The sequence below is a fragment of the Bosea beijingensis genome, from assembly GCF_030758975.1.
GTDB classification, from domain to species: Bacteria; Pseudomonadota; Alphaproteobacteria; order Rhizobiales; family Beijerinckiaceae; genus Allobosea; species Allobosea beijingensis.
This window is the reverse complement of sequence record NZ_CP132359.1, coordinates 4,939,883-4,994,968: the sequence shown is the minus strand read 5'-3', so window position 1 is coordinate 4,994,968 and position 55,086 is coordinate 4,939,883. Positions and strand designations below refer to the sequence as shown.

Sequence of the window (55,086 nt, the reverse complement as noted above, 5' to 3'; positions counted from 1 at the left end):
AGTCGTTGCGGCGACGCCGGCCTCGCCCATCGCGTGGCTGATCTGGTCCAGCCCGACTACGACATCGCCGGCGGCGTACAACCCCGGGACATTGGTGCGCTGGTGGGCATCGACCTTGATGCACCCCTCGTCAGTCAATACTGCGCCGACGGCCGCCGCTAGTTTCGAGTGAATGTCAGAGCCGAGTGCGGGATAGACAGTATCGAAGGACATCCGCCGCGGACCTACGCTGACGTGTATCGCGGTCTCGTGGAGGACAAAATCACTCGGTTGACCGCGAACTATCACGATGCCGACCGCGCCGACCCTGCTAAAATCCTGCTCGGTCAACTCGGCGTTCGGATCTAGGATCAGCGTGACCCGATCGGTGAAGGATCTTAGGAAGATGGCTTCGGTCAGGGCGCGCGCGCCGCGGCCGATGACACAGACGTTCTGATCCGTCACTTCATAGCCATCGCACACCGGGCAATAGCGCAGCCTGCCCGTGCGCAGCGCTTCATCATGAACGGCCTCGGGAATGTCCGGTCGCCTGTTGGTTACCCCGGTTGCGAGAAGCACGGTTCTGGCAGAGCCGCTCACCTCGCGACCGCGGCAGACAAACCCGAGGGGACCTGTCACTAGTTCGTCGACATGCCCATCGAGGAAGCGGGCTCCGTATTTGAGCGCCTGGTCACGCATGCGGTCTAGCAGGTCGGCCCCTGCGATGCCTTCAGGAAACCCGGCGTGGTTGTGAGTGCACGGAATCTGACGCGCGCGACTGTTGCCGTCGTCGATCACGGTCACGGACAGATGGAATCGCGCGAGATATATCGCCGCGGTCAGTCCCGCAGGTCCGCCTCCGATGATCAGGCAGTCGAGGGCTTCCGACATCGCTCGCCTTTCACTGGTCACATTCCTGTTTGCCGGCGCACCCTCACGCGCCGGTCTCGTCATTGCCTGCGGCCGCCGGTTTGGATTCGGGAGAGCCGCGGTGCCGTAGGAATATCGACAATACAACCAGCATGGCCGTCGAGAGAAACTCCGACTGCCAGTTCTGGAAGGATTCGAACCAAAGCTCGGAGTCGCCGAGGTATTCGAGCGCCGACTGAGGTGCCCGGCCATGAAGCGCCGCCTCTTGATTGGCAGCGACCATGCTGAACCACCAGTGGAGGACGAACGAAATTATAAAGAGAACGGCGAGGGCGATGCCGAGCGATCGTTCGTAGAGCCAGGCGAGGATCGGATGGCGGTCGCGCCAAGGAACTTCGTCTCCGTCGCGCTCGGGGTCGTCCGGATCGCGTGACTCCGCCGAGCCCCGCTGGAAAAGCATTGCGGTCAGGACGACGTAAACCGCCATCTGCAGGAACTCGCTCTCCCAGTTCTCGAACAGGGCCGAGAGGAACGTGCCTCCGGAAAGGTAGGCCCCCAATCCGAGTGCAGCTTGACCATGTTCCACAAGTTCTTGGTTGCGGGATGCATGCCCGGTCAGGGCCATCCCTATCAGGGAGACAAGGAACATCGCGGAGAGTGCAAGCGTGAGGCCGTTATCGCGAAGGAGGTGCCGCATCTGCCGCTGCCTATTTATCTGAGCTGCCGGTCGGAGAAACTCGGTCCGCACACCGGTGTTCCGCGTCGAGCGGCGTCCAGGAACATCGCGAGCCCGCTCAGGTTGGGGCTGCATAGCCCTTAGCCGGAGATCAACGTGGCCCGTATTGCCGTCATCGGAGCCACGGGGCTGATCGGGACGAACATTGCCGTCGCATTGGCCACACGCAGCCGGGTTTTGGGCATATCCCGTCACGTCGAGGATGCCGCCCGACGCCATCCGACGATCGAATGGAAGACCGCAGAAATTGGACGCACGAGTTCTGCCGAATGGGCGCGTCTGCTGACAGGCGTCACGGCGGTTGTGAACTGCGCTGGCGCTCTTCAGGACGGTCCCACGGACGACCTGGCAGGAACCCATCACATCGGAGTGGCTGACTTGGTTGCGGGTTGCAGCGCGGCGGGCGTCAGGCGTTTCGTCCATTTCTCGGCAATGGGGGTCGATAGCGCGACGCCGACGCGGTTCTCGGCAACCAAGCGGGCGGGCGACGACGTGCTTTCCGCGAGCGCACTGGAATGGGTCATCCTGCGTCCGTCGGTCGTTCTGGGCCCTGCCGCCTACGGCGCCAGCGCGCTTATCCGCGGGCTTGCGAGCCTCCCGTACTTGCCCGTCATGCCGAATACAGGAGCGCTCAGACCGGTCGCCCTCGAGGACGTCGTCGCGACGGTCGCGTTCTTCGTTGTGCCCGGGGCACCGACGCGGCTCGCGTTGGAACTCGCCGGGCCGGAACGCTTCGAGTTCGTCGAACTTGTTCGCCTTTACCGGAGATGGCTTGGTCTGCCGCCGGCGGTCGAGTTCGCTCTACCGAGCTGGCTGGCGACCCTTGCGTATCGAAGCGGCGATTTCGCCGGCCGGCTGGGCTGGCGACCGCCCGTGCGCAGCACGGCAAGGCTGGAGGTCGCGCGAGGCGCGACCGGCGATGATTCGGACTGGAAGCGTCTCACGAGAATCGAACCCAGTCGCATCGGTCAAACCCTCGAAGCCCGACCCGCATCGGTGCAGGACCGTTGGTTCGCCACGCTCTATCTCCTGAAGCCCGTGATCATCGCCAGCCTCGCCTTATTCTGGATTGGCTCCGGATTGGCCTCGCTCGGTCCCGGCCTGCCGACCGGCGTGGCCTTGATGGGGCAGGGCGGCGTCACCGGTCTTTGGGCGAATCTCGCCATCGTCGGCGGCGGCCTCGCCGATCTCTCGATCGGGGCGGGAATAGCGTTCCGGAGGACCGCGCGCCCAGCGATGCTGGCCGGGATAGCCGTGTCCCTCGCCTACGCTCTGGCAGGGTCCTTCGTGACGCCGTGGTTGTGGTTCGATCCGTTGGCGCCGCTTCTGAAGATCGCCCCGGTCATTGCATTGATGATGGTCGGTCTCGCCACCTTGAGGGATCGCTGATGACGTATTTGCTCCTCAAGTATCTTCACCTTCTGGGCGCCATCGTGCTGATCGGAACCGGGGCCGGGATCGCCTTCTTCATGGTGATGGCCCACTTCACCGGGAATGTGAGCAAGATCGCCGGTGTCGCTCGGATCGTCGTCATTGCCGATTTCGTCTTCACCGCCAGCGCTGTCATCGCTCAGCCGATTACAGGTGTTCTCCTTGCTCGTGAGGCGGGCTACGACCTGTCTGAAGGGTGGATCGTGCTGTCGATCATCCTCTACATCGTCATCGGGATGTTCTGGCTTCCCGTCGTGGTCATGCAGATGCGCATACGCGATATCGCCGAGGGAGCCGAGCGCGCAGGAACCGCCTTGCCCCCGCGATACCGTGTGCTGTTCTGGACCTGGTTCGTGTTCGGGTTTCCCGCCTTCGGCGCGATCCTGGCCATCCTGTGGCTGATGATGGCCAGGCCACCGGTCACTCTGTTCGGGTAGCCCGGGTAGCGACTGCGTTTGATGACTTTGCGTTCGTGCGAACGGCCCGATGAGCTTGGGCCACCGCCTCCAGGAAGCTGGTCGCAAACTCGCCGACCAAGCCCTCTTTGTCTAAGCTCGGGTCGTACGAGGCGACGCCGGCCGCCGCGATGTCAAACCTTTCCAGGATCAATTGGAGGCATTCCGCCACGTGTTCGGGAAACAACCCGCCAGCGCGCGCGAACTCGTTTGCAGCTGCATAACGAGCGTCCAATACGTCGACATCGAGGTGGAGGTACACGCGGGTGACGCCCGCTTGGGCCATCCTGCTCAGCGTCGGCGCCAGCGACTTCGCGAGTGAAGCCGTCCGCAGGGTCTCTGAGTGCTGCCAACCAATCCCGGAAGCTTTTAGGACACCGATGGCTCCGTCATCCGCGGCATGTCCGCCGATCAGCAAAACTGTTTCGTCGCTTAGCGGTCGAAAGCCCGGCACTGTCGCGCATAGAGCCTGCCAGCAGCGTCCCGTCAGCGTGCTCAATCCCATCGCGTCTAGAAAATCGCCGGTGAACGTATCCGGGGTATCGCTGTCGCCATGGCCGTCGAACCAGATGACACCGAGGCCCGATAGGAGCCCTGCGCTCTGGAGACCGGCGACGGTTCCAAGGGACGCGTTGCAGTTTCCCGACAGAATGAGCGGGAGGTCCCCGCTCTTGGAAGCCAGCGTCACGGAAGCGGCCAGGGCGCGATGCAGCTCAAAGGCGCTGCCGATCTCGGTTGGAAAGTCAGTCGATGCCGTAAGTTGCACCGGAACGATGGTAACCGGCTCGCGTAGCCTCTCGATCAGACCAGCCTCAACGAGATGGAGCGGTCCGCGGCCCATCCGCTGACCGCGGTGTCCACTATCGTATGGGATCTGGATGATCTGGATTGTCATGAAAGCCCGCCGGCCGCTATATCGCGAATTCCTGTTCGTCTCCTACCCGACCGTTTCAGGCCGGATTATTGCGGGCTCTTCCGACCGCTGCGACGAGGCTGCGATAGTCGAGATCGCCGGCGTCGTCACGGAGGGCCTCCCTGAGGAAGCGGACCGGGAACCGGATCGCTTCGGCGTTGGGATCGGACAGATCGGTTGTCCGTTGCGAAGCACCGTTTTCCGCCCGGTCGAGGGCGGCTTCGATTTGCGAGGCGTTGAGTGAGCCGTTCCGCTTCATTTCGCCGAAGAGCGCCGCGACGGCGAGCATCAGGCCTTCGAGTTGCAGGTTTGCTGTGTTCATAAACCGATCTCCGGTCGATCCTTCAGTCTATTTTCGGTGCTCGTCGATTGCGAAAAGCTCGCGGATCGCGAGTGTTCCAGTTCCCTCAGGCCAGCGGTCAGCGCGGCCCCCCACACGAGATGTGCAATCAGCATCATTGCGTTGCGACGGGCGGGGTGTCGCGTCGCTACCTTGAGACGCCTCGTTGCAGGGATCCAACCGAGATAGCTCGCAACCCACACCGCGATTCCGTATGCGGCGCCTGTCGGGATGTCCCTGCGGCGACTGACCCCGCCGAACAGAGCTCCAGCGGCGGCTCCGTACAGAAAGTGGTAAACCAGCGTAGCGGTTGCCGTTCCGGCCGCCAACGACGGGAGATCTTCCGCCAGCTCGCGAGGAGGAAGAGGGTATCGTTCGCTGGAAGGCAGCTTCTGGTGAAGTCGTGACATCGTTGCTGTCATTGGCATGGTCGCAATGAAACCCGCCAACGCACCGAGGATTACTGCTTCGGGGCTCTGGCCCATCACCTGCTCTTTCGCGCCGATGTTGCCCAGAGGGCGAACGCCATCACGCCGTAGGTCAGCGCAATCGAGCGCGGCGAAACGACTTTCTCCCAGCCGGGCGTCAGACGTTTCGGGACGACGACGTAATCGACGAACGCCGCCAGAGCAGAGACACCGACTGCATCGAAGGCTGCGGAGCGCCGAGGGCCGAGCTTCTGGAAAGCTTGGAAGATCGCTGCCCAGAAGACCGAGGCGCCCTCGTGGGTCGCGAAACCCAACAAGGTGTGCTTCGCGTCGAAGGCCCGCGATGCAGCAGCCTCGTCGCCTCGGAACCAATGTCCCGTCGCATTGGTCGGCCGTATCGGATGGCGTCCTTCGGCCTTTGCGGCTAGCGCGAGGGCGATCGTCGAGGCAATGCTCACGGCTGTACCGGAGAATGCGGCCCTGGCGAGGGTCTCAAGCATCTGCGCCTTCCCTTTCTCATTTCCCGTGATGCGTGACGGCTTCGATCTTGTTTCCGTCCGGGTCGAGGACGAAGGCGCCGTAATAGTTGGGGTCGTATTCCGGTCGCAGGCCGGGCGCGCCCGCATCCGACCCGCCGTGCAACAGAGCGACGCGATGAAACTCGTCGACCTTGCGCCGACCGCCAGCGTCGAACGCGATATGAACCCCGTTCCCCGCGGAGGCGGGCTTGCCGTTGACGGGCGTCTCCAGGCTGAAGACGACGGTGGACACCCCGTAATCCGCGGAGTCCTCCGAAGCCTTGAGGAGGCTCAGTCCGAGCACCCCGAGCACGGCATCATAGAACTTCCTGCTCCGGGCCACGTCATTGGTGCCGAGCGAGACGTGATGGATCATGACGAAGCCTCGCCATCCGCGAGCGGTCTGATGGCCGGGGCGTTGAGGACGCTGCCGTCCGGCGCGAAATGCGATCCGTGACAGGGGCAGTCCCAGCATTCCTCGAACGAGTTCCAGTGCAGGTGGCAGCCCAGATGCGTGCACGCCGCCGACTTCTCGATGACGTTCCCGTTCTTGGTTCGGTAGGCCGCGATCTTGCTTAGCCCTCTTCGGACGATCGCCCCTTGCCCCGGCTTCAGTTCATCGATCGAGGACAGCTCACCCGGTGCGAGATATTCAGCGAAGTTCTTCACCGCCGTTATGTTTTCACTCACATAGGTCGACGCTGCCTTGATGGGCTTGCGGTCGGGGTCGTAAACTGCGGCGAACTCGTTCTCGCGACCCAGGATGAGGTCCGGGATCAGCAAGCTGGCAACGACGCCGTGGGTGATGCCTTGCCCGGAGTCGCCCGTGGAAACGAGCACGCGTTTGCTTCCCGCCTCCCGCCCGATGAAGCCGCAGTAGTCGAGCGTGTCCATGACCTGGCCAGACCAGCGATAGCGCTCGGGACCGAGATCCGGGATGAGGGTCTTGGCCCAGGAGGTGAGGGCGGCAAAACGCGCGTCGGCGTCATCGGCCTCGCCTGTCTTGTGATCCTCGCCACCCACGATCACGATATCCTTACCATCCTCGCCGGGTGTGAGGCGGACGTAGTGATAGGGGTCCAGGGTATCCCAGTAGAGGGCGTCGTCGAGCTTCCCGGGCTCGATCTCGAAGCCCATGGCGTAGGTTCTATAGGGCGCTTGCTTCGTGTGCAGGGCGACGAGGTCGTGAATCGGGGAATTCGTCGCGATCACGGCATGGCCGGCCGTGACGATGTGGCCCGACTCAAGCTTTAGCTCGACCCGGTCGTCCTTCTCGTTCACCTCGACGACGGCCGTGTCGGAATGGAGACGCGCGCCCTTCGCGCTCAGCGCCTTGGCCACGCCCCGTAGATACTTCAACGGGTGGAAGGTCGCCTGATCCGGGTACCGCAGGAATGGTCGATCCTCCAGTGTGCGCAGGGGCAGGCCCTTCCCGCGCTCCACGGTGACGCCAATTTCTCCCGCTGCCGAAACCTCATCGTCGAGGACGCTCTCCTCGCTTTCGGGATCGAGAAAGAGGATCCCGTCGAGGCGCCTGAACTCGCAGTCGATCCCAAGCTCCTTCTGAATGGTCTCGATGCGATCGACGGCTGCGTTCTGGCTGGCCTGGAACCCCCGCGCCAGCTCCTGGCCGCGCATCGATAGCAATTCGGCGAGGGAGTCGTCGCAAATGGGAGCGAGGTGAGCGGTGGTGCGCGCCGTCATGCCGCCGGCGATCTCGCCTCGATCGAGAACGACGACGGACAGGCCGCGCTCCGCTAACTCATAGGCAACGGACAGGCCCGCGATCCCGGAGCCAACGATGGCAACATCGGCGGAATGGTCCGACCTCAGGAGCTCGGCCTTGGGCGCTACCTCGACATCCATCCAGACCGAACGACTTCGTTCGCGCTTCGCATTCATGGCAGACCTCCGCGTTGGTCTGCGTGCAACGTTCTCGCATCGATTAAGTTCGGGAGAGTTGGCCTATGGAGCTGAACCCCGCTCACTCGTTCGATTCTCGTAGCTCGCGTTCCCGAGCCCCGTACCGATTGTCAGCACACCCCAGTTTTTAACGTCTTGCATGAAAGGCACTTCGCTGAGGCCCTGGATGACGGCGTCATTGTGCATGCTAACCATCGTTTCGTGCTCGCCTATAACAGGAACCGTTTGCCTGACCTCGTCGATCAAATTGAACCGGCTGCTTTCCCAGTTTCCGGGTAGGTTTTGAGCTCCCCGATCAATGCTACCGTCCGGCTGAATAATGCCGGGACATCCGATGCCAATGAATGGAGCAACTTTGAGCCCAGCCTTTTCGGCTTCTTTAATCTGGCTGCGTATCATCTCGCCAAGCCGCTTCACTGCCGCGTCGCGCTTTGTAGTTTCATCGGCGTGACGCCACAGCTCGAAAGAGCAAACACGCGCCTTACTTAGATCGGTCGCCTTTTTCTGACGCAACTCGACAATGCCGGCACGAATGTTCGAACCGCCGATGTCGACTGCGATCAAGCTATCAAAGGCCTCGAACATCCATTTCGGAGCGATGTGCGCGTTGCCAAGCAAACCCGCCTCGTCGGGGTGGTTTCGGATCGGCAAAAGATCTACGGCGTGGCGCTCGCTACGAAGGATGATCGCGGCGCGTCCGATAGCGAGCTCGCCGGCTCGGCTCTGCCTAAAGCCGCCGCCGACAACTATCCGTTCGACGGAAGACCAAGCTTTAAATCTGTAAAAGCGGCGGACGACCGATGCTAAGGCCTCGGCATATTTCTCGATCGCGCTATGCACCAAAGCTGCCGCACCGGCATCGTCGCCGGCTAATATCGCATCCAAGTCCTTCTTTTTCAGCTCTTCGCTTGGCTTATCGATCGGATCCTCGCCGGTTTCCCGGAATGCCGCACGCAGTTCCTCCAAGTGATCGAAGATCGCGCCACGACGCGCTTTGTCCCCTACGAAGCCGTCTTCATCCCTGGCTTCAAGATTGTAGCTCGTGACGATTACCGAAGGGAGTTGAGATGCTCCGTTGGGCCCATCCGCCGGCGTGGATTTCAAAATTTTTGCCATGGAGAACCTCATCGCTGCGAGACACTCAACGGCCTGCCCGCCGATCAGTTCCTGCTACTGATTTCGCCCTCATGCCTAATCAATAACGCGCTCTCCAACCGATCGCGATCCATGCATTCGCAGCTCGGTCAGCGCCTCTCAAGAGCGTTGGCATTGCAACTGGTGTCGGGCTTATGCCGGTCCCAGGAGGATGTGCGTTTCGGATTTGGAGATGCCTTCCATGATCCGGATGCCGCTCACCAGTCGGTTGAACGCGGGCATGTCCGCGACCTCGATTTCCGCTACGAGGTCCCAGAGACCGTTGGTCGTATGAAGCCCTGAAAATCCTGGGTTCTTCCGCAGGGCCGCTACAACGCTCTTCACGTTGCGCCCCTCCAACTCGATCATCATCACACCGCGTATCCGATCGGTGGATTCCATCTCCTTCAGCCGCACCGTGAACCCGGCAATGATCCCGCTCGCGAGCAAGCGATCCATTCGGATTTGAACGGCGCCGCGGGCGACGCCGAGAAGCTTGGCCAATGTCGGAACCGTGGATCGGGCATTGATCCGAAGTTCAGCGATCAGGCGGTGGTCGAGGTCGTCCATCGGCTTGCCGATTCAGGCAGTTGATCTGTCGATTTCGACAGTATCAGCTTCATATCAAACGAACACGCCGTTCTTCCGGGCTGAGGGATCGCGTAACGTCGCGCCGAGCTCTACCGTGGAGGAAACGTCGCTGTGGAACACGATTTGAAGCCGGAGTTCGGACCCTGCGTTCGAGAACTTTCGTGTCGACTGGTCGGCTGGGGGAGCTCTGGAGACGAGCCGAAAACGACAAGGCAATCGCCGGCTGAACCGGCGCTCTCGCCGTAGCCCGAGCCGATTTTCACCATCACAACCGGATGCAAGCACCCATGAAAGTAGCGCTCATTCAAATGAATGCCGGCCAGGACAAGGCCGCCAACCTCGCGAAAGCGCAGCGCCTGATCGAGCAGGCCTGCGCCGAGGAGAGGCCGGATCTGGTCGTTCTGCCGGAATGTTTCACGCTCTATGGCGGCGACGCCCAGGCGCAACGCGACGCCGCGGAGCCATGCCCCGGCGGCGAGGCCTATACGATGCTGCAGAACCTCGCGACGCGGCACAAGATCTACATCCATGGCGGATCGCTCAATGAGCGTGACGGCGAGGCGGTCTTCAACACCAGCGTCGTCTTCGACCGCGAAGGGCAGGAAGTCGCGCGCTATCGCAAGATCCATCTCTTCGCCATCACCGCGCCGGACGGCACGGTCTATGACGAAGGCAAGATCTACGGGGCCGGCAGCGAGATCGTCACCTTCGATCTCGACGGCGTCAGGGTGGGTTGCACGATCTGCTACGACCTGCGTTTCCCGGAGCTCTTCCGGGCGCTGGCCGATGCCGGCTGCCAGGTCATAGCGGTTCCCGCCGCCTTCACCCTGCATACAGGCAAGGAACATTGGGAGGCGCTGCTGCGGGCGCGGGCGATCGAAAGCCAGTGCTTCATTCTCGCGCCAGGGCAGGAGGGAGCCTACGAAGAGGACGGGCAGATTCTGTACAATTACGGCCATTCGCTCGTGGTCGAGCCATGGGGCACGGTTGTCGCCCGCCGCGCCCTCGGCGACGGCATCATCGCGACTCGCCTGGATCTTGCGGCTGTCGCAACCGCCCGCCAGCGCATTCCCTTGGCCCAGCATCGCCGCCTGCCTTTCGCGAGCCAGGCATGACGACCATGAGCGCTCTTCCCGAATTCGGCTGCTGGCTTTCGGCTCCGGATGTTGTCTTCATCGAGATGGCCGCCGATATCGGCTACGAGACGCTGGTGCTCGATGTCGAGCACGGGACATTGTCGCTGGCCGATCTCGACAAGCTCATTCCGCTCGCGCGGGCTCTCGGCCTCACCGTCATGGTCAAGGTCGCGGGACCGCAGGCCGAGCCGATCCAGCAGGCTCTCGACTTCGGCGCGAACGCCGTCGTCATTCCGCATATCGGTACGGCGGCCCACGCTGCCGCTGTCTGCCAGGCCGCCAAATACCCGCTTCTGGGCAGCCGCAGCTATGCCGGTTCCCGCCCCGTCCGCTATGGCACTCCGTCCCAGGATTATTTCGAAGCCGACAACGGGGCGACGGCCTGCTATCCGATGATCGAGACGGCGGAGGCGCTGGCCGATATCGAAGCCATCCTTGCCTTGCCGACTGTCGACGGCGTGTTCATCGGCCCTTCCGACCTCTCGCTGACGCGCGGGCGAGGGGCCTATCGCTTCGCCGAAGCTGATCAGGCCGATATCGCACGGATCGCGGCCGCTTGCGCAGCGGCGCGCAAGCCATGGATCATGCCGGCCTGGAGCGCTGCGGAGCGCTCCTTCGCATCGGCTCATGGCGCAAAGCTGCAGGTCATCGTGGAACAGCAATCGGCGATGGCCAGCGGGATGAAGGCGACCTTCGATCGGGTTCGGTCGGATCGGGGAGTTCATCGAATGGCCGTCTCGTGAAACCGAGAACGGTGCCGCAAACGGCATAGCCCTGATCCGGCAAAAGCTCCATGCTCACGCCGCGAACTGCGTCCCGACCATCTCCTCGGCACGATGGCAGCGCACGCCGCGCCCGGCGACCTGGCGCAGAGGCGGTAACTCCTTGGTGCAGCGCTCCTGCGCGAAGGGGCAACGGGTGTGCGCTGGCGACGTGCTGGCGCTGGCTCCCCGACAATTAGTGCAGGTAGCGATCGATATAATTGTCCGACAGTCCGACGCGGCTCGGAAATTCGCCGACACGGCCACGACGTTCGCTGCGCGCGCAGAGTTTGTGCAGCCGCAGGCCGTCACCGATCGAACTGCCGATCGTGCGGCGCGGGTTGAGGCTGACATAGGGGTCCTGAAAGACGACCTGCACGGCGCGCCGGAATCGTCCGGCATCGCGGTTCAGCAAGACCTGGGCGTCCGCCCCGTCCAGCAGGACATGGCCCGTGTCGGTTCGTGCAGGCGGGTCCAGGCAGCGCGCAAGGGTCGACGTGCGCCACCGGATTCTCTGACGATCGCCAAGGGCTCGCCGCGGATAGCGTGAAGGACAGGCAGGAGACGGCCTTTGCCGCGCCGTGGCTCATCGGGAACGTGACGCTGAGGTCAGCGGTCGCACCTGCGCATTGACAAGGCAAACCGAGATATTTCAAACTTAAAATATCGAGATCGCTGAGGGGCGACGTCATGCGGGTGATCATTGTCGGCGGCGGCATCGGCGGGTTGACCTTGGCCTTGATGCTCCATGCCCGTGGCATCGGCGCGACGGTCTACGAGCAGGCCAGCGAGATCCGCGAGGTCGGCGTCGGCATCAACACGCTGCCCCATGCCATTCGCGAACTCGCCGATCTCGGCCTGCTGCCGGCGCTCGACGCGGTCGGTATCCGCACGCGCGAATTGCACTACATGAACCGCTTCGGGCAGACGGTCTGGAGCGAGCTGCGCGGCCTGCATGCGGGCGCGCCGGTGCCGCAATTCTCGATCCATCGCGGCCGCCTGCAAAAGGTCATCCGCGATGCGGTTGCCGAGCGGCTGGGCGAGGATGCCATCCGGACCGGCCGTCGGTTGCAGGGCTTCATCCAGGACGAGGGCGGAGTTACCGCGCATTTCAGCGACACCCGCTTCGGCGAGGGGGGCGAGACGGCGCGCGGCGATATCCTGATCGGGGCCGACGGCATCCATTCCGCCGTGCGCGCCTTCTATTTCCCGAACCAGGGGCCGCCGCGCTGGCAGGGCGTGCAGATGTGGCGCGGCGCCTGCGACTGGCCGGTCTTCCTCGACGGCGAGAGCATGATCATCGCCGGCGGCATGGCCGGCAAGCTGGTGCTCTATCCGATCGGTGCGGGCGCGACGCCGCAGACGCGCCTGCTGAACTGGGTCGTCAATATCCGCACCGGCGATCCCGAGCGGCCGCCGCCGAAGGAAGCCTGGTCCAAGCCCGGCCGGCTCGAGGACGTGCTGCCCTTCGCGCGGCGCTTCAGCGTGCCCGGTGTCGATATCCTCGCCTTAATCCGGGCGACCGGGACGTTCTGGGAATATCCGATGTGCGACCGCGACCCGCTGCCGCGCTGGACCCATGGCCGCGTCACGCTGCTCGGCGATGCCGCGCATCCGATGTATCCGGTCGGCTCCAACGGTGCTTCGCAGGCGATCCTCGATGCGCGCTGCCTCGCCGACTGGCTGGCCAAGGCCGAGCATCCGCGCCAGGCGCTGGCGGCCTATGAGGCCGAGCGCCTGCCGGCGACGGCGGAGGTCGTGGCGATGAACCGCGTCGGCGGGCCGGAGCGCGTGATCGACGCGGTCGAGACGCTGGCGCCGCAGGGCTTCGACGATATCGAGAAGGTGCTCGACCGCGCCTCACGCGAGCAGATCGTCAAGGGCTATGCCGGCAAGGCTGGTTTCTCGGCGGAGCAACTGGCGCGGAAGAAGTAGCACCGCGACCCCGAAACCAGAAAAGCGCCGGTCATCCCGGACGCAGCGAAGCGAAGATCCGGGATCCATTCCTGAACCTCAGTCGGAGGCGCTCGGGAATGGATCCCGGGTCCAGCCCGGGATGACAGAGCGTTTTCGTTCAGGGCCCTCTCTACCCTCAACCCGCGTCGGGCGGAGGCGGCAGGAAGTCGACCTCGTGCTTGGCCGAGAGCGCGACGACATCGGCCGGCTTCTGTTCGGTCATGGAATGCAGGCCCCAGAACAGATCATAGAGCCGGCCGGTCGGCGAGACCCAGAACAGGCACTTCACCGTGGCATCGCTCTTGTTGAACAGGCCGTGCGGGATGTTGCGCGGCAGCTTGATCAGGTCACCGGCGGTGGCGAAGCTCTCCTTGCCGTCGAGCAGCAGGTCGAGCCGGCCCTCCAGCATGTAGATGAACTCGTCTTGCGTCGTGTGGATATGCGGCGGCACGAAGGTGCCGGGCGGCAGGGTCGCATGCCAGGAGAAGCTCTCCTCCGTCAGCGTCTTCGGCACATAGGTCTGGCCGAGGATGTTCCAGGAAATGCCCTCCAGGCCTTCATTGGCGCGCGTCACGCCGGCAGTCAGCGGGTTCATGGGTCTTGCTCTCCTCATCTGCCGGCTTTGGGCCGGGTGGCGGTGACATCATCTGCTAGAAATGCAGGAAACGATCTTTCACGGCGCTGTCGCTGCGTAGTTCGGCGCTGGAGCCGCGCCAGACGACGCGGCCCTTCTCCAGCACGACATGGCGATCGGCGATCCGGACCAGCGCGTCGACATTCTTGTCGATGACGAGGATCGACTCGCCTTCCGCCTTCAGGGCCGTCAGGCAGTTCCAGATCTCCTCGCGGATCAAAGGCGCGAGCCCCTCGGTCGCCTCGTCGAGGATGATCAGCTTGGGATTGGTCATCAGCGCCCGTCCGATCGCCAGCATCTGCTGCTCGCCGCCGGAGAGCTGGTTGCCGCGGTTCTCGCGCCGCTCCCTGAGACGCGGGAAAAAGGCGTAGATGCGCTCGAGATCCCAGCGCTTCTTGCCGGAGCGGTCTGCCGCTGTCGCGATCAGGTTTTCCTCGACCGAGAGCGTCGGAAAGATCTGGCGGCCTTCGGGCACGAGCCCGATGCCGGCCTGTGCGATGCGGAAGGGTGCGGCACCGGTTAGGTCGCGCCCGTCGAAGGCGATCTTCCCGGCGCGCGCCGGTAACAGTCCCATGACCGAGCGCACGGTCGTGGTCTTGCCCATGCCGTTGCGACCGAGCAGGGTCACGACCTCTCCCTCGCCGACGGCAAGATCGACCCCGAACAGGATCTGCGCCTCGCCATAGCCGGCATCGAGCCCTTCAACGCTCAGCATGATGAGCGCTCCGTCTTTGTCATTCCGGGGCGCGCAGCGAACCCGGAACCCACGACTGGCTTCGATGGTCCAGTTGCGTTGGGAAGGGCTCGCCCAGTCGTGGGTTCCGGGTTCTTCGCTTCGCGAAACCCCGGAATGACAAGGGTAGAGCAATGTGCCCGCATCTCACCCCTCCTCGCCGAGATAGGCTTGCCGCACGGCCGGGTCGGCCCTGACCGCCGCCGGCTCGCCGGAGGCGATCACGCCGCCATAGACCAGCACGGTGACGCGGTCGGCGAGCGCGAAGACGGCGCTCATGTCGTGCTCGACCAGGAGCATGGCGAAGCGGCCCTTGAGGCTGTTCAGCAGCGCGATCAAGCGCTCGCCCTCCTCATGGCCGACCCCGGCCAGCGGCTCGTCGAGCAGGATGAGCTTCGGCTGCAGCGTCAGCGCCATCGCGATCTCCAGTGCGCGCTTCTCGCCATGCGAGAGGCTGCCCGCGGGCGCATGGGCGCGCTCTGCGAGGCCGACTGCTTCGAGCGCTTCCCAGGCGGGGGCGTTCAGCGCCTCGTCGCGGGCAGCGTCGCGGAAGAGCGAGAGTGGATTGGCACTATGCGCCTGCACGCCGAGCGCGACATTCTCCAGCACGGAGAGCGAGGGAATCGTCGAGGTGATCTGGAAAGTGCGGGCGAGCCCGGCCCGCGCCCGTGCCTGCGGCGGCAGGCGGGTGATGTCCTGGCCACCGAACAGGATCGCGCCGGCATCCGGCCGGAGCGTCCCGGAGATCTGATGGACCAGAGTGGTCTTGCCGGCACCGTTCGGGCCGATCAGCGCGTGGAGCTCGCCCGGCGCGATCGTGAGGTCGACCCCATTGGTGACCTTGAGCGCGCCGAACGACTTGGCGAGACCCTTCAATGCGAGCGCCGGCTCAGCCATCGCGGCGCCCCCTCAGCTTGCTGACGAGGCCGGCGATGCCGCCATGGGTGAACAGCACGAAGAGCACGATCAGCGGCCCGAAGATGATCTTCCAGTTTTGCGTCAGTGACGAGAGCACGTCCTCGGTGATCAGGAAGGCGAGCGCGCCGAGGATCGCGCCATAAAGCGAGCCGACGCCGCCGAGCACGGTCATGAAGATCAGTTCGCCCGAGCGCGACCAGGACATATAGGCCGGGCTGACGAAGTCGGTCTGGTTGGCGAGCAGGAAGCCGGACAGGCCGGCCATCATGCCGCTGATCACATAGGCACCGAGCCGGACATGGTTGACGTCGTAGCCGGTGATGGTGACACGCACGGCGTTCTCCCGCGCCGCTCGCAGCACCCGGCCGAAGCGCGAGGCGACGACGCGCCGGGCCAGCCAATAGCAGGCTGCCAGCGTGCCGAGCGCGATATAGTAGAAGCCGGTGCGGTTGCTGAATATCTCGCGCCCGAGCAGCGTGCTCTTCTCGTAGAGCGTCAGGCCGTCATCGCCGCCATAGGCCGAGAGCGCCTGCGCGAAATAGAAGGCCATCTGCCCGAAGGCGAGCGTGATCATGATGAAGGCGACGCCGCGCGTCCGCAGCGAGACATAGCCGGTCACGGCCGCGAAGACGGCGCAGGCGAGCAGGATGACCGGCAGCGCCACCAGAAGTTCCGTCTGGCCCTCGGTGATCAGGATGCCGGCGCCATAGGCGCCGATGCCGATATAGGCGGCGTGGCCGAAGGAGATCAGCCCGCCGATGCCGAGGATGAGATCGAGCGAGAGTGCCGCGATCGCGAAGATCATCGCCCGTGTCACCAGTGTCAGCCAATGCCCGGGCAGACCGAGCATTGAGGCGAGAGGTAGCAGGGCGAGCAAGGCGAAGATGACGAGCGGCGCGAGCCGGCGCACCGTCGGCGCCGGACGCCTCGCCGTGGCTGCGGCGGGATTCGGAGGAGCGCTCGCCATGCTCAGGAGCGTCCCTTGGCCGGCAGTAGACCGTCCGGCTTGACGAAGAGCACCGCCGCCATGACGAGGTAGATCAGCATCGAGGAGAGCGCGGCGCCGGTGGCGCGGGCCGATGCCGGCGCCATGAACAGCCGGAGCAGGTCGTTCATCGAGGAGCGGCCGAGCGTATCGACGAGGCCGACGATCAGTGCGCCGACGAAGGCACCGCGGATCGAGCCGATGCCGCCGACGACGATGACGACGAAGGCGAGGATCAGCACCGTGTCGCCCATGCCGGGCTCGACCGAGAGGATCGGCGCGGCCATCGCCCCGGCAAAGCCCGCGAGCATGGTGCCGAAGGCGAAGACGATCATGAACAGCTTGCGGATGTCGACGCCGAGCGCCGAGACCATCGGCGCGTTTGAGGCTCCGGCCCGGAGCAGCATGCCTGTGCGCGTCTTCTCGACGACGAACCAGAGCAGCGCGCCGACGCCCAGGCCGGCTGCGATAAGCGCGAAGCGGTAGACGGGGTAGAGGATGCCGTCCATCAACCGGACATTGCCGGAGAGGAATTCCGGCACCGGCACCGAGAGCGGCGCCGCGCCCCAGATCATCTTCACCGCCTGATTGAGCAGCAGGATCAATCCGAAGGTCGCCAGCACCTGGTCGAGATGGTCTCGTTCATAGAGATGCCGGAAGACCAGGAATTCGAGCGCGAGGCCCAGCAGCAGCGCGGCGGCGAGCGCCAGCACCAGCCCCAGCAGGAAGGAGCCGGTCAACGAGACGAAGGTCACGGCGAGATAGGCGCCCAGCATGTACTGGACGCCATGGGCCAGGTTGATGAAGTCCATCACACCGAAGACCAGCGTCAGCCCGGCCGCGACCAGGAACAGCAGGACGCCGAACTGGAGCCCGTTCAGGAGCTGGACGATCAGGAGGCTGAGGGTCATCGCGCGGTCCTATGTCAGGGCCGGTCACAGGACGTCATGCCCGGGCCTGACCCGGGCATCTCGTGACGAGGAGATCCCCGGGTCGAAGCTGCGCTTCGCCCGAGGATGGCGCTTTGCCTTACTTCAGCGCGCAATCCTTGGCGTGCGGATCGGCGTAGTCCGAAAACACCTTCTGGGCGATCTCGGTCTGGAACTTGCCATCGGCGCGCTTGGCGACCTTGACGAGGTAGAAGTCCTGGATCGGGTAGCCGTTGGTGTTGAACTTGAACTTGCCGCGCAGCGAGGTGAAGTCGGCCTTCTTGATGGCGTCGCGCAGCTTGTCGGCATTGCCGGCGCCGCCCGCCGCCTTCACGGCGGAATCGATCAGCATGGCCGCGTCGTAGGACTGCTGGGCATAGGAGCCGGGCACGATCTTGTAGGCCGCCTCGTAGGCTTTGACGAAATCCTTCGTCTGCGCGTTGTCCATGTTGGGCGCCCAGGTCATGCCGCCATAGAGGCCGACTGCGGCGTCCTGCTGCGCCGGCAGGGTCGATTCATCGACCGTGAAGGCGGAGAGGAAGGGAATCTTGCCCTGCAGGCCGGCCTGCGACCACTGCTTGACGAAGTTGACGCCGAGCCCGCCGGGCAGGAAGGCGAAGACGACATCGGGCTTGGAGGAGGCGATCTTGGCGAGGTCGGCCGAGAAGTCCATCGCGTTCAGCGGGGCATAGACCTCGTCGACGATCTCGCCCTTGAAGTAGCGCTTGAAGCCGGCGAGCGAGTCCTTACCCGCCTGATAGTTCGGCGCGATAATATAGGCGCGCTTGTAGTTCTGGTCCTGCGCATATTTGCCGAGGACCTCGTGTACCTGGTCGTTCTGGTAGGAGGTGACGAAGAAGTTCTTGTTGCAGGCCTTGCCGGCCATGGTCGAGGGGCCCGCATTCGGGCTGATCAGGAAGGCGCCGGAATCGAGCACCGGCTTGGCGATCGCGCCGAGGATGTTCGAGAAGACCGGGCCGACGACGAAGGCAGGCTTCTCGCTCTCGACGAACGAGCGCACGCGCTCGACCGCGACATCGGGCTTCAATTCGTCGTCGATTACGGTGATCTTGACCGGCACGCCGCCGAGCTTGCCGCCGTTCTTGTCGACGGCGAGCTGGAAGCCGTCGCGGACCTGCTGGCCGAGCGAGGCGGCCGGGCCGGTCAGCACGCTGACCACGCCGATCTTGATCGGCTCCTGCGCCTGTGCCGAGGCGATCGACAGCGCCAGCGCGCCGCAACCGAGTGCCAGACCGAACCTGAATGCCGTCATCGATGCTCTCCCGGACGAAGTTGAAGCGCGGCCGCGTTCCCCTATGGATTTCTATGGCTCGCGCAGACCATAATGTTTCAAGCTTAAAATATCTGCAAGTCGCAGTTTAAGGAAATTTCAGGGGCGCTCCAAGGCGGCTGCGATCCAGCCCTGCCGGCTGTCTGCCAGGCGCGACACGGCGGCGAGGATTATTGCCGAAGCGCGAGGGCGACACCGCCGATGGTCAGCACGATCGCGACCGCTTCCCGCAGGCCGAGCGTCTCGCCCAGCAGCGGCACGGCGGTCAGCGTACCCACCACGGGAACGATCAGCATGCTGGTGGCCGCAACCGCGGTCGGCAGGCGCCTGAGCGCGCCGAACCAGGTGAGGTAGCAGAGTGCCATCGGGCCGACGGCCATGTAGGCAAGCCCCAACGCCCCTCGCGGTGACAGCGCCGTGATCTGCGGCTGTTCCAGCATGACGCCCAGCGCCACCATCGGCAGGCAGCCGAGGGCGACTTGCCACGCGGCGACGGCGGGGCCGGGCATGGCGAGGGGTTTCCGCGCCTTGACGGTGCCGAGTGCGAACAGCACGGCCGCCGCGAAGGCGAACAGCACGCCGGGCAGCTTGGCCGCCGAGAATTCAGGCCCGCCCATCAGCACGACCATGCCTGTGATGCTCAGGCCCAGCGCGACCAGGCTGCGTCGGGTCGGACGCGCGCCGAGCAGGGGCCAGGCGAGCATCATCGCCCAGATCGGCATCGAATAGGCGATCAAGGCGCCCTCCGAGACCTTGAGCCAGTTCAGGGCGAGCGCGGTGAAGCCCATCCAGGCGAAGACGTTGATCGATGCCGCCACCACGAGAGGCGCGCGGGCTTCCCGTGGTACGGCGAGGCTATCGCCGCGAGCCAAGGCCAGCAGGGCGAGGCAGAGCGCGCCCAGCAGGCCGGCCGTCCCCCGCGCGAAGAGCGGCGGCCAGTCCTGCAGGACGAATTTCAGCACGGACCAGTTGAGACCCCAGCCCAGGGCCGTGACCATGAGGAGGAGTTTGCCGACCGTCTGACTGGCCGGCTTGGGGGCGGAGCCTGTCACGGTCATGGCAAACGCCTTAAGCGTGATGCCCGGCGTTCAGCGCCTGATCGAGATCGGCATAGAGGTCGTCGATATCCTCGATGCCGGTCGAAAGGCGCAGCAGATCGGTCGGGCAGGGCGAGCCTGCGCCTTCGATCGAGGCGCGGTGCTCGATCAGGCTCTCGACGCCGCCGAGCGAGGTCGCGCGCTTGTAGAGTTCGACATGAGCGGCTGTCTTGATCGCTGCACCCTCGCCGCCGGTGACCTGCACAGAGAGCATGAAGCCGAAGCCGTTCTCCATCTGCCGCGCCGCGATGTCGTGGCCGGGATGCTGCGGCAGGCCGGGATAGAGGACGCGCGCCACCAGCGGATGGGCCGAGAGACGCTGCGCCAGCGTCATCGCCGAGGCCGCCTGCCGCTCCTGCCGGACGTGGAGCGTGCGCATGCCGCGCATCAGCAGATAGGCCTCGAACGGCCCGAGAATGCCGCCCTGGCCCTTGCGAACCGTCTTGATCCGGTTCCAGAACTCGTCGTCCTCGCGCGCACAGAGCGCGCCGGCGACCACGTCGGAATGGCCGTTCAGCACCTTCGTCGCGGCATGCATCACGATATCGGCGCCGAGCGTCAGCGGGCGGGTATGGACTGGCGAGGCGCAGGTGGAGTCGACCGCGAGCTTGGCGCCGGCCTTGTGCGCGATCTCGGCCGCCCCGGCGATGTCGGTGATGGTCCAGAGCGGGTTCGACGGCGTCTCGATCCAGACGAGCTTCGTCGCGCCCGGCTTCACCGCCGCCTTCAATGCAGCGAGATCGTCGGTCTCGACGAAATCGACCTTGATGCCCCAGCGCGTCGCCTCGTTGAGCAGCCAGGCCCGCAGCGCCCAGTACATCACCTTGGAGGCGACGACATGGTCACCGGGCGAGAGCGCCTGGAAAACGGCGGTCGCCGCCGCCATGCCGGAGCCGAACAGCAGCGCTCCGGCCTTGGCCTCCTCCAGCATGGCGAGCACGGCCTGCGCCTCATGCACCGTCTCGTTGTCCGGCCGGCCATAGATGAAGCCGGTCGAATAGCCGTTATCCTCGTCGCGGATATAGGTCGTCGAGACATGGATCGGCGGCACGACGCCCCGTGTGGCCGGGTCGATCTTGCCCATGGCCTGCGCGGCAAGGCTCCTCTTGGTCCACTTCGTCGCGGTCATGACCCGTTTCCCGTTCGTCACCGCCGACAGAGGCGGAATCTGGAGCAGATCATGCCGCTTAGCGTTTGGCGATAGTCACCCAGTTTTGCTATCAGATGACGAATTTCGCCGATCATAGGGCTTTGGATGGCCAAAACAGTCGACCTCGACAAGTTCGATTACGCGCTGCTGAAAGAGATGCAGGCCGATAACCAGACGCCGGCGCGCGTGCTGGCCGAGCGGGTCGGCCTGTCCCAGAGCGCTGTGCTGCGGCGGCTCCGGCGCCTGCGCGCGGAAAAGGTCATCACCGGCGATGTTTCGGTCGTCAGCCCGGAAGTGATGGGCGTGCCGGTGACGGTGCATGTCACTGTCTCGATCATTCAGGGCTCGCGGACCTATGGCGATTTCGCCCGCAAGCTCCAGGCCCGGCCCGAGGTCAGGCAGGCCTCCTACGTCACGGGCAGCGCCGATTTCGTGCTGCATCTGCAGGTCGAGAGCATGGCCGCCTACGCGGCCTTCACGCGCGAAGTATTCCACGACGATCCGAATGTCGCGGAATACCACAGCTTCATCGCGATGCGGGAAGTCGTAGGCCGGGGCGCGCTGTAGCGCTTTGCTCCTGGAGATGTGGACGCAGGTCCCGGCTGTGGCTATCGGCTAGGAGTTGTAGCGGCGCGATGAGAATCGCTGCTCTCGTCCGTTCTTTGCTCACCGAGGATATCGTCCGATGAAGCGTGAAGAAGCTCGGGAGAGCGCCGGCGATCTGCCGTCGAAGGCTTGGCTCAGGGAAATCCTCATCCCGACCTGGATCGATCGCGCCGTCAGGCCCGGCCGCGCCGGCTTCGTCGAGATGTTCGATCCGGCCGATCCGGCGCGCGATCCCGGATCGCTCAGGACGACGCTGGTCACCGCCCGCCTGACCTATGTCTTCAGCCATGCTCATCTGCTTGACCCGCAAAGCGGAGCACTTGTCGCTGCGCACCATGGCTTCGCCTTCCTGCGCGATGCCTGCCGCGAAGGCGGGCGAGGGCGCTTTCTGCATTCCGTCCGCGAGGACGGCACCCCGGTCGATGCCCGCACCGACCTGTACGACCTTGCTTTCGTGCTGTTCGCCATGGCCTGGTACTACCGCGCGACGCAGGACGACGCGGCTCTGGCGATCGCCGGTGACGTGATCGGCTTCATCGAAAGCGAAATGGCGCATCCGCAGGGCGGTTTCGTCGAGGATACGCTGGGCACGCTGCCGCGCCGGCAGAACCCGCATATGCATTTGCTGGAAGCGTTCCACGCCCTGGCGGAGGCGACCGGCGAGCAACGCTGGCTCGACCATGCCGGCGCGATCGTCCGGCTCGCGCGCGAGCATCTGGTCGATGCCGAGACCGACACGCTCGGCGAGTATTTCACCGATGACTGGAAGCCGGCTGCCGGTGCGGCTGGTATGGTCTGCGAGCCCGGCCATCATTTCGAATGGACCTGGCTCCTGCTGCATCACTGGCGCCTGACCGGCGAGACGCAGGCGCGCGATCTTGCTGAGCGGCTCTACGGATTCGCCATCCGGCACGGTCTCGACGATAGCGCGGCGGGGCCGCTTGCCGCATTCGATGTTTTCGATCGTACCGGCACTGTCACGGCCTCGACCAAGCTGCTCTGGCCTCAGACCGAGGCGATCAAGGCCTTCCTCGCCCGGGTCGAATTCCTTGATGACGAGGACGCGGCGGAGCGTCTCGACAAGCATCTCGCCAGCCTGTTCCGCTGGTTCGTCGCGCCCGAAACGGGGCTCTGGTCCAACCAGATCGCGCAGGATGGAACGCCGACCCAGACCGTGATCCCGGTCCGCGTTCTCTATCACCTCCTGCTCGCTCTGGCGGAGTGGGAGCGCGTACGCGGCTAGCTGATCGCCTGCCGCCCGACATGGACGCAGGCCGCCTCGGTTCCCGTCTCGCCCGCCGCGAGCGGGAAGCGCTCCTCGGAGCAGACCGCGAGCCGCTCCGGGCAGCGCGTCACGAAGGGGCAGCCGACCGGTGGCGAAAGCGGGCTCGGCAGGTCGCCGCTCAGGATGATCTTCTCCCGATTGCGTTGCGCACGGGGATCCGGCAGCGGGATCGCTGACAACAGCGCCTTCGTATAGGGATGCTGCGGCCGCTCGAAGATCGCATCGACTGGGCCCTGCTCGGCGACCGTGCCGAGATAGAGCACCATCGCCTCGTCGGCGATATGCCGGACGACCGAGAGATCGTGCGAGATGAAGAGATAGGACAGGCCGAGATCGCGCTGCAATTCGAGCAGCAGGTTCAGGACCTGCGAGCGGATCGAGACGTCGAGCGCCGAGACCGGCTCGTCGAGCACGAGCAGGCGCGGCGACAGGGCGAGCGCCCGCGCGATGACGACGCGCTGGCGCTGGCCGCCCGAGAGCGCGCTTGGCAGGCGCTCCGCCAGCGCGGCGGGCAGGCCGACGCGGTCCAGCAATTCGGTGACGCGGGCCTTGCGCTCCGCGCGGCTGCGTCCGGCGATGACGAGCGGCTCACTGATGCTGTCCGCGATGGTCATCTTCGGATCGAGCGCCGAGGACGGGTCCTGGAAGACGATCTGGATGTCCTGCGCCAGGGCCGCGCGCTCAGGACCCTTGAGTGCGGTGATGTCGCGCCCGTCGAAGCGGATCGTGCCGGCCGTCGCTCGCTCAAGCCCGATCACGGCATAGGCCGTCGTCGACTTGCCACAGCCGGATTCGCCGACGAGCGCCAGCGTCTTTCCGGGTTGAAGCTCAAGGGAAATGCCGTCGACCGCCTTGACCACGCCGCCCGGCGTGCCGATGCCGCCGCGCAACGGGAAATGCACCTTGAGGTCGCGAACCTCCAGCAACGGCTCGCTCATGCCATCCCCTCCAGCCGGTCGACATGCCAGCAGGCAGCGCGGTGGGAAGCGCCGATCGCGACCGCGGGCGGAACCTCAACGCAAGCGTTGTCGGCTAGCGGGCAGCGCGTGCGGAAACGGCAACCCTCCGGCCACGCGCCGGCCGGAGGCACCATGCCCTCGATCGTGCGCAGCACCGTCTTTCGGGCGCCGTCCAGCTTCGGAATCGTGCCCAGCAGCAGGCGGGTATAGGGGTGGCTCGGTGCGGCGAAGATCGCATCGACCGGACCGCTCTCGACGATCCGGCCGCCATACATCACGCAGACATCGTCGGCGAGATCGGCGACCACACCCATGTCATGGGTGATCAGCACGACGGCGCTGCCGACCTCGTCGCGGAGGCGGCGCATCAGGTCGAGGATCTGCGCCTGGATGGTGACGTCGAGCGCGGTCGTCGGCTCGTCCGCAATCAGCAGCGAAGGTCGGCAGATCAGCGCCGAGGCGATCATGATGCGCTGACACATGCCGCCGGAGAGCTCGAACGGATATTGCCGGGCGCGCGTTGCCGGATCGGGAATGCCGACGCGCGCCATGATCGCGATCGCCTCCTCGCGCGCGGCGGCACGTGACAGCCCGCGATGCAGGAGCAAGGCTTCCTCGACCTGCTCGCCGACGCGCATCAGCGGGTTCAGCGAGGCGACCGGCTCCTGGAAGATGATCGCGGCGTCGTTGCCGCGCACCTGCGACAGCTCCGCCTCGGACAAGCCCGTCAGTTCCCGCCCGCCGAGCCGGATCGAGCCGGCGGAGACCCGCGCCGCGCCCGGCAGCAGCCCGAGCACGGAGAGCGCCGTCAGGCTCTTGCCGCAGCCGGATTCGCCGACGATCGCGAGGATGCGGCCCGTCTCGACGCCGAGCGAGACGCCGTCGACGATGCGGTTGCCGTCGATCTCGATCGCGAGGCCCTCAATCGCCAGCATCGGGTTGGCGCGCTCGCTCATGCAGACGCTGCCGCGACAGCGGCCCAGGGGCTGGTCGGATGGGCCATGCCGAGGAAGCCGCCATCCTCCATCCGCATCACGGCCGAAGGAACCGAGAAGTTCACCGGATAGAGCGTGTCCTCGACGATCTCGACCGGGAAGGCGCTGGCGATCCGCGCCGCCACGTCCGGTTCTGCCCGCGCGTCGACCTTGATGCGCGGGGTCGAGGCGTCGATGCGGGGACGGTGGAACACGTCCTCCAGCGAAAGGCCGAAATCTGCCATGCCGGAGATCATCTGCAAGAGCGTCGGAAAGATCGTGCGGCCGCCGGCGGCGCCGATCGCAAGGAAGGGCTTGCCGTCGCGGCTCAGTATCAGCGGGCACATATTGGCCAGCGGCTTGGCGCCGGCCGCGATGCTGTTGGGCTGGCCGGGGCGCGGATCGAACCACATCATGCCGTTATTCATGATGATGCCGGCCCGCGGCAGCGCCACCCGTGACCCGAAGCGCGAAAGCAGGGTGTTGGTCAGCGAAACCATGTTGCCGTCGCGGTCGACGACGCTGACATGCGAGGTGCAGCCGGCCTGCGGCGTCGCCGCATGGCCGAGGCTGTTGAGCCTGACGGCATAGGCATCGCGGATCGCCGTTGCATAGGTCAGCGCCGCATCGGCCTCGGTGCTGCCCTGCCCGAGACCACGAGCCTCCACGCGTCGCGCCGCGTCGAAGAATGTCGGGCCGCCGCTGAGGCCGGGGATGGCGGCGATGTCGAGATCGCGATAGCGGCCGGTCAGGGCCGGCGACCAGACGGCCTGATAGCTCGCGAGATCGTTCGCACGGATTGCCGAGCCGCCGATTTCGAGATCACCCGCGATCAGGCGCGCCGCCTCGCCCTCGTAAAAGTCGCGAGCTCCCGCCTTCGCCAGACGCTTTAGCAGCTCGGCCTTGGCGGTCATCGGCTTGAAGCGGCGCGTATCGGCGCCGGCCTTGGGCGGCTGGCCATTATCCAGCAGCAGCGCCGAGATTGCCGGATCGCGCGACAGGCCGGCCACCTCGACCGCGATGCAGAGCGCGGCATACCAATCGATCTCCAGCCCGCGCTCGGCATGTTCGATCGCGGGCTGCAGCGCCTCGTCCCAGGAGATCGTGCCGTAGCGCTCCAGCGCGGCGGCAAAGCCGGCGATGGCGCCGGGCACGCAGATCGCGCCGTAGCCGGCGACATTGCGCTCGCCCACGACGGCAGGCCATGCGAACCAGTTGCCCGAGCCCGCATCGGTCAGCGGGTAGTCCGCCGGGTCGAGCCCGCGCGGCGAGCGCACGTTGAAATCGAGCGTGTCGAGCGCGCCGGTCCGGCCATCGGCATGGATCAGGAAGCCGCCGCCGCCCACGCCCGAAAGCCAGGGTTCGACGATGCTGAGCACGAGCGCGGTGACGATGGCCGCGTCCATCGCATTGCCGCCGCGCGCCAGCACGGCCGCACCGGCCTCGGCCGCGTGGCGGTTCTGCGCGGCGACAAGCCCGTGCGGCGAGCGGACGGCCGGGCGGCGGATGCTGAAGGTCTGCATCAGGCTTTGGTCCGGAACCGCAGCGGCGCACTCGGCTGCGGCAGGCGCAGGGGCACGCTGAAGCGTTGCGCATTGGCGCTCGCGGCGTGATGCGCAGCGAGTTCGCCCACGGTCGCGATCCAGACGCCGGGCGAGGCCGTCACCACGTCGAGCAGTTTCTCCAGCATGCGGACGCGCCCGGCTCGGCCCGAAATCCAGTCATGGACGGTGAGCATCATCATCCGCCCCTCGCGATGCAGCACATCCCATTCGTCGAGCCAGGCATCGAGGATACCGTTCTGCGGCGATGGCGGGGCGCGATCCTGCGCGCTGCCGGTGAAGCGAAAATAGATGGCGTCGTCGACCGCCCAGAGCACCGGCACCTGCGTCACGCCGTCGATGGTATAGGGATGGTCGAAGCCCATCAGCGAGGAATCATAGAGCCCGCGCCGCTTCACCTCCTCGATCATGAAAGGCGTCATCTCCCAGGCCGGCGAGCGGAAGCCTTTCGGCACGACACCAGCCTGGCTCTTGAACAGCGCGAGCGACTCTTCCATCGCCCTAGCGAATTCCTCCGGCCCGGCCTCGGTTGCAAGTTCGTGGAAATAGCCGTGCAGGCCGATTTCGTGGCCGCGCGCGACGAAGGTCGGCAGCAGCTCCGGGTGATTCTTTGCAACCAGCCCCGGCACGAACAGCGTCGCCTTGATGCCATAGCGATCGAGCAGGTCGAGCAGGCGCCAGATGCCGACGCGCGGGCCGAACAGCCTTTGCTCGATCTGGCCGAGCGCGACCGGCGCGCTCTCCGGCAGGCTCCACTGGTAAGGGCTTTCCGCATCGACATCGATGGTGAAGCAGAAGGCGCTCGACTTGCCCTCGGGCCATTCATAGGCGGGGCGGGCGGCGTTCGGAGCGGTCATGTCCTTGCCTCCTCAGAGCGCCTGCTTCTTGTCCTGGTGGACGGCGAGCGAGCCGATCGAGTTGCCGCCGTCGACCGTGAGCGTCGCGCCGGTGACATAGGCGGAGGCGTCGCTGGCGAGATAGAGCAAGGCGTTGCCGACATCGGTGCGCGAGGAGGCCCGGCCGAGCGGAATCTGCGCGACGGTGTTCTGGATATGCGCATCGGTCAGCGCGCTCACCGTGCTGCCGGCGGCGAAGCCCGGTTCCAGCGCATTGGAGCGGATGCCGTACTCGGCGAGTTCGACGCCGAACCCCTTGGTGAGCCGGTCGAGCGCGGTCTTCGACATCGAGTAGATGCAGGCCGTCCGCCGCATCTTGCGCGAGGCGCCCGACGAGATGTTGATGATCGAGCCCTTCACGCCCTTGCGCACCATCTGGGTCGCGAGCTCGCGGGTCAGGATGAACGGCGCCCGCAGGTTGATCCCGAGAATGCGGTCGAACTCGGCGGTCGTCGTGTCGAGCAGGAAGGCGCTAGGATAGATACCGGCATTGTTGACGAGGATATCGGCAGCGCCCCAGCGTTTCCCGATCTCGCTGGTCAGCGCCACGATCGAGGCCTCGTCGGTCAGGTCGGCCGGCATGACGAAGCTCTCGCCCGAGAGGCCGAGCGACTTGGCCATCGCCTCCAGATCCTGGCTGCGGGCATCGGTCAGGCAGAGTGTGGCGCCGGCCTCGTGCAGCACCTCGGCGATCCAGCGGCCGATAACCCCGCAGGCGCCGGTGACGACGGCGCGCTTCCCCTTGATGTCCTCGAACATGGGCTTTTCCTTCAGCGATGGCGGGGGTCGAGGCGGTCGCGCACGGCGTCGCCGGTGAGATTGACGGCGAGCACCAGCACGAACAGGCAGATGCCCGGCAGCGTCGCGACCCACCAGGCGGTCGCGACATAGTTCCGGCCGGTCGAGAGCATCGCGCCCCAGCTCGCGGTCGGCGGCTGGACACCGAGACCGAGGAAGGACAGTCCGGCCTCGAACAGGATCATCAGCCCGAATTCGAGCGTCGCGACGACGCTGACCGCGCCGACGATATTGGGCAGGACATGGCGGAAGAGCACGCGCGGCGCGCCGGCCCCCATCAAGGCCGAGAGCCGGACATAGGGCATGTTCGCGACGGACAGCGTCTGGCTGTAGGCGATGCGGGCGTAGCGCGGCCAGCGTGTCAGCGCGAGCACCATGATGACATTGACGATGCCGGGGCCGAGCACCGCGACGGTGATGATGGCGAGCAGGATCGCCGGGATCGACAGGAAGACATCGACGACGCGCATCACTGCGATCTCGATCCAGCCGCGCCGATAGCCGGCGATCATGCCGAGCGTCGTGCCGACCACGCCGGAGAGAATCACCGAGGCGAAGGCGACGATCAGCGAAATGCGCGCGCCATGGATGACGCGGCTGAGCAGGTCGCGGCCGAGCTCGTCGCTGCCGAGCCAGTAATGGAAGCTGCGCGAGACCGTGCCAGGCGGCTTCAGGCGACCGAGCAGGTTCTGCTGGTTGGGGTCATAGGGCGCGAGCCAGGGCGCGAAGAGCGCGACCAGCACGATGAGCGCGACGATGCCGACAGGCCACCAGCGCCACAGGCCGCTCCGCTTGCGGCGCGGCGCGGAGGTTGCGGCTGCGACGCTCACCGCCCCCCCTCCAGCACGATGCGCGGATCGACCAGGCTGTAGAGCAGGTCCGACATGAGATTGAGCAGCACGGTGACGAAGGCGCCGAGCAACACGACGCCCTGCACGATCATGAAGTCGCGTGCCAGGATCGCCTGCACGGTCACCTGTCCGAGGCCCGGCCAGGCGAAGACCGTCTCGACGATGACGGCGCCGGCCAGCAGGTTTGAGATTTCGAGCGCAGCGACTGTTATCACCGGGATCGAGGCATTGCGCGCGAGATGGCGGATGAGCAGCCGCCCGCTGCGGACGCCGCGCGAGCGCGCGGTGCGGACATAGTCCTTCGAGAGTTCGTCGAGCAGGGCCGAGCGGGTGATCCGCGCGAAGGTCGCCATGCTCAGCAGCCCGAGCGCGAAGGAGGGCATGACGAGATGCCAGATATCGCCGGTGGAGGAGGGCGGCAGCCAGCCGAGCAGCACCGAGAACACCAGGATCATCAGGATGCCGCTCCAGAAGGTCGGCATGCTCTGGGCGGCGAGGACGAAGCCGGCGGCGACCTTCGCCGCGGGCGAGTTGCGGAAGATCGCGAGCAGGATGCCGATCGGCACCCCGATGCCGCAGGCGACGAGCAGCGCGCCCGCCGCCAGCATCAGCGTATAGGGCAGGCGCGAGGCGATGATCGTCGTCACCGGTACGCGCTGCACCACCGACTGCCCGAGGTCGAAGCGGACGAGCTCGCCGAGGAAGTCGAAATATTGCACGACGAGCGGCCGGTCGAAGCCGAGCTGATGGCGCAAGGCCGCGATGTCGGCCTGCGTCGCCGTCTCCGGCACGAGGAGGTAGGTCGGGTCTCCCGTCAGGCGCTGGACGAAGAAGATCAGCGTCACCACCCCGAGGATGGTGACGAGAGCCTGGCCCAGCCGGCGGAGCAGGAAACCCGGCACCGCGGCTCAGTCCTTCCAGCTCATGCGGTTGATGAACATGCTTTCGTTCGGCGTCGGCTGGAAGGTCAGGTTCTTCGCCGCGCCATAGATCACGACGGCCTGGTAGAGCGGCACGACCGGCACGTCGGTGGCGACGATCTCATGGACCTGCTTGTAGGCGGCAAGACGCTTGTTCGTATCGAGCGTCGCGCGGGCTTCTTCCAGCAGGGCGTCCATCTTCGGGTTGCGATAGGCCGACCAGCCGCTGCTCTTGTGCAGCAGCGGGAAGAGCACGCCGTCGGCATCCTGACAGGCGCAGGACCAGCGACCGAAGCTGAGCAGCGAGGTCGTCTCCGGCCCGGCCTGGGCGCGCTTCAGATAGGTCGCCATGTCCGACATCGCGATCTTCACGTTGAAGCCGGCTTCGGTGAGCATCTGCTGGATCGCCTGGACGATGCGCTGGTCGAAGACCGGCGCGGTGGCGAGATCGATCTCGGCCTTCGCCGCCGGCCCGGCTTCGGCGATCAGCGCCTTCGCCTTGGCGAGGTCGTGTTCCGGCGCCTTGATGCCGTCGACCCAGCCGAAGATCGCCGGCGTCAGCAGTTCCGGCACAGGCTTGTCATGGCCGCCGAGCAGGCCGTCGATCATCGCCTGCTTGTCGAGCGCATAGGCCGCGGCGAGCCGGAGCTTGGGATTGTCGAAGGGCGGCTTGGTCGTGTTGAGCCGGACATAGGCGACGCGCTCGGTCAGGCCGATCAGGGCCTGGGCCTTGGGCGCGGATTTAAGCTGGGCGGCCTGGTCGGCATCGAGCGTGACAACGAGGTCGCTCGAGCCAGCCTGCAGGTTGGCGAGACGGGTCGCTGCATCGGGAACCGCGCGGAAGGTCACGGTCGGGAACGGCGCTTTGGTACCCCAATAGGCGTCGTTGCGCGTGAGCTGGACGTTCACGCCGCGCTGCCAGGACTCGAACTTGTAGGGGCCGCTGCCGACGGGCTTCAGGTTGAAGGCGTCCTTGCCGACGGCCTCGACGACGGCCTTCGGCACGATCGAGAGCTTGACGAGCTGGGCCAGCAGCGCCGGGTAGGGGCCGGCGGTGACGAGCTTCACCTTGGTCGGCGAGAGCGCCACGGCGTCGGTGATCTTGTCGAACTGGCCGAGCTGGGGGCTGGCGAATTTCGGATCGGTGATGCGCTTGACGCTATAGACGACGTCGTCGGCGGTCAGCTTCGAGCCATCATGGAAGGCGATGTCGCTGCGAAGGTCGAACTCGATCTCGGTATCCGAGACCTGCTTCCAGGCGGTGGCGACCTGCGGGATGATCTCGCCCTTGTCGTCGCGCGTGACGAGGTTGTCGAAGATGTTGCGGTAGACATAGTAGCTGTCCGGGTTCCACTGCACCTGCGGATCGAGCGAGGACGGCTCGTTGACGAGGTCGATGACGAAACGATCCTTGGCGGCCAGCGCCGGCCCGGCCGCGAGGCCGAGCGCGGTGGCGACGAGGAAGGCGGCTGCGGCTTTCGAAACACGGCTCATCGCGATTTCTCCTCGGACAGGGTGGGGGACGGCTTGCGGTCGTTCGTGCCCCGGCGCGGCCGGCGGCTGCGCACGGAAACGGGCTGGTCCTGCGGCAGCAGGCGCGCGGTGGCGAGGAAGCCATGCGCCACCGCATCGGTGAAGCGCTTCTGCTCCTCCTGAAGCGCGAGAAGTGCGACCTCACGGTCACCGCGCAGGAGAGCGTCGAGCAGCGGGCGCGGATCGGGCGTGGACACCGTTGCGCCGGCCAGTTCAAGCGCGCGCGTCAGGCGCTCGGTGTGATCGCAGAGATCGCGCAGCCAGACCGCCATGAAGCCGCCGGCCCGTTGTGCGACGAGGTCGAGCGCTTGCCGGCAGAGCTGCTGGGCCATGGTGCGCGCGGAAGGATCGTCTCGTCCGATAACTGCGTCGATCGCGCCGCGCAGGCTGCCGAGCAGCGCGACGCTGCGCTCATCGAGCGGCTTTTCGACCAGGGCAGGCTCGATCCGCTGCCGTGCCTCGATGATCGCGCTGGCAAGCGCGCCATCGACCGCCGCGACGCGCCAGCCTTGCCGCGCGTGACGGATGACAAAGCCGGCTGTCGCGAGTTCGGTCAGCGCGACGCGAACCGCCGCACGCCCCAGCCCGAAGCGCTGCGCGAGGTCGCCTTCATGGGCATAGGTGCCGGGAACGAGCTCGCAGCGGACGAGCGCCTGCCGCAGGCGCCGACTCGCAAAGGTGATGTCGCTCTCTGCCGCGGGCGGCTTGGGAAGGGAGAAGGGCGATTGATCGAGCATGAGCCATGCTGGCTCAGTTTCTGATCTCTGACAATCATTTTGTGAGATGTCAGGAATGCGCGATCGGACGCGCTTGAGCCCCGCCATACATGGCAGGGCTGGAGCCTCGATCCTGTTTGAATGATCGGCTGGCAGCTTCCGCTGCCGGAAACCTATTGCTCGGCCGTAGCGGTGCTCGCGACGGGCGCTTTCTGCGCCAGGAAGAAGAATGCCAGCGAGGCGCACCAGATGATCAGGCCGAAGACGGTGGCGCCGGCCAGCACCAGCCCGAACCCGCCTTGCGCATGCAGCACGGCCAGCATCGGCACGACGAATCCGCTCACCGTGAAGCCGAGGAAATAGCGCACGCTGAACGCCTTGGCGCGATGCTGCGCCGGCACGTAACGGGCGACCATCGCGTCGTTGACGACGACCTGCCCGTAGATCGCGGCCATGGTCATGACGAGGCCGATGAGCAGCGGCGCGCCGGAGGTCGTCGCGGCGAGCGCGAGGCCCAGCGGCTGGAACAGCGCGAGGCCGACGAACAGGGCGGGCAGCGTGTAGCGGTCGACCAGCCGGCCCATCAGCCATTGCGTCGCGGCGCCGAAGACGAAGACGAGCGTCGCCAGCGAGCCGATCAGCGCCAATGGCAGGTCGAGGCCGAGGCGCTCGTCGATCACCTTCGGCAGTGCGATCGTGGTGATGTTGAAGGTCATGCCGCCGGCAATGACCGCGACGGCGAAGATGGCGAGCAGAGCCTTCGGCCGATTGACCGGGATGAGCTCGGCCTTGCCGGAGTGGTTCGCGGCCGGATTTCCGTCGCCGGGTACGAGCGCGATGAAGGCCACGCCGAGCACGAGGCAGACGAGGCCCGGCAGGATGAAGGCGAAACGCCAGCCGAAATTCGCGGCGATGAGCGCGGTGACGCCGGCGGCCGAAGCGGCGCCGAGATTGCCCCAGACGGCGTTGACGCCGAGGTCGCGGCCGAGCTGGCGGGCATGGCTGACCAGCATGGTCGAGCCGACCGGGTGATAGATCGCCGAAGCCACGCCGAGCACGAGCAGCCAGCCCGCGAAGGCGGCCGGCCGGTCCGCGCTGGCGACGCCGAGACAGGACAAGCCATAGCCGATGAAGAATACGGCGAGCATGTTGCGCCGGCCGAACTTGTCCGAGAGCCAGCCCATCGGCAGCGAGCAAAGCCCGAAGGCGACGAAGGCGCCGGTCGCGAGGCCGATCAATTCGGCGTAGCTGAGGCTCGTCTGCGCCGCGATGGCGATCACCGCTGTCGGATAGATCAGCAGCACGAAATGATCGAGCGCATGGGCCGCGTTCACGAAAAGCAGGGTGCGCTTCGACAGCGTCTCGGGGCTCATGGGCGGGCAGTCTCGCGATGATGAGGTTCCACTCTAGCTTGACCCGTTAGGCCTGTCGGGTCGTTATTCGACCGGATCGGGTCAAAGGAGGCAGGCAATGCGCAGCGAGAGCGAGGCCTATCAAACGGTGCCGCGCGCCGTCGCCGTGATGCCCACGAGCTATGAGGCCGGCGCGAGCACGGGCTGGCACAGCCATCCGCGCGCGCAACTGCTCTATGCGACCGCCGGCCTGACGCTTGTGCGGGCGGAGGACGGCACCTGGGTCCTGCCCGCCCGGCACGCGCTCTGGATTCCGCCTGGACTCTCGCACGAGGTCAGGATGCATGGCGCGGTCTCGATGTGCTCGGCCTATATCGCGCCCGAGGCGGTCGGCGTCCTGCCGACGGGGTGCCGCGTGCTGGAGGTCTCGTCCTTGCTGGCTTCGGCGCTGGAAGCGTTGGCGGTCGAGCCGCTGCTCTATGACGAAGCCGGGCGCGGCGGCCATCTCGCCGCGCTGATCCTCGACGAGATCGCGCGGGCGCCGGAGACGGCGTTGACCTTGCCCCTGCCACGGGATGCCCGTCTGCGGCGCATCTGCGAGGCCTTGCTGAAGGACCCCGCGCTCGACATCGATCTCGACGGCTGGGCCGAGCGTGCGGGCGCGAGCCGGCGCACGCTGACGCGCGGCTTCCGGGCGGAGACGGGCATGAGCTTCGGCGATTGGCGGGCGCGCCTGCGCGTGCTCCGGGCCATGACGATGGCGAGCGATGGCGCGCCGCCGCATCAGATCGCCTCCGCTGTCGGCTATGCCGATCAGCGGGCTCTGCGCACGGCGGCCAGCCGCGTGCTAGGTCGCACGCGGCTGGCTCTCTAGAGCCGTCAGCGCGATTGCAGCGTCGGGTCGAGCCGGTCGCGGATCCAGTCGCCGACGATCGAGATCGACATCGTCGTCAGGAATATCGCCATGCCGGGCAGGACCGCGATCCACCAGGCGCTGGTCAGATAGGCGCGGCCGGCGCCCAGCATCTGGCCGAGGCTGGTCAGGGGCGGGCGGATGCCGAGGCCGAGGAATGAGAGCGAGGTCTCCAGCAGGATCACCTGCGGGAAATTCAGCGTGAACTGGACGATCAGCACGCTCAGGATGTTCGGCAGGACATGCCGGAGATAGACATGACGGGCTGGCGCGCCGAGCGCGGTCACCGCCGTCGCATAGCCCTGCGTATTGGCCGCGATGACGACGCCGCGCGTCAATCGCGCGAAGACCTCCCAGCCATAGAAGCCCATGATCGCGACGAACAGGAAGAAGCCGCCGCCGAACAGGGCGATCAGCGCCAGCGCGATCATCATGAAGGGCAGCGACGCCTGCACGTCGGCCAGCATCATGATCGCCTCCTCGGCGAGCCCGCGGAAATGGGCCGCGATGAAGCCGAGGGTGGTGCCGATGAAGGCGCCGATCAGCGTACCGCCGAGCGCGACCAGCACGCTGAAGCGGATTGCATAGATCAGGCGGCTGAGGACATCGCGCCCGAGTTCGTCGGTCCCCAGAAGATGCTCTGGCATGCCGCCCAGAAAGCTCGGCGGCTTCAGGCGCTTCAATAGCGATTGAGTGCGGTAGTCGTAAGGCGCTAGCCAATCGGCGAAGAGGAAGATCACGAGGATCAGGCCGAGCAGGATGAGGGCCATGACCACGAGGGCGGGATAGCGCGCCTCGGCGCGCACCGGCGCATCGTCCTTCCGGCGGAAGAGTGTCGTGAGCGCCATCTCAGCTCTCCGAGCGGGCGGCGCGCATGCGCGGATCGATCATGGCGTAGATCGCATCGACGGCGAGATTGGCCAGCACCATCGTGATCGAGGTCATGATCAGGATCGCCTGCACCAGCGCGAAATCGCGCGAAGTCACTGCATTGACCAGAAGCCGGCCGACACCGGGAACCGCGAACACGGTCTCGACGATGATCGAGCCGGCGACGAGATCGCCGAGCTTGAGGCCGATGATCGTGATGATCGGGATCGCGGCATTGGGCAGGGCATGCCAGAGCACCCGGCGCGGCCGCGGTACGCCCTTGGCTCGGGCCGCGACGACATATTGCTTGTTCAGCACCTCGAGCATGGCCGAGCGGGTGAAGCGGGCGAAGGTGCCGGCGAAATGCGTGCCGAGCGTCACCGCCGGCAGGATCAGGTGCCAGATCGTCTGGTCGCCGGAGCTCGGCAGCAGGCGCCAATGCAGCGAGAACAGCAGGATCAGCAGGATGCCGAGGAAGAAATTCGGCAGGCTGAAGCCGAGCACCGCGAAACTCATGACGAAGCGGTCGATCGGCCGGTTGCGGTTGAGCGCGGCGACGACGCCGAGCCCGACGCCGAGCAGCAGACCGAGCACGAAGGCGGTCAGCCCGAGCCGGAGCGTGCGCGGCAATGCGGCGGCGATGAGCTCGATCGCCGGCCGCTGGTCGGAGAGCGACAGGCCGAAATCGCCCTGCGCGATCCCTGAGACATAGGAGACGTATTGCTGCCAGAGCGGTCGGTCGAGCCCGAATTTCTCGCGGTAATGCGCTATGACCTCGGCCGGCGCTTGATCGCCGACCAGCGCCTCGATCGGATCGCCCGAGAGGTTGAGCGCGACGAAGGTCAGCGTCACGATCAGCCACACGGTCAGCAGGCCGCGCGCGAGCTTCGTCAGGAAAAGCCGGCGGGGCATCACGAGGCCATGCGGCTTTGCAGGCCGGTCAGCAGGTCGGGATCGTTGAGCAACACGGCCTGCGGTGCATGCGCGAGGATGGCGCGGAGAGTGTTGCCGTCGACATCGCCGACGATGCGGCCGGTGCCGCTGCCGCCGGCCGTGACCCAGACCGGCAGGCGACCCAGCAGGCGCGCGGCGACGGGCCCGTCGAGGGCGCCTTCCCATATGCGGAAGGCGCTCGCGCCGGCGGCGGCATAGTGATCCGGATTGGCCTTGTCGGGCAGGAAGGCGAGGACGCGGAGGCCGGGGATCGTCAAAGTGGCATGCGCGACCTGGAGCACCTCGCGTGCGCCGACCCAGACCCGGTCCATGACGCCGAGCTCTCGGATTACCGCAAGCACGGCATCGATGATCGCGAGGTCCTTGGTTTTGATGTCGATCAGCGCCTGGCGATGCGGGCAGATCGCAGCGAGCGCCTCGGCCAGCGTCGCAAGCTGTACGTCGCCGGAGCGGGCGATGGCTTTGAGGTCTTCATGCGACGTTTCCGCAATCGCAGCATCGCTGCCGGCGATGCGAGCGAGATCGGGATCATGCGAGGCGATGACCACGCCATCGGCGCTGAGCCGCGCATCGGTCTCGACGAGATCGGCGCCGGATGCGATCGCGGCGCGATAGGCTTCCAGCGTGTTCTCGGGATAGCGGGCGGAATGGCCGCGATGGGCGATGACGAGCGGCCGGGTCATGACGCAACTCCCAGTTCACCAGCAAAATGGCAGCGGACGCTGCGGCCTTCGCCAAGCGGCCGCAGAGCCGGCATCTCGGCCGAGCAGCGCGGGCGGGCATAAGGGCAGCGCGTGTGAAAATGGCAGCCCGCCGGCGGATTGGCCGGCGAAGGCGGATCGCCCATGAGGCGCACCGGCCGATCCGAGCGCGAGGCCGAAAGGTCCGGGATCGCGGCGAGCAGGGCCATCGTGTAGGGGTGCATCGGCGCGCGATAGACCGGATCGGTCAGGCCTTCTTCGACGATCTGGCCGAGATACATCACCGCGATGCGGTGCGAGAGCTTCTTCACCACGCGCAGGTCGTGCGAGATGAAGAGATAGGCGATGTCGAAGCGCTCCTGCAACTCCTGCAGCAGCGCGGTCACCGTCGCCTGCACGGAGACGTCGAGCGCCGAGACCGGCTCGTCGCAGACGATCAGGCTCGGCCTCATCGCCAAGGCCCGCGCGATCACGACGCGCTGCGCCTGCCCGCCGCTGATCTGGTGCGGAAAGCGGTCGGCCATCTCCGGTGCCAGGGCCACGGCCTGCATCAGGCGCAGGACTTCTGCGTCCCGCCCGCTGCGTTCGCCGATCTCGTGCAGGTCGAGCGGCTCGCGGATCTGCCGGCCGATGCTGAGCCGCGGATCGAGCGCCGATTGCGGGTTCTGGAAGATCATCTGGATGTCGCGGCGCTGCCGCTGCCAGTCCTTCGGCGTCAGGCTCGTGAGATCGCGCCCCTTGAACAGGATCTCGCCGCCGCTCGGCCGTTCGAGCCCGACGATCATCCGCCCCGTCGTCGATTTGCCGCAGCCGGATTCACCGACGAGCCCGAGCGTCTCGCCGATCCGCAAGGTCAGCGAGACATCCTCGACGGCGCGGATCGTCCGCTGCGTCCGCAGGAAGGAACGACCGCCGCCGAAATGCCGGCGCAGGGCAGAGACGCGCAGCAGTGGCTCGGTCGCAGCGCTCATGATGCCGCCCGTTCACGATAGACCGGCGCGGCGACGTCGAGACGCGGCATCGCAGCGAGCAGCTCGCGCGTATAGGGCGCTTCGGGAGCCACCAGCAGGCGTTTGGCCGGGCCGGCTTCGATGACGCGGCCATGGCGCATCACCACGACGTCGTCGGCCATCTCGGCAACGACGCCGAGATCATGGGTGACGAACAGGATCGCCATGCCAAGCTCGGCCTTGAGCTTGTTCAGGAGGNATGGCGCATCACCACGACGTCGTCGGCCATCTCGGCAACGACGCCGAGATCATGGGTGACGAACAGGATCGCCATGCCAAGCTCGGCCTTGAGCTTGTTCAGGAGGTCGAGGATCTGCGCCTGGATGGTGACGTCGAGCGCGGTGGTCGGCTCGTCGGCGATGAGCAGGCGCGGCTCGCAGGCGAGAGCCATCGCGATCATGACGCGCTGGGCCATGCCGCCGGAGAACTGGTGGACGTAGGATGCGAGGCGCTGCTCGGGTTCAGGGATACCGACGAGGCGCAAAAGCTCCAGCGCGCGGGCCTGGCGCTGCGGCTCGGAAAGCGTGGTGTGCAGGCGCAGAGTCTCGCGCAACTGCGTGCCCACCGTATGCAACGGGTTCAACGAGCCGAGCGGGTCCTGGAACACCATCCCGATGCCGCGGCCGCGGATGGCTTCGAGCTCGGCCTCGCTGGCGGCGGCGAGGTCGCGTCCTTCGAAGAGGATGCGCCCTGCCGTCCGGCGCCCGTTTGCGGGAAGCAGGCCGAGCACCGCCTGACAGGAGACGCTCTTGCCGCTGCCGCTCTCGCCGACGATGCAGGTGGTCGTGCCCGGTCGCACGGCGAAGGAGACCGCGTGCAGGATGTCGGCATAGCCTTTGGCCGTGCGGAAGCCGACGGTCAGGTCCTCGACGGAGAGCAGCGGCTCGCTGTCCCCGTCGGCCCCGCTCCTGCGCGCGCTCCCCGTCACTTCGCGGCCAGCGAGAAGTTCGAGGGGCGGAAGTCCATGTAGTACTGGCTGTAGGGCGTCCAGTTGATGCCCTTCTTCACGCCGTAGCCGGTGACGGGGTTGTAGAGCATCGTCATCGGCATATCGTCCTCGAAGGCCGTCAGCAGCTTGGCGAAGGCGGCGCGGCGCTTGGCCTCGTCGGTCTCGGCGGTCAGCTCCTTGGCGGCATCGTTGAAGGCCGGGCTCGCGCCATAGAGCTTCCAGGTCTTCTGGTTCTCGCTGTCGGGCCCCCAGAGGGTGAGGATCGCGCCGGACGGATCGGGCACGCGATAGGTGTTCGACCAGGCGAAGACCTGGGCGCCCGGCTTGCGCACCTCCTTGAAGCTGTCGACGAAGTCGATGCGGGCATTGATGCCGACCGCGCGCCACATCTCCTGGATCACCTGCGCCGCCTCGACATTGTAGAGGTAGTAGTTCGGGATCAGCCGGTAGGAGATCTCCTGACCCTTGTAATTGCTCTCCGCGAGCAGCTTCTTGGCCAGTGCCGGATCATAGGAATAGCCCTTGTTCTCCTTGACATAGATCGGCCCGAAGCTCGGGAGCTGGTGACCGTTCGGCGTGTAGGTCTGGCCCTTCCAGAGCGCGTCGATCAGTGCCTTGCGGTCGATCGACAGGCTCATCGCATGGCGCAGCTTCTTGTCGGAGAGCACGGGGTCGTTGGTGTTGAACTGGAGGACGTGGCTGTTCTCCAGCGGCTCGGTCTTCACCGAGACATCCTTGTAGCGCTTGAGGCCGTCCCACTGGTCCGGCGGGAGTTCGACGGCGATGTCGAAATCGCCGGCGACAAGGCCTGCGACGCGTGCCGCCACCTCCGGAACCGAGCGGAAGGTGATGGTCTTGGCAGCGGGCTTGCCGCCGAAATAGCGGTCGAAGGCCGCGAGTGTGATCTTGTCGTTCTTCTGGTAGTCGACGAAGCTGTAGGGCCCGGTGCCGACCGGCTTCCAGCGCAGGGCCTTGGCCGCCTGGTCCATCCAGACCTTGGAATCGACGCCCTCCTTGCGGAAAGCGTTCCACGGCTCGTCGCAGACCGCGAAGGACATATAGCTCGACAGGCGATGCTCAATGATCGGGTCATACTGCGCTGTCGTGATCCGCACGGTGAAATCGTCGAGCTTCTCGACATTGGTGAAATTGCCGAAATAGACGCGGCCTTCCGGGTAATAGGCCTTCGGCCCCCAGAGCCGGTCGGGCGAGAAGGTCGCCAGCACGTCGTTGGCGTCGAACGGGCTGCCGTCATGGCAGACGACGCCGCGGCGCAGCTTGAGGTCGAAGGTGGTCGGCGTCGTCCAGGACCAGCTTTCGGCGAGGCCGGGCACGAGATTGGCGCCGCCATCGGCCTTCGGCTTGGCGAAGTCGCGCCGGATCAGCGTGTCGAAGATCGAGTAATAGATGCGGGTGTCGACATTGCCGGTATGCTCGCCGGGATCGAGCGAGCGCGCGAGTTCGTTGACGGCGACCGTGAGGGCGGGCCGCTCCTGCGCGATGGCGCCCGAGCCGATTGCTGCTGCGAGGCCTGCGCCGAGCATGATCCCCGGGATGGCCTTGCCGATGGTGGAGGTCTTCATCGCATTCTCCTGAGAACAGGGGCTTTGTCGAGGATTGGACGGGATGCAGCGGCGGCCCTAGCCGGGCTTGCCGCGAAACAGGCGTTGCAGGGTTTCGACCTTCGCCAGCGTTTCAAGCGAGCGGCCGTCATCGGTGCGCGACAGTTCCAGGATCAGCGTGTTGCAAATCGCCATCGGCACGGTCAGCGAATGGAATTCGTCCTGCTCGCCGCGCGCGGCAACGAGTTGAAGGTCACAGGCCGGCACGCCGGTACGCCGGTCGGTGATCAGCAGCGTCCGCGCACCGATTTCCCGCGCGCAGGCAATCAGGCGCGTCATCGTCGGGCTCTCATGCCGGAAGATCAGGGCGATGACGACATCGCCGGCGGCAAGGCCGAGCAACTGGTCGGCCGCCTGCCAGTCGGCATGGGCGATGGCCGTGGCGCGATAGCCGGACCGCACGAGCCGCCGCACGAACAGGTCCGCGAGGCTGCTGGCATGGCCCTCGCCGGCGACGAGAATGCGTCCGGCCTGCCGCAGCATTCCGGCGGCGGCGACGATCTCCGCGTCCGAGATCTGGCTGACGAGGGCGCCGAGTGCGCGGATTTCCCCTTCGACCACGGAGCTCAGCAAGGAATCGCCGCGAACCCGATCGAGCCGGCGTCGCACCCGGACCGATGCGTCGAGATCGGCGACGACGGCGTCTTGCAAGGCGCCGCGCATCTCGCGATAGGAAGCGAAGCCGAGCTTGCGGGCGAGGCGGCCGGCGGTCGAGGCATGCACGCCCGCCTGCTCGGCGACCTTGTGCGAGGGCAGGAAGCTGCCCGCCGTGCGATCGGCGAGGAGAACCTCGACCAGCCGGCGATCCGACTCGGTCAGCTCGTCCTGCCGTGCCGCGATGATCTCCGTCAGGTTCATCGTCTCTCCCATGCCCGGAGCGTAGCGGAGCCTTGCGGCGACCTGCAAGTTAAATTGCAGACTCGTACATTGGCAACTTATGTTGCATAAGCAGTCATCTCTCCCCATGGTTACAGAGATATGACGGACATCGCCTCACATCGCGGCGGCGCCAGGATCTGGCCCGAGAACAGCCGCCTCGCTTTCCGGAATTCCGCGGTTCTGCCGGTGGATTTCATCGAGTTCGACATCCATCGCAGCCGCGACGGCGTGCTGGTCGTCCATCACGATCCACTGTTGGGCCGGACGGCTTCGGGTTCCGGGGCCGTCGGCGATAGCGACTGGACCGCGCTGCAGGCCGTGGAACTGATCGGAGCCGGCGGCGAGACCATCCCGAGCTTCGACGAGGTCCTCGATATCCTCAAGCCGAGCGGCATCAGGCTGCGCATCGAGTTGAAGGCGCAGCAAGGCGGCGCGCGCTATCCGGGGATCGAGGCGCAGGTCGTGGCGCGGTTGCAGGAACGGCACCTGCTCGACCGGGCGATCTTCACCTCCTTCGACCTGCCGACGCTTGTCGAACTCCTGCGCCTCGCGCCAGCGACGCCGACGATCTGGCTCGTTGCAGACAAGCTGCTGGCATCGCCGACGCGGGACCTGCGCGATCTCTGCCGCAAGGCGGTCGCGGCCGGCGTGCCGGAGATCGCGATCCGCATCGCGCAGGCGCGGGATGGCGATCGCGAGGCCTGCCGCAGCGAGGCTGTGACGCTGGGCTATTACGGCGCGCATGACGAGCCGGCGATCCGGAAGGCTTTCGCCGATGCTGTGAGTGCCTTCACGACCGACCGGCCGGATATCGCCATTGCCGTCCGGCGCGAGCTGAACGAGGGACGCGGCTAGCCTTCACCGCGTCTGCCGACATGCGAGCGACCCCGATCTGGGACCTCGGTTTCGGCGTGAGATCGACCCTCCACGCAAGCCGCCGCTGCGGGGAATGGGCGATGAAGCAATCCAGGAGGCCTGGATGACCAGTTTCACCGGGTCGCCCTGGATTGCTTCGCATGGCCCTTTGAGAATGAACGCGAGACCCAAAGGGTCGGCGATGACGATGCCCATGCGCCGCGAGGCGTGCGAACGGTCGGGGGGCTTCGCTGTCAGGCTGCTCCGTCGTCGCGCTGCGCGATCGTCTCCACGATTGCAACCGCAAGCGCCCGGTCGCGCTGCGAGCGGATGCGCCCGAACGCGGCATCGAGCTTGACGGATTGCGGCGGCCTTTCGCCGGCCACCGCATAGTCCGCCCCATCCTCGGCAAACCCTGCCTCGGCTGGAGACAGGCCCTCGAAGAAAGCGGCCGGGCTCGTCCCGAGAAAACGGGCCAGCAGGTAAAGCGCGCCTGCGCTCAGGCGATCCTTCCCCTTCTCGTAATTGCCCATCTGCTGGAACGAGACGTCGAGGACGGCGCCAAGATCTGCCTGGCTCAGCCCGCGCTTCTTGCGGAGGATGCGCAGCCGGTCTCCGATATGGCGGTTGATCGCCTCAGCTTCCGTACGCATCGCAGCCCCCAGTCACATCGAACCGGAAAGACAATCTGACTGCGCAGCAGTGAATTCGTCCAGTTCTTCTCGCAGATTATCAGAGAACTATCGGGATTGCATTGCGAGAGAGAAAACCAGGGTGCCGGAAACATGAAGGCGCGGGCGCCGTAGAGAACGAACTCAACGGCAGCAGGGATGCGGCGCAAGCCGAGCGGGCCGTGTCGGCACGAGGCGCGCCGACATGATCCGCTCGAATGCGCCCGCCCGGGATCACGCCGCCTTGGCGAGAAAATCCTCGGCGTAGTGGCAGGCGACCTTGCGGCCGTCGATCTCTCGCTTTTCCGGCCGCTCGGCGCGGCAGCGATCGGTCACATGCGGGCAGCGGGTCGAGAACACGCAGCCCTTTGGCGGGTTGAGCGGAGAGGGCAATTCGCCGCGCAGGATGATGCGCTCGCGCTTGCCGGCATCGACGCGCGGCGTCGAGGCGAGCAGCGCCTGCGTATAGGGATGCAGCGGCCTTGCGTAGATGCGTTCCTTCGGACCGTGCTCGATGGCATTGCCGAGATACATCACCATCACGTCATGGGCGATGTGCCGGACGACACTGAGATCGTGCGAGATGAAGAGATAGGCGAGCTTCAACTCGTCCTGCAGATCGGCGAGCAGGTTCAGCACCTGCGCCTGGATCGAGATGTCGAGCGCCGAGACCGGCTCGTCCGCGACCACGACCTTGGGCGAGAGGATCAGCGCGCGGGCGATCGCGATGCGCTGCCGCTGGCCGCCCGAGAACATGTGCGGGTAGCGGGCATAGTGCTCGGGCCGAAGACCGACCTTGGCCATGATCGCGCGCGCCTTCTCGGTGCGCTCGGCAGGCGAAAGGTCGGTGTTGATCTTGAGCGGTTCCTCCAGGATCGTCCCGATCTTCTTGCGCGGGTTGAGCGAGCCATAGGGGTTCTGGAACACGAACTGCACGGTGCGGCGCAGGCGCCGGCGTTCGCTTGCCGGCGGCGAGACGGCGTCGAGCCCGTCGAGGGTGAGCGCCCCCGCGGTCGGCTTCTCGATCAGCGTCGCCATGCGCGCCAACGTCGATTTCCCGCAGCCCGACTCGCCGACCACCGCGAGCGTGCGCCCGGCCTCGACCGCGAAGGACACCTTGTTCACCGCCTGCAACTGCGCCGGCGGCTTGAAGAGCCCCTGCTTGACCGGATAGATCTGCGTGAGTTCGCGCGCCTCGATGACGGGATTGTTCATCGCGCGGCCTCCTTCGCCTGGCCGGCTTCGTCGTGGGCACGCGCGGCGTCGCGCTGGGGGTCGCCTAGCGGGTAATGGCAGCGCACGCGCCCATCGGCCCAGTTCCGCAGCTCCGGCTGGATCAGGCGCGAGTGATCGGTCGCATAGGCGCAGCGCGGCGAGAACAGGCAGCCCTTCGGGCGATCGTTCAGGCCCGGCACCATGCCGGGAATGGTCGCGAGCCGCGTCGCATGTTCGCTGCGCTCCGGCAGGGCAGAGAGCAGGGCGGCGGAATAGGGATGCTGCGGGTCCTTGAAGAGCGCGTCGACCTTGCGCTCCTCCATGATCTGCCCGGCATACATCACCATGATGCGCTGCGCTGTCTCGGCGACGACGCCCATGTTGTGGGTAATGAGGACGAGCGCCATGTTGCGCTCGCGCTGCAGCGACATCAGCAGTTCGAGGATCTGCGCCTGGATGGTGACGTCGAGCGCGGTGGTCGGCTCGTCGGCGATCAGCAGGCGCGGATTGCAGGCGATCGCCATCGCGATCATCACGCGCTGGTTCATGCCGCCGGACATCTGGTGCGGGAAGGCCTTGAGACGGCTCTCCGGCGCGGGGATGCCGACCTGCTCGAGCAATTCGATCGAGCGGCGCTTCGCGGCCTTGCCGTCCATGCCCTCGTGCTTCTTGAGCGTCTCGGCGAGCTGAAAGCCGATGGTGAAGCACGGGTTCAGGCTGGTGCTCGGCTCCTGGAAGATCATCGCCACGTCCTTGCCGGTGAGCTGGCGGCGCTCGCGCGCGGACATGGTCAGGAGATCGCGGCCGTCGAAGCGCAGCTTGTCGGCGCGGACGCGGCCGGGATAGCCGACGAGACCCATCAGCGCGAGCATGGTCACGCTCTTGCCGGAGCCGGATTCGCCGACGACGCCGAGCACCTCGCCCTCGTCGAGGGTGAGGTCGATGCGGTCGACGGCGCGCAGCGTTCCCTGGGAAGTCGGGAATTCGACGCTGAGGTTTTCGATTTCGAGAAGGGGCATGGGATCAGCGCTTCAGCTTGGGGTCGAGCGCATCGCGCAGGCCGTCACCGAGAAGGTTGAAGGCGAGCACGGTGATGAGGATGGCGAGGCCCGGGAAGGTGACCACCCACCAGGCGCGCAGCACGAATTCGCGCGCGTCGGCGAGCATCGTGCCCCATTCCGGCGTGGGGGGCTGGGCGCCCAATCCGAGGAAGCCGAGCGCGGCAGCGTCGAGGATCGCGGTGGAGACGCCCAGTGTCGCCTGCACGATGAGAGGCGCGGCGCAGTTCGGCAGGATCTCGGAGAACATCAGGCGGATCGTCTGCGCGCCCGAGACCTGGGCGGCGATGACATAGTCCTTGCTCGCCTCGGCGATGACGGCGGCGCGGGTGATGCGGACGTAATGCGGCAGCACGACGATGGCGACGGCGAGCATCGCATTCATCAGGCCGGGGCCGAGGATCGCCACGATGACGATGGCGAGCAGCAGGCTCGGCATCGTCATCAGGATGTCCATCAGCCGCATGATCGCGATATCGGCGAGGCCCTTGAAATAGCCGGCGATCAGGCCGAGCACGATGCCGACGACGATGGCGAGCGCGACGACGGCGATGCCGATCACCAGCGAGAGCCGCGCGCCGAAGATCAGGCGCGAGAGGATGTCGCGGCCGATCGCGTCGGTGCCGAGCGGATAGGAGAGCGAGCCGCCCTCCTGCCAGAACGGCGGCTTCAGGAAGGCCGCGTTGTTGGTCAGGTTCGGGTCATGCGGCGCGATCCACGGCGCAAACAGCGCGCAGAGCAGCACCAGCACGATGACGGCGAGGCCGGCGACGGCGCCGCGATTGGCGCTGAAATAGCTCCAGAATTCGCGCAGCGGATGGGGCGGGGCGACGCTCGGCACAGCGGCCGGGGCTTTGAGGGTCTCTAGGCTCATGCTGCGAGGCTCCGATGGGAGCGAAGGGGTGAATTGCGGGTCATTTCGCGTGCCTGATGCGCGGGTTGATCAGGCCGTAGAGCAGGTCGACGAAGAGGTTGACGCTCATCACCACGACGCCGAGCAGCAGCGTGCCGCCTTGCAGGACCGGATAGTCACGCCGGCTGATCGCCTCGATCAGCCATTTGCCGACGCCGGGCCACGAGAAGATCGTCTCGGTCAGGATCGCGCCGGTGAAGAGCGCGCCGACCTGCAGGCCGATGACGGTGACGATCGGGATCAGCGCATTGCGCAGCGCGTGCATGGCCACGACCCGGATCGGCGCCATGCCCTTGGCGCGGGCTGTGCGGATATAATCCTCGCCGAGCACTTCCAGCATCGCCGAGCGGGTCATGCGGGCGATGACCGCGAGCGGCACCGTGCCGAGCACGATTGCCGGCAGGACGAGATGCGACAGCGCCGACCAGAAGGCGTCGATATCGCCGGCCAGCAGGCTGTCGATGGTGAGGAAGCCGGTGACCGGCTCGATGAAATACTGCACCGCGATGCGGCCCGAGACCGGCGTGATGCCGAGCTGCACCGAGAACAGCAGGATCAGCAGCAGGCCCCACCAGAAGATCGGCATCGAATAGCCGGTGAGCGAAATCCCCATCACGCCATGGTCGAAGATCGAGTTTCGCTTCACCGCGGCGATAATGCCGGCCGGTAGTCCGACGATCAGCGCGAGCAGGATGGCGCAGATCGCGAGCTCGATCGTCGCCGGAAAGAGCTGGCCGAACTCGGACAGGACGTTCTCGCGGGTGACGATCGACTTTCCGAGATCACCCTGGACGACGCGCTCGATATACTTGCCGTACTGGACGAGCAGCGGCCGGTCGAGGCCGTATTCGGTCAGCAGCTGGGCGTGGCGGGCGGCGTCGATGCCGCGTTCGCCGGCCATGGTCTCGATCGGGTCGCCGGGGACGAGGCGGACGAGGAAGAAGGCCAGCAGCGTGATGCCGATGAAGGTCGGGATGACCAGGCTCAGCCGGGTGAAGATGAAGCGCAGCATGGGTCTGCCGATGTTTTTGGCCGGCGTGAAAGCAGTCGTCGCACGCCGGCAGGTCGTTTGGATTTATTGCAATGTCGAGCTGTAGCCCAGCGCAAACACCAAAAAGCGCTGGAGATCAAGGATATCGTCCGCGATATAGCGGATAGTGAAAGCATCCACCCGCTCCACGAGCTTCAGCATCACCAGATATTCGACCGGCTGGCGGAACAGGAAGCCGACCTCCAGCGTGATCGGCCCGGCGATGCGGTAGGGCTTGATCGCAGCCCGCCGCGCGACGGCGCGCTTCACGCCCTCAGCGATCAGTTCGTAGGAGGCTTCCGGCATCAGCGTGCGCGCCGACTGGCGGCTATGTGCCCATTTCACCGTCACGCCCTCGATATCGGGCAGGAACGCCTTGGTCTCGGCGATGGTGGCGTCGTCGCCGCTGACGAGCAGGACCGGCACGTCGAAATGTCCGGCGATCGCGGCATTGACCCCGGCCTCCGGCACGGCGACGCCATTGACCCGGACCTCGCGCAGCGTGGCGCCGCGGAAGGTATGGGCCAGCACGCCTTCGGGATTGGTCGATCCCGTGTGGTAGCCGATGAAGAGCGCGCCGTCATAGGCGCCGGCCTCGACGCCCTGCATCATCGAGAGCGGTCGCGGATGGGCGCGCACGAGCTGCACGTCGCGCGGCAGCCGCTCGAGCAGCAGGTTCTGCGCCCGGCCGTGGCTGTCGGCGATGACGACCTCGCTGGCGCCGCTCTCATAGGCGGCTCGTGCCGCGGCAGTGACGCTGTCGGTCATCCAGATTCGGGCGGCCTGGTATTCGAAGCCCTCCACCAGCGTCTGGTCGCGGGTGACCACGCCGGCGATGCCTTCGATGTCGGCGGATATGTAGATGCGCATGGCGAGGGAGCTCCGGGGAGGCACCGCACGGCCGGCATGACCGCGCAGGAAATCGACCGCGGCAGCAGGTAGCTGCCGCGGCGAGAGCGCGGGAGGATTACTTGGTGACGGAGACGCCGTAGAAGGGCTGACCGCCGAAGAAGTGGATCTTGTAGTCCTTCACGTCCTTGCGCACCGGCGTGAAGGCCTGGGCATTGGCGAAGAGCAGGCCCGCGACATCCTGGTGGAACAGCTCCTGGAAGCGCTTGTAGAGCTTCGTGCGCTCGCCTTGGTCGGTGATCGTGTTGGCCTTCGCCAGAGCGTCCGAGGCTTCCTGGTTGCACCAGCGGGCGCGGTTGGCACCACTCTTCACGCCCTCGCAGGTCCAGCCGGAGAGCAGGATCTGGCTCGGATCGGGATAGTCCCAGGTATAGCCGAACATGCCGACCTCATGGTCACCGGCGCGGCCGCGCTTGAGGTACTCGCCCCATTCGAAGGTCTGGATCGTCGCCTTGACGCCGATCTTGGCCCAGTCGGCCTGGATCAGCTCGGCCGCGCGCCGGCCATTCGGCATATAGGCGCGTACCACCGGAATGGCCCAGAGCGTCGTTTCGAAACCGTCGGCGAGGCCGGCTTCCTTGAGCAGGGCCTTGGCCTTCTCGGGATCGTAGGGCCGCGGCTTCAGGTCGGCGTCATGCGACCAGAGCGAGGGCGGCACGGCCGCGGCCGCGATCTGGCCGGTGCCCTGGTAGACCGCGTCAATGATCGCCGGGATATTGGTCGCATAGGCCAGCGCCTCGCGCACCCGCTTGTCGCCGAAGGGCTTCTTCTGCTGGTTGAAGGCGAGGAAGCTCTGGTCGGCGATGCTGCCTTGCAGCAGGTTGATCGAGGCTTCCGCCTTCATGGCCGGCAGGTCGCCGGGATTGGGATAGCGCGCGATCTGGCATTCGCCGGAGCGCACCTTGGCGAAGCGCACCGAGGCGTCCGGTGTGATAACGAAGATCAGGTCGTTGACCAGTGCCATGCGGTCGCGGTTCCCCACGGCCTTGGTCCAGTGGTCCGGCACCGCCTTGAAGCGGATCACGGCGTCCTTCTGGTAGGAGAGCAGCGAGAACGGCCCGGTGCCGACCGGCACGAAATCGATCTGCTCGGGCGTGCCGGCCTTCAGCATCGCGGCGCCGTACTCGGCCGAAAGGATCGACATCGGTTCGACCGAGAGTGCCGAGAGCAGCGGAGCGTTCGGCTTGGTCAGGGTCAGCTTGACCGTGTAGTCATCGACCTTCTCGACCGCCTTCAGGCTCGGCTTCACGATCTCGGCGAAGAAGCTGAAATTGCCGCTGCCGACCTTGTTGAAGGGATGGTTCGGATCGAGCATCCGCTGGAACGAGAAGACCACGTCGTCGGCATTGAAGTCCCGCGTCGGCGTGAAGGCCTTGCTGGCGTGCCATTTCACGCCCTTGCGCAGCTTGAACGTGTAGGTCAGCGCGTCCTCGGAGATCGTCCAGGATTCCGCGAGGCTCGGGATGATCTGCGATCCCCCTCGCTCGGTCGCGGTCAGCCGCTCGTAGATCTGCGCGGCGACGTCGAAGGCGGTGTTCTGTCCGCTGAATTGCGGGTTCAGGAAGTCGGGGCTGGCTTCGGAGCAGACGACCAGCGCCTGGGCGCTGGCGAGGGCGGGCAGCATGAGGGCGCTGAGCCCCAGCGTCAGGGCAAGGGAACGGGCACGAACGGACATGGGCGGTTCTTTCGGCAAAGGCGAGGGAGGCGGATCGGGCGCGGGGCGTCGTGCCCCATCGTCTCCGCCTCCCGGAACGCGACCCCGCCGGGGCCGCGTCATCTGGCATGCATCAGCCGCGCCAGGGCGTAGCGCGACTGATAAGTCGGCTCACTTGCCGATGTCGACGCCGTAGAAGGTGTGGCGGCCGAACGGCGAGAGCTTGAAGTCCTTCACCTCCTTGCGGACAGGCTTGAGCTGCACCGCATGCGCGATGGTGAACCAGGGCGACTGCTCCTTGAAGATCACCTGCGCCTGCCGGTAGAGCTTCTCGCGCTCGGCTTGATCGGTGACTGTCTTCGCCTTCACGACCAGATCCTCGAACGGCTGGTAGCAGAACTTCGCGACGTTCGAGCCATTTGTCTTGGCGGACTCGCAGCCCAGCAGCGTGTGCAGGAAGTTGTCCGGATCGCCGTTGTCGCCGGTCCAGCCGAGCATGCCCGTCTGGTGCTCGCCCGCCTGCATGCGCTTGCGGTATTCGCCCCATTCGAAGCTCTTGATCTCGGCCTTGATGCCGACCTTGGCCAGATCCGCCTGCATCAGTTCGGCGATGCGCTTGGCGTTCGGGTTGTAGGGGCGCTGCACCGGCATGGCCCAGAGGTCGATCTCGAGGCCGTTCGGATAGCCGGCCGCGGCCAGCTCCTTCTTAGCCGCCTCCGGATCGAACGGATCGTCCTTGATGGTCTCGTTATAGGACCACATCGACGGCGGGATCGGGTTGGTCGCCGCGACGCCGCTCGACAGGTAGACTGCGTCGATGATCGCCTTCTTGTTGATCGCCTTGTTGACCGCGCGGCGCACCTTGACGTCGTCGAAGGGCTTCTTGGTGGTGTTGTAGGCGAGATAGCCGATGTTCAGGCCGGGCTGCTCCAGGATCTGGACATTGGGGTCCTTCTTGATCGCGTCGAGATCGGCCGGATTCGGATAGGGCATGACATGGCACTCGCCCTTCTGGAGCTTGGCCCAGCGCACCGAGGCGTCCGGCGTGATCGCGAAGATCAGGTCGTCGATCTGGGCCTTGCCGGCCCAGTAGTCGGGATTGGCCTTGTAGCGGATGATCGCGTCCTTCTGGTATTGCACCAGATAGAACGGGCCGGTGCCGACCGGGTCCTGATCGAGCTTCTCCGGCGTGCCCGCCTTCAGCATCGCATCGGCATATTCCTTCGACTGCACGCTGGCATATTGCATCGCGAGGTCGGCGAGGAACGGCGCCTCCGGCTGGTTCAGCGTGATCTTGACGGTGTAGTCATCGACCTTCTCCACCGTTTTCAGCAGCTTGGGCATGCCCATGTCGTTGAAATAGGAGTGGTTCGAGCTGGTCACCTTGAAGAACGCGTTGTCTTCCTTCCACTGCCGCTCGATCATGAAGATGATGTCGTCGGCATTGAAGTTGCGCGTCGGCTTGAAGTTCTTGTTGGACTGCCACTTGACGTTCTTGCGCAGGTGGAAGGTATAGGTCAGGCCATCGGGCGAGATATCCCACTTTTCCGCGAGCGCCGGCTGGACGTTGGTGCCGCCGCGCTCGAACTGGACGATCGTGTCGTAGATCTGGGTGTTCGCGTCGAAGGACGTGCCGGTGGTGTTGACGCTCGGCGCGAAGTTCTCGGGGCTTCCCTCCGAGCAATACACCAGGGTCTTGGCCATCAGCGGCTGCGCCGCCATCAGCGCGGAGGCCGACAGCGTAGCCAACAGAATTTTCTTCATGGATGTCTCCTTGAACGCCTTTCCGCCCTGTCCGGGCGGTGAACGGCCCCGTTGTATCGGAAGCTCCTGGGGCGAAAGTCCCCGGGCCGCCTTGTCTACAGCTTATTGAAAGAACGGGGGCACGGATAGCCGTCTCGGAGGGCCGGCAGGCCGGCTCCAAGGTGAGAGTAAGCGCTTGTGTGGGAACGAATTCCGGTTGGAGCGGGAGGGCTTTCGTAGCCGCCGGGAGCTTATTCGAAAGTCTATGAGCCTCGGGCGTGCCGGATGTTCCCTGCCGACCCTCAGAGAACTTCGCGCACCCTGACCAGCGTCGTGTCCATATGGCGGCCGATCGCCTCGGCGAGGGCGTCGCCATCGCGCCTCAGCAGGGCGGCCATCATGTCCTCGTGTTCGGCGACCGCTCCGGCCCATTTTTCCGGGCCTTCATTGCCGACGAAGCGCAGCCGCTTGATCCGCGATTGCAGGGTGGTGTGCATCTCGGCCAGCACGGCGTTGCCGGATGCGGCGACGATGGCGCTGTGGATCGCCTGGTTCAGCTTGAAATAGTCGAGCCTGTCGCGCGTCGCGTAGAGCGCGAGCATATCGCGGTGGAGCTTGTGGATTGCTCCGATCGTCGCGTCGCTGGCCTCAGCGCAGGCGATCCGGCCGCCGAGCTGCTCAAGGCTCTTGATGACTTCGAGAATGTCGGCGAGGTCGCGCGCCGAGAATTTGCGGACGATCGCCCCCTTGGCCGGCAGGATTTCGACCAGTCCTTCGCTGGCTAGCGTCTTGATCGCCTCGCGCAAGGGCGTCCGCGACACGCCGAGCTGCGCGCCGACCTGGCCCTCGTTGATGCGCTGGCCGGGTTCGAGCCGCCCCTCGATGATCATGTCGCGCACGCGCTCCAGCACCTCGTCATGGAGGGTGCGGCGCGTGATCGGGGTGTAGGCGGCCGCCGTCTCGCTCATCGTTGCTCCGTTGTTTCCGGCCTCTCCGTTACGGCATGCGGCTTCCGCGCTGTCAAACCGGCGTGTCGCTCCCGGCAAAGAAGAGCGCATCCTGGCGCCGGCGCATCGCCAGCAGGCCGGAATCCTCGGGGATCGTGACATCGCCGAGCCGGATCGCCTCGCCGGCCTGGACCGGGCGAACGAGGGTTCGGTTGGCGACCAGATAGAACGGGGCAGGGCGCTCGGCGGCGAGCGGCATTGCCGGCCGCACCTCGGCCCCGACATTCTCGATGCTGTGATGGTGCCCGCCCATCGTGAGCACCGTTCCGGCGGCGAGATCGCGCTGCGCCACAGCGACGAGGTCTTGCCGCGGGCGGTAGTCGTCGCCGTAGCCGGAGCGGCCGAGGCCGGCGGCATCGAGAATCGAGGTCGCGACCTCGACGCCCAGCAGATGGCGCGGCAGGTAGAGCGCCGCGGTCTTGCCGCTGCGGCTGACGACATGGCCCTTGCCGGCCAGCATTTCCCAGGTCTCGTCATTGTCGCAGCGCACGACGATGAAGACGCCGCCGGCGAAGCTTGCCTCTTCCTTGAGCCGCAGATGGTGGAACACGTCGATCCGGCGCGTGCCGCCCATCAATCCGCCTTCGCCGCGCTCCGCGAAGAGATCGGCCAGTTCCGGCACGCGAGCAGGCGGCGCATGGAAGCCGGCGGCATCGGCGGAGAAGCCGAGCGCATTGGCGACGAGCATCATCTCGCAGAGATCAGGCACAGCCCTCAGGGGGAAGGCTTCACCGAGGATACGGGCGCGCTCGGCTGCGTTGGCCACGATCGAACGGGAGCCCGGCAACCAGTGCTCGCGCAGCGCCGGCAGCGAGCGGGTCACGCCATTGCAGGTGACATTGCCGGTCGCTGCGTCGAGCACGAAATCATACTCGCTCGACTTGCCGACCGCGATGATATCGAGGCCGATCACCTCGGCCCAGCTTGCCAGCGCGATCAGCAGGCTCGGCTGGTCGCCATCGACCGGCGTCACCACCACGCCCTTGTCGCGTGCGAGCCGGGCCAGCCCCGGCCCGACGACGCTGTCGGCCTCCTTCGAGACCAGAGCGACATGGCGGCCGGCATCGATCGCGGTGAGGCTGTGCCGAGTCGCGGCTTCGGGGCTGCCGGTCGCCTCGACCAGAAGCGCGAAGGGCAAGTCCATGACGGTATCGAGGCTCGCCGCCGCGACGCATTGGCCAGCCTTCCAGGCAGCCTTAGCCTCCGTGCTGGTCGCGCACAGGGCAATCTCGGCAGGCTCGAAACCGGCCGCGGCGAAAGCTTTTCCAGCAGCTTCGGCGGTCACGTCGACCGCGATGCGCGCATTGACCAGCCGTGTCCGGCGCGACTGCGCGAGATAGCTGCGCCCGAAGCTGCCGCTGCCGACGAGGCAGGTTTCGACCGGCTCCGCGATCCCGGCGTAATGCGCATGAAAATTCATCGGCCCTCCTCCGGCGCAGTCCGATCCGCAGCCGGCGCCTGCCGAATGAGTACATCGATTTTGATATGCTGCATACAGCATACTTGAGTGGCTGTGCCGCTTGTGTTAGCCAACGGAGTCAGAGGAACGATCAGGCAGCGGAGTTGCGGCCATGAATGAGCGGACGAATGACGCCTTGCCCGTGATCGCCGTGGCGATTGGCGATCCCTCCGGCATTAGCCCCGAACTGACGGCCCGCATCCTGTCGGAGGCCGACCTGCGTGGTGCGGCCCGCTATGTCGTATTCGGCGACAAGCGCCTGCTCGACCTCGGCATCAAGGATGGCGGTGCGGATCCGCAGGTTAACGTCGTCAAGGATGGCGGCGCGTTGCCGCTCGGCGACAGGCCGGTCTTCGTCGATCTCGCCAATCACGATCCCGCCGAACTCAAGCGCGGCACCGCGACGCTCGCAGGCGGCAAGGCTGCGACCGAGAATTTTCGTCGCGCGCTGCAATTCGCCGCTTCCGGCCAGGCCGACGCGGTGTTCTTCACACCCTTCAACAAGGCGGCGATGCGCTTTGCCTATCCCGGCTACGACGACGAGATCCGCTTCGTGCGCGATGCCATCGGCTTCGAGGGCGCCGCGAGCGAGTTCAACATCCTCGACAAGCTCTGGAACGCCCGCGTCACCTCGCACATCCCGCTGTCGGAAGTGGCACAGAACATCACGCAGGAGCGCATCCTGCGGGCGCTGACGCTGGCCGATGCCAATCTGCGCGCAGCCGGCTTCAACCCGCCGCGCATCGCGGTCGCCGGCATCAATCCCCATGCCGGTGACGGCGGCAATTTCGGCCGCGACGAGATCGAGACGATCGAGCCGGCGGTGAAGGCGGCCAAGGCCAAGGGCTTCACGGTCGAAGGGCCGTTCCCGTCGGACACGGTGTTCCTGCGGGCTAAGAACGGCGATTTCGACGCCGTGCTGACGATGTATCACGACCAGGGCCAGATCGCGATGAAGCTGATCGGCTTCGACCGTGGTGTCACCCTGATCGGCGGCTTCCCCTTCCCGATCTGCACGCCGGCCCATGGCACGGCCTATGAGATCGCCGGCAAGGGCGTCGCCAATCTCGGCGCGACTCGGGCCGCGCTCGCGCTGGCTATCAAGATGGCCCAGGACGGAAAGGGCAAGACCCGCGCCGCGGCCTGATTTTTCCAAGCAGTTTCGACAAAGCCGCCGGCAAGAGCGGCCTCAAGAGCAAAACCCAGGGAGAGAGACCATGAAGACCATCGCCATTTCGGCTGCGTTCGCCGGCGCGCTCACGCTTGGCGGCATCGGTGCCGCACAGGCCTGGGAACCGACCAAGCCGATCGAGT

General features: G+C 66.0%; 56 protein-coding genes and 1 pseudogene (2 of these 57 only partly in view). 11 read left to right on the top strand and 46 right to left on the bottom strand.

The window, feature by feature from the left end; genetic code table 11:
* Window positions 1-870, bottom strand: the 5' portion of a protein-coding gene (locus Q9235_RS23920) for an NAD(P)/FAD-dependent oxidoreductase (protein ID WP_306224303.1). The gene continues 42 nt to the left of window position 1, outside the view; only the first 870 of its 912 coding nucleotides appear in the window; it begins with the start codon at window positions 868-870; the stop codon falls past the left edge of the window.
* Window positions 871-913: 43 nt separating this feature from the next.
* Window positions 914-1,546 carry a DUF6766 family protein gene (locus tag Q9235_RS23915; RefSeq protein ID WP_306224302.1) on the bottom strand — a complete coding sequence of 211 codons (633 nt, stop codon included), beginning with the start codon at window positions 1,544-1,546 and terminating at the stop codon, window positions 914-916.
* Window positions 1,547-1,681: 135 nt separating this feature from the next.
* Here Q9235_RS23915 and Q9235_RS23910 point away from each other — a divergent pair, with 135 nt between their 5' ends.
* Both Q9235_RS23910 and Q9235_RS23905 read left to right on the top strand, forming a co-directional pair.
* Complete coding sequence (locus Q9235_RS23910; RefSeq protein ID WP_306224301.1) at window positions 1,682-2,974, top strand: SDR family oxidoreductase; 1,293 nt, start codon at window positions 1,682-1,684, stop codon at window positions 2,972-2,974.
* Entirely contained in the window at window positions 2,974-3,453 is a 480-nt protein-coding gene (locus Q9235_RS23905) for a DUF2269 family protein (protein ID WP_306224300.1), read from the top strand. Before Q9235_RS23910 ends, Q9235_RS23905 begins: the two co-directional genes overlap by 1 nt.
* On the opposite strand, the gene Q9235_RS23900 is transcribed toward Q9235_RS23905, so the two are convergent.
* From Q9235_RS23900 to Q9235_RS23870, 7 genes are all read right to left on the bottom strand, one after another.
* Window positions 3,437-4,366 (bottom strand): arginase family protein, encoded by a 930-nt coding sequence (locus Q9235_RS23900; protein WP_306224299.1) that lies wholly within the window; start codon window positions 4,364-4,366, stop codon window positions 3,437-3,439. The two genes, Q9235_RS23905 and Q9235_RS23900, sit on opposite strands and share 17 nt — an antisense overlap.
* Window positions 4,367-4,421: 55 nt before the next feature.
* A complete protein-coding gene (locus Q9235_RS23895) occupies window positions 4,422-4,673 on the bottom strand; it encodes a hypothetical protein (protein WP_306224298.1) in 252 nt (83 codons plus the stop codon).
* Between the two features lie 535 nt (window positions 4,674-5,208).
* On the bottom strand, window positions 5,209-5,652 hold the full coding sequence (locus Q9235_RS23890) for a hypothetical protein (protein WP_306224297.1): 444 nt from the start codon (window positions 5,650-5,652) through the stop codon (window positions 5,209-5,211).
* 16 nt (window positions 5,653-5,668) lie between these two features.
* Window positions 5,669-6,046, bottom strand: coding sequence for a VOC family protein (locus Q9235_RS23885; protein ID WP_306224296.1), 378 nt, complete (start codon window positions 6,044-6,046; stop codon window positions 5,669-5,671).
* Window positions 6,043-7,572: an FAD-dependent oxidoreductase gene (locus Q9235_RS23880; RefSeq protein ID WP_306224295.1), complete on the bottom strand. Its 1,530-nt coding sequence runs from the start codon at window positions 7,570-7,572 to the stop codon at window positions 6,043-6,045. Before Q9235_RS23880 ends, Q9235_RS23885 begins: the two co-directional genes overlap by 4 nt.
* Window positions 7,573-7,635: 63 nt before the next feature.
* Complete coding sequence (locus tag Q9235_RS23875) at window positions 7,636-8,709, bottom strand: ROK family protein (RefSeq protein ID WP_306224294.1); 1,074 nt, start codon at window positions 8,707-8,709, stop codon at window positions 7,636-7,638.
* Window positions 8,710-8,880: 171 nt separating this feature from the next.
* Window positions 8,881-9,297: an Lrp/AsnC family transcriptional regulator gene (locus Q9235_RS23870; protein ID WP_306224293.1), complete on the bottom strand. Its 417-nt coding sequence runs from the start codon at window positions 9,295-9,297 to the stop codon at window positions 8,881-8,883.
* A gap of 308 nt (window positions 9,298-9,605) precedes the next feature.
* Between Q9235_RS23870 and Q9235_RS23865 the strand changes: the two genes are divergently transcribed.
* On the top strand, window positions 9,606-10,433 hold the full coding sequence (locus Q9235_RS23865) for a carbon-nitrogen hydrolase family protein (protein WP_306224292.1): 828 nt from the start codon (window positions 9,606-9,608) through the stop codon (window positions 10,431-10,433).
* 5 nt (window positions 10,434-10,438) lie between these two features.
* Window positions 10,439-11,197 (top strand): HpcH/HpaI aldolase family protein, encoded by a 759-nt coding sequence (locus tag Q9235_RS23860; protein ID WP_306224291.1) that lies wholly within the window; start codon window positions 10,439-10,441, stop codon window positions 11,195-11,197.
* 214 nt (window positions 11,198-11,411) lie between these two features.
* Here Q9235_RS23860 and Q9235_RS23855 read toward each other — a convergent pair whose 3' ends face one another.
* Entirely contained in the window at window positions 11,412-11,630 is a 219-nt protein-coding gene (locus tag Q9235_RS23855; RefSeq protein ID WP_306224290.1) for a hypothetical protein, read from the bottom strand.
* 275 nt (window positions 11,631-11,905) lie between these two features.
* Between Q9235_RS23855 and Q9235_RS23850 the strand changes: the two genes are divergently transcribed.
* A complete protein-coding gene (locus Q9235_RS23850) occupies window positions 11,906-13,150 on the top strand; it encodes a flavin-dependent oxidoreductase (protein WP_306224289.1) in 1,245 nt (414 codons plus the stop codon).
* Between the two features lie 157 nt (window positions 13,151-13,307).
* On the opposite strand, the gene Q9235_RS23845 is transcribed toward Q9235_RS23850, so the two are convergent.
* The 8 genes from Q9235_RS23845 to Q9235_RS23810 form a co-directional block, all read right to left on the bottom strand.
* Window positions 13,308-13,766 carry a cupin domain-containing protein gene (locus Q9235_RS23845; protein WP_306224288.1) on the bottom strand — a complete coding sequence of 153 codons (459 nt, stop codon included), beginning with the start codon at window positions 13,764-13,766 and terminating at the stop codon, window positions 13,308-13,310.
* A gap of 55 nt (window positions 13,767-13,821) precedes the next feature.
* Window positions 13,822-14,520: an ABC transporter ATP-binding protein gene (locus Q9235_RS23840; RefSeq protein ID WP_306224287.1), complete on the bottom strand. Its 699-nt coding sequence runs from the start codon at window positions 14,518-14,520 to the stop codon at window positions 13,822-13,824.
* A gap of 165 nt (window positions 14,521-14,685) precedes the next feature.
* Window positions 14,686-15,435, bottom strand: a complete 750-nt coding sequence (locus Q9235_RS23835; RefSeq protein ID WP_306224286.1) for an ABC transporter ATP-binding protein — start codon at window positions 15,433-15,435, stop codon at window positions 14,686-14,688.
* Entirely contained in the window at window positions 15,428-16,423 is a 996-nt protein-coding gene (locus tag Q9235_RS23830; RefSeq protein ID WP_306224285.1) for a branched-chain amino acid ABC transporter permease, read from the bottom strand. The genes Q9235_RS23835 and Q9235_RS23830 overlap by 8 nt, the downstream gene beginning before the upstream one ends.
* Window positions 16,424-16,425: 2 nt before the next feature.
* On the bottom strand, window positions 16,426-17,352 hold the full coding sequence (locus Q9235_RS23825) for a branched-chain amino acid ABC transporter permease (protein WP_306224284.1): 927 nt from the start codon (window positions 17,350-17,352) through the stop codon (window positions 16,426-16,428).
* Window positions 17,353-17,470: 118 nt separating this feature from the next.
* Complete coding sequence (locus Q9235_RS23820) at window positions 17,471-18,643, bottom strand: ABC transporter substrate-binding protein (RefSeq protein ID WP_306224283.1); 1,173 nt, start codon at window positions 18,641-18,643, stop codon at window positions 17,471-17,473.
* A gap of 188 nt (window positions 18,644-18,831) precedes the next feature.
* Window positions 18,832-19,719 carry a DMT family transporter gene (locus Q9235_RS23815; RefSeq protein WP_306224282.1) on the bottom strand — a complete coding sequence of 296 codons (888 nt, stop codon included), beginning with the start codon at window positions 19,717-19,719 and terminating at the stop codon, window positions 18,832-18,834.
* A 10-nt stretch (window positions 19,720-19,729) separates the two neighbouring features.
* Complete coding sequence (locus Q9235_RS23810) at window positions 19,730-20,887, bottom strand: trans-sulfuration enzyme family protein (protein WP_306224281.1); 1,158 nt, start codon at window positions 20,885-20,887, stop codon at window positions 19,730-19,732.
* A 126-nt stretch (window positions 20,888-21,013) separates the two neighbouring features.
* Between Q9235_RS23810 and Q9235_RS23805 the strand changes: the two genes are divergently transcribed.
* Window positions 21,014-21,475 (top strand): Lrp/AsnC family transcriptional regulator, encoded by a 462-nt coding sequence (locus Q9235_RS23805; protein WP_306224280.1) that lies wholly within the window; start codon window positions 21,014-21,016, stop codon window positions 21,473-21,475.
* A gap of 118 nt (window positions 21,476-21,593) precedes the next feature.
* On the top strand, window positions 21,594-22,757 hold the full coding sequence (locus Q9235_RS23800) for an AGE family epimerase/isomerase (RefSeq protein ID WP_306224279.1): 1,164 nt from the start codon (window positions 21,594-21,596) through the stop codon (window positions 22,755-22,757).
* Here the strand turns inward: Q9235_RS23800 and Q9235_RS23795 are convergent.
* The 10 genes from Q9235_RS23795 to Q9235_RS23750 form a co-directional block, all read right to left on the bottom strand.
* Window positions 22,754-23,737, bottom strand: coding sequence for an ABC transporter ATP-binding protein (locus tag Q9235_RS23795; RefSeq protein ID WP_306224278.1), 984 nt, complete (start codon window positions 23,735-23,737; stop codon window positions 22,754-22,756). The two genes, Q9235_RS23800 and Q9235_RS23795, sit on opposite strands and share 4 nt — an antisense overlap.
* The gene (locus tag Q9235_RS23790) at window positions 23,734-24,714 is read right to left on the bottom strand and encodes an ABC transporter ATP-binding protein (RefSeq protein ID WP_306224277.1); all 981 of its coding nucleotides are present in this window, start codon (window positions 24,712-24,714) and stop codon (window positions 23,734-23,736) included. Before Q9235_RS23790 ends, Q9235_RS23795 begins: the two co-directional genes overlap by 4 nt.
* The gene (locus tag Q9235_RS23785; RefSeq protein ID WP_306224276.1) at window positions 24,711-26,255 is read right to left on the bottom strand and encodes a gamma-glutamyltransferase family protein; all 1,545 of its coding nucleotides are present in this window, start codon (window positions 26,253-26,255) and stop codon (window positions 24,711-24,713) included. Before Q9235_RS23785 ends, Q9235_RS23790 begins: the two co-directional genes overlap by 4 nt.
* Window positions 26,255-27,151 (bottom strand): polysaccharide deacetylase family protein, encoded by an 897-nt coding sequence (locus Q9235_RS23780; RefSeq protein ID WP_306224275.1) that lies wholly within the window; start codon window positions 27,149-27,151, stop codon window positions 26,255-26,257. Before Q9235_RS23780 ends, Q9235_RS23785 begins: the two co-directional genes overlap by 1 nt.
* Before the next feature lie 12 nt (window positions 27,152-27,163).
* Window positions 27,164-27,949, bottom strand: a complete 786-nt coding sequence (locus Q9235_RS23775) for an SDR family NAD(P)-dependent oxidoreductase (protein ID WP_306224274.1) — start codon at window positions 27,947-27,949, stop codon at window positions 27,164-27,166.
* Window positions 27,950-27,960: 11 nt separating this feature from the next.
* Window positions 27,961-28,818: a nickel transporter permease gene (gene nikC, locus Q9235_RS23770; RefSeq protein ID WP_306224273.1), complete on the bottom strand. Its 858-nt coding sequence runs from the start codon at window positions 28,816-28,818 to the stop codon at window positions 27,961-27,963.
* Window positions 28,815-29,741, bottom strand: a complete 927-nt coding sequence (locus Q9235_RS23765; RefSeq protein ID WP_306224272.1) for an ABC transporter permease — start codon at window positions 29,739-29,741, stop codon at window positions 28,815-28,817. The genes nikC and Q9235_RS23765 overlap by 4 nt, the downstream gene beginning before the upstream one ends.
* A 6-nt stretch (window positions 29,742-29,747) precedes the next feature.
* Entirely contained in the window at window positions 29,748-31,253 is a 1,506-nt protein-coding gene (locus tag Q9235_RS23760; protein ID WP_306224271.1) for an ABC transporter substrate-binding protein, read from the bottom strand.
* On the bottom strand, window positions 31,250-32,029 hold the full coding sequence (locus Q9235_RS23755; RefSeq protein ID WP_306224270.1) for a GntR family transcriptional regulator: 780 nt from the start codon (window positions 32,027-32,029) through the stop codon (window positions 31,250-31,252). The genes Q9235_RS23760 and Q9235_RS23755 overlap by 4 nt, the downstream gene beginning before the upstream one ends.
* Before the next feature lie 152 nt (window positions 32,030-32,181).
* Window positions 32,182-33,381 (bottom strand): MFS transporter, encoded by a 1,200-nt coding sequence (locus Q9235_RS23750; protein ID WP_306224269.1) that lies wholly within the window; start codon window positions 33,379-33,381, stop codon window positions 32,182-32,184.
* Window positions 33,382-33,478: 97 nt separating this feature from the next.
* Between Q9235_RS23750 and Q9235_RS23745 the strand changes: the two genes are divergently transcribed.
* The gene (locus Q9235_RS23745) at window positions 33,479-34,234 is read left to right on the top strand and encodes an AraC family transcriptional regulator (protein ID WP_306224268.1); all 756 of its coding nucleotides are present in this window, start codon (window positions 33,479-33,481) and stop codon (window positions 34,232-34,234) included.
* Between the two features lie 5 nt (window positions 34,235-34,239).
* On the opposite strand, the gene Q9235_RS23740 is transcribed toward Q9235_RS23745, so the two are convergent.
* The 8 genes and pseudogenes from Q9235_RS23740 to Q9235_RS23705 form a co-directional block, all read right to left on the bottom strand.
* Window positions 34,240-35,121 carry an ABC transporter permease gene (locus Q9235_RS23740; protein WP_306224267.1) on the bottom strand — a complete coding sequence of 294 codons (882 nt, stop codon included), beginning with the start codon at window positions 35,119-35,121 and terminating at the stop codon, window positions 34,240-34,242.
* A gap of 1 nt (window position 35,122) precedes the next feature.
* Window positions 35,123-36,055, bottom strand: a complete 933-nt coding sequence (locus Q9235_RS23735) for an ABC transporter permease (protein WP_306224266.1) — start codon at window positions 36,053-36,055, stop codon at window positions 35,123-35,125.
* Window positions 36,055-36,780, bottom strand: a complete 726-nt coding sequence (locus Q9235_RS23730; RefSeq protein ID WP_306224265.1) for a glycerophosphodiester phosphodiesterase — start codon at window positions 36,778-36,780, stop codon at window positions 36,055-36,057. The genes Q9235_RS23735 and Q9235_RS23730 overlap by 1 nt, the downstream gene beginning before the upstream one ends.
* Window positions 36,777-37,769, bottom strand: a complete 993-nt coding sequence (locus tag Q9235_RS23725) for an ABC transporter ATP-binding protein (RefSeq protein ID WP_306224264.1) — start codon at window positions 37,767-37,769, stop codon at window positions 36,777-36,779. Before Q9235_RS23725 ends, Q9235_RS23730 begins: the two co-directional genes overlap by 4 nt.
* The gene (locus tag Q9235_RS23720) at window positions 37,766-37,975 is read right to left on the bottom strand and encodes a hypothetical protein (protein WP_306224263.1); all 210 of its coding nucleotides are present in this window, start codon (window positions 37,973-37,975) and stop codon (window positions 37,766-37,768) included. Before Q9235_RS23720 ends, Q9235_RS23725 begins: the two co-directional genes overlap by 4 nt.
* A 48-nt stretch (window positions 37,976-38,023) precedes the next feature.
* A pseudogene (locus tag Q9235_RS23715) lies at window positions 38,024-38,607 on the bottom strand (ATP-binding cassette domain-containing protein); the annotation flags it as partial.
* Between the two features lie 125 nt (window positions 38,608-38,732).
* Window positions 38,733-40,340, bottom strand: coding sequence for an ABC transporter substrate-binding protein (locus Q9235_RS23710; protein WP_306224261.1), 1,608 nt, complete (start codon window positions 40,338-40,340; stop codon window positions 38,733-38,735).
* Window positions 40,341-40,397: 57 nt separating this feature from the next.
* Window positions 40,398-41,237 (bottom strand): MurR/RpiR family transcriptional regulator, encoded by an 840-nt coding sequence (locus tag Q9235_RS23705; protein WP_306224260.1) that lies wholly within the window; start codon window positions 41,235-41,237, stop codon window positions 40,398-40,400.
* A gap of 120 nt (window positions 41,238-41,357) precedes the next feature.
* Here Q9235_RS23705 and Q9235_RS23700 point away from each other — a divergent pair, with 120 nt between their 5' ends.
* Window positions 41,358-42,113: a glycerophosphodiester phosphodiesterase gene (locus tag Q9235_RS23700; protein WP_306224259.1), complete on the top strand. Its 756-nt coding sequence runs from the start codon at window positions 41,358-41,360 to the stop codon at window positions 42,111-42,113.
* A gap of 254 nt (window positions 42,114-42,367) precedes the next feature.
* On the opposite strand, the gene Q9235_RS23695 is transcribed toward Q9235_RS23700, so the two are convergent.
* From Q9235_RS23695 to Q9235_RS23650, 10 genes are all read right to left on the bottom strand, one after another.
* Window positions 42,368-42,766, bottom strand: coding sequence for a helix-turn-helix domain-containing protein (locus tag Q9235_RS23695; protein ID WP_306224258.1), 399 nt, complete (start codon window positions 42,764-42,766; stop codon window positions 42,368-42,370).
* 252 nt (window positions 42,767-43,018) lie between these two features.
* Window positions 43,019-43,999, bottom strand: a complete 981-nt coding sequence (locus Q9235_RS23690; RefSeq protein WP_306224257.1) for a peptide ABC transporter ATP-binding protein — start codon at window positions 43,997-43,999, stop codon at window positions 43,019-43,021.
* Window positions 43,996-45,018, bottom strand: coding sequence for an ABC transporter ATP-binding protein (locus Q9235_RS23685; protein WP_306224256.1), 1,023 nt, complete (start codon window positions 45,016-45,018; stop codon window positions 43,996-43,998). Before Q9235_RS23685 ends, Q9235_RS23690 begins: the two co-directional genes overlap by 4 nt.
* A 4-nt stretch (window positions 45,019-45,022) precedes the next feature.
* Complete coding sequence (locus Q9235_RS23680; protein ID WP_306224255.1) at window positions 45,023-45,931, bottom strand: ABC transporter permease subunit; 909 nt, start codon at window positions 45,929-45,931, stop codon at window positions 45,023-45,025.
* Between the two features lie 40 nt (window positions 45,932-45,971).
* Window positions 45,972-46,982, bottom strand: coding sequence for an ABC transporter permease subunit (locus Q9235_RS23675; protein ID WP_306224254.1), 1,011 nt, complete (start codon window positions 46,980-46,982; stop codon window positions 45,972-45,974).
* A gap of 63 nt (window positions 46,983-47,045) precedes the next feature.
* Window positions 47,046-47,870 (bottom strand): M55 family metallopeptidase, encoded by an 825-nt coding sequence (locus Q9235_RS23670; RefSeq protein ID WP_306224253.1) that lies wholly within the window; start codon window positions 47,868-47,870, stop codon window positions 47,046-47,048.
* Between the two features lie 97 nt (window positions 47,871-47,967).
* On the bottom strand, window positions 47,968-49,584 hold the full coding sequence (locus tag Q9235_RS23665; RefSeq protein WP_306224252.1) for an ABC transporter substrate-binding protein: 1,617 nt from the start codon (window positions 49,582-49,584) through the stop codon (window positions 47,968-47,970).
* 150 nt (window positions 49,585-49,734) lie between these two features.
* Window positions 49,735-51,327 (bottom strand): ABC transporter substrate-binding protein, encoded by a 1,593-nt coding sequence (locus tag Q9235_RS23660; RefSeq protein ID WP_306224251.1) that lies wholly within the window; start codon window positions 51,325-51,327, stop codon window positions 49,735-49,737.
* A 281-nt stretch (window positions 51,328-51,608) separates the two neighbouring features.
* Window positions 51,609-52,274, bottom strand: a complete 666-nt coding sequence (locus tag Q9235_RS23655; protein ID WP_306224250.1) for a GntR family transcriptional regulator — start codon at window positions 52,272-52,274, stop codon at window positions 51,609-51,611.
* 52 nt (window positions 52,275-52,326) lie between these two features.
* A complete protein-coding gene (locus Q9235_RS23650) occupies window positions 52,327-53,733 on the bottom strand; it encodes a flagellar biosynthesis protein FlgA (RefSeq protein WP_306224249.1) in 1,407 nt (468 codons plus the stop codon).
* 151 nt (window positions 53,734-53,884) lie between these two features.
* Between Q9235_RS23650 and Q9235_RS23645 the strand changes: the two genes are divergently transcribed.
* Window positions 53,885-54,919: a 4-hydroxythreonine-4-phosphate dehydrogenase PdxA gene (locus Q9235_RS23645; protein WP_306224248.1), complete on the top strand. Its 1,035-nt coding sequence runs from the start codon at window positions 53,885-53,887 to the stop codon at window positions 54,917-54,919.
* A gap of 70 nt (window positions 54,920-54,989) precedes the next feature.
* Window positions 54,990-55,086 carry the start of a Bug family tripartite tricarboxylate transporter substrate binding protein gene (locus Q9235_RS23640; RefSeq protein ID WP_306224247.1) on the top strand. 899 nt of this gene lie beyond the right edge of the window, so the window shows 97 of its 996 coding nt (coding positions 1-97); its start codon is at window positions 54,990-54,992; the stop codon falls past the right edge of the window.

Coding starts and splice junctions, on each gene's coding strand:
- Q9235_RS23915 (WP_306224302.1), bottom strand. CDS start 1,546: ATGCGGCACCTCCTTCGCGATAACGGCCTCACGCTTGCACTCTCCGCG.
- Q9235_RS23905 (WP_306224300.1), top strand. CDS start 2,974: ATGACGTATTTGCTCCTCAAGTATCTTCACCTTCTGGGCGCCATCGTG.
- Q9235_RS23900 (WP_306224299.1), bottom strand. CDS start 4,366: ATGACAATCCAGATCATCCAGATCCCATACGATAGTGGACACCGCGGT.
- Q9235_RS23895 (WP_306224298.1), bottom strand. CDS start 4,673: ATGCTCGCCGTCGCGGCGCTCTTCGGCGAAATGAAGCGGAACGGCTCA.
- Q9235_RS23890 (WP_306224297.1), bottom strand. CDS start 5,652: ATGCTTGAGACCCTCGCCAGGGCCGCATTCTCCGGTACAGCCGTGAGC.
- Q9235_RS23885 (WP_306224296.1), bottom strand. CDS start 6,046: ATGATCCATCACGTCTCGCTCGGCACCAATGACGTGGCCCGGAGCAGG.
- Q9235_RS23880 (WP_306224295.1), bottom strand. CDS start 7,572: ATGAATGCGAAGCGCGAACGAAGTCGTTCGGTCTGGATGGATGTCGAG.
- Q9235_RS23875 (WP_306224294.1), bottom strand. CDS start 8,709: ATGGCAAAAATTTTGAAATCCACGCCGGCGGATGGGCCCAACGGAGCA.
- Q9235_RS23870 (WP_306224293.1), bottom strand. CDS start 9,297: ATGGACGACCTCGACCACCGCCTGATCGCTGAACTTCGGATCAATGCC.
- Q9235_RS23865 (WP_306224292.1), top strand. CDS start 9,606: ATGAAAGTAGCGCTCATTCAAATGAATGCCGGCCAGGACAAGGCCGCC.
- Q9235_RS23860 (WP_306224291.1), top strand. CDS start 10,439: ATGAGCGCTCTTCCCGAATTCGGCTGCTGGCTTTCGGCTCCGGATGTT.
- Q9235_RS23850 (WP_306224289.1), top strand. CDS start 11,906: ATGCGGGTGATCATTGTCGGCGGCGGCATCGGCGGGTTGACCTTGGCC.
- Q9235_RS23845 (WP_306224288.1), bottom strand. CDS start 13,766: ATGAACCCGCTGACTGCCGGCGTGACGCGCGCCAATGAAGGCCTGGAG.
- Q9235_RS23840 (WP_306224287.1), bottom strand. CDS start 14,520: ATGCTGAGCGTTGAAGGGCTCGATGCCGGCTATGGCGAGGCGCAGATC.
- Q9235_RS23835 (WP_306224286.1), bottom strand. CDS start 15,435: ATGGCTGAGCCGGCGCTCGCATTGAAGGGTCTCGCCAAGTCGTTCGGC.
- Q9235_RS23830 (WP_306224285.1), bottom strand. CDS start 16,423: ATGGCGAGCGCTCCTCCGAATCCCGCCGCAGCCACGGCGAGGCGTCCG.
- Q9235_RS23825 (WP_306224284.1), bottom strand. CDS start 17,352: ATGACCCTCAGCCTCCTGATCGTCCAGCTCCTGAACGGGCTCCAGTTC.
- Q9235_RS23820 (WP_306224283.1), bottom strand. CDS start 18,643: ATGACGGCATTCAGGTTCGGTCTGGCACTCGGTTGCGGCGCGCTGGCG.
- Q9235_RS23815 (WP_306224282.1), bottom strand. CDS start 19,719: ATGACCGTGACAGGCTCCGCCCCCAAGCCGGCCAGTCAGACGGTCGGC.
- Q9235_RS23810 (WP_306224281.1), bottom strand. CDS start 20,887: ATGACCGCGACGAAGTGGACCAAGAGGAGCCTTGCCGCGCAGGCCATG.
- Q9235_RS23805 (WP_306224280.1), top strand. CDS start 21,014: ATGGCCAAAACAGTCGACCTCGACAAGTTCGATTACGCGCTGCTGAAA.
- Q9235_RS23800 (WP_306224279.1), top strand. CDS start 21,594: ATGAAGCGTGAAGAAGCTCGGGAGAGCGCCGGCGATCTGCCGTCGAAG.
- Q9235_RS23795 (WP_306224278.1), bottom strand. CDS start 23,737: ATGAGCGAGCCGTTGCTGGAGGTTCGCGACCTCAAGGTGCATTTCCCG.
- Q9235_RS23790 (WP_306224277.1), bottom strand. CDS start 24,714: ATGAGCGAGCGCGCCAACCCGATGCTGGCGATTGAGGGCCTCGCGATC.
- Q9235_RS23785 (WP_306224276.1), bottom strand. CDS start 26,255: ATGCAGACCTTCAGCATCCGCCGCCCGGCCGTCCGCTCGCCGCACGGG.
- Q9235_RS23780 (WP_306224275.1), bottom strand. CDS start 27,151: ATGACCGCTCCGAACGCCGCCCGCCCCGCCTATGAATGGCCCGAGGGC.
- Q9235_RS23775 (WP_306224274.1), bottom strand. CDS start 27,949: ATGTTCGAGGACATCAAGGGGAAGCGCGCCGTCGTCACCGGCGCCTGC.
- Q9235_RS23760 (WP_306224271.1), bottom strand. CDS start 31,253: ATGAGCCGTGTTTCGAAAGCCGCAGCCGCCTTCCTCGTCGCCACCGCG.
- Q9235_RS23755 (WP_306224270.1), bottom strand. CDS start 32,029: ATGCTCGATCAATCGCCCTTCTCCCTTCCCAAGCCGCCCGCGGCAGAG.
- Q9235_RS23750 (WP_306224269.1), bottom strand. CDS start 33,381: ATGAGCCCCGAGACGCTGTCGAAGCGCACCCTGCTTTTCGTGAACGCG.
- Q9235_RS23745 (WP_306224268.1), top strand. CDS start 33,479: ATGCGCAGCGAGAGCGAGGCCTATCAAACGGTGCCGCGCGCCGTCGCC.
- Q9235_RS23740 (WP_306224267.1), bottom strand. CDS start 35,121: ATGGCGCTCACGACACTCTTCCGCCGGAAGGACGATGCGCCGGTGCGC.
- Q9235_RS23735 (WP_306224266.1), bottom strand. CDS start 36,055: ATGCCCCGCCGGCTTTTCCTGACGAAGCTCGCGCGCGGCCTGCTGACC.
- Q9235_RS23730 (WP_306224265.1), bottom strand. CDS start 36,780: ATGACCCGGCCGCTCGTCATCGCCCATCGCGGCCATTCCGCCCGCTAT.
- Q9235_RS23725 (WP_306224264.1), bottom strand. CDS start 37,769: ATGAGCGCTGCGACCGAGCCACTGCTGCGCGTCTCTGCCCTGCGCCGG.
- Q9235_RS23720 (WP_306224263.1), bottom strand. CDS start 37,975: ATGGCGATCCTGTTCGTCACCCATGATCTCGGCGTCGTTGCCGAGATG.
- Q9235_RS23710 (WP_306224261.1), bottom strand. CDS start 40,340: ATGAAGACCTCCACCATCGGCAAGGCCATCCCGGGGATCATGCTCGGC.
- Q9235_RS23705 (WP_306224260.1), bottom strand. CDS start 41,237: ATGAACCTGACGGAGATCATCGCGGCACGGCAGGACGAGCTGACCGAG.
- Q9235_RS23700 (WP_306224259.1), top strand. CDS start 41,358: ATGACGGACATCGCCTCACATCGCGGCGGCGCCAGGATCTGGCCCGAG.
- Q9235_RS23695 (WP_306224258.1), bottom strand. CDS start 42,766: ATGCGTACGGAAGCTGAGGCGATCAACCGCCATATCGGAGACCGGCTG.
- Q9235_RS23690 (WP_306224257.1), bottom strand. CDS start 43,999: ATGAACAATCCCGTCATCGAGGCGCGCGAACTCACGCAGATCTATCCG.
- Q9235_RS23685 (WP_306224256.1), bottom strand. CDS start 45,018: ATGCCCCTTCTCGAAATCGAAAACCTCAGCGTCGAATTCCCGACTTCC.
- Q9235_RS23680 (WP_306224255.1), bottom strand. CDS start 45,931: ATGAGCCTAGAGACCCTCAAAGCCCCGGCCGCTGTGCCGAGCGTCGCC.
- Q9235_RS23675 (WP_306224254.1), bottom strand. CDS start 46,982: ATGCTGCGCTTCATCTTCACCCGGCTGAGCCTGGTCATCCCGACCTTC.
- Q9235_RS23670 (WP_306224253.1), bottom strand. CDS start 47,870: ATGCGCATCTACATATCCGCCGACATCGAAGGCATCGCCGGCGTGGTC.
- Q9235_RS23665 (WP_306224252.1), bottom strand. CDS start 49,584: ATGTCCGTTCGTGCCCGTTCCCTTGCCCTGACGCTGGGGCTCAGCGCC.
- Q9235_RS23660 (WP_306224251.1), bottom strand. CDS start 51,327: ATGAAGAAAATTCTGTTGGCTACGCTGTCGGCCTCCGCGCTGATGGCG.
- Q9235_RS23655 (WP_306224250.1), bottom strand. CDS start 52,274: ATGAGCGAGACGGCGGCCGCCTACACCCCGATCACGCGCCGCACCCTC.
- Q9235_RS23650 (WP_306224249.1), bottom strand. CDS start 53,733: ATGAATTTTCATGCGCATTACGCCGGGATCGCGGAGCCGGTCGAAACC.
- Q9235_RS23645 (WP_306224248.1), top strand. CDS start 53,885: ATGAATGAGCGGACGAATGACGCCTTGCCCGTGATCGCCGTGGCGATT.